This window comes from Acetobacter oeni, assembly GCF_011516825.1.
GTDB classification, from domain to species: domain Bacteria; phylum Pseudomonadota; class Alphaproteobacteria; order Acetobacterales; family Acetobacteraceae; genus Acetobacter; species Acetobacter oeni.
The window spans coordinates 57,672-115,342 of the sequence record NZ_WOTA01000013.1; the positions used below are offsets into that span (position 1 = coordinate 57,672).

General features: G+C 61.8%; 41 protein-coding genes (1 of these 41 only partly in view). 20 read left to right on the plus strand and 21 right to left on the minus strand.

Annotated features, from left to right (window positions below; genetic code table 11):
• The 5 genes from gpmI to GOB90_RS10150 all read left to right on the plus strand — a co-directional run.
• Positions 1-1,244: the 3' portion of a 2,3-bisphosphoglycerate-independent phosphoglycerate mutase gene (gpmI, locus tag GOB90_RS10130; protein WP_146888439.1), read on the plus strand. 307 nt of this gene lie to the left of the window's left edge; 1,244 of the gene's 1,551 nt are visible here — the last part of the coding sequence; its start codon lies off the left edge, out of view; its stop codon occupies positions 1,242-1,244.
• Positions 1,245-1,411: 167 nt separating this feature from the next.
• Positions 1,412-2,728 (plus strand): murein hydrolase activator EnvC family protein, encoded by a 1,317-nt coding sequence (locus GOB90_RS19670; RefSeq protein WP_206752474.1) that lies wholly within the window; start codon positions 1,412-1,414, stop codon positions 2,726-2,728.
• 260 nt (positions 2,729-2,988) lie between these two features.
• Positions 2,989-4,449 (plus strand): S41 family peptidase, encoded by a 1,461-nt coding sequence (locus tag GOB90_RS10140; protein WP_146888424.1) that lies wholly within the window; start codon positions 2,989-2,991, stop codon positions 4,447-4,449.
• A 19-nt stretch (positions 4,450-4,468) separates the two neighbouring features.
• Positions 4,469-5,785, plus strand: coding sequence for a divergent polysaccharide deacetylase family protein (locus GOB90_RS10145; RefSeq protein ID WP_146888421.1), 1,317 nt, complete (start codon positions 4,469-4,471; stop codon positions 5,783-5,785).
• 18 nt (positions 5,786-5,803) lie between these two features.
• A complete protein-coding gene (locus GOB90_RS10150; protein ID WP_146888418.1) occupies positions 5,804-6,298 on the plus strand; it encodes an RNA pyrophosphohydrolase in 495 nt (164 codons plus the stop codon).
• A gap of 125 nt (positions 6,299-6,423) precedes the next feature.
• Here the strand turns inward: GOB90_RS10150 and GOB90_RS10155 are convergent, their stop codons facing one another.
• Together GOB90_RS10155 and GOB90_RS10160 are read right to left on the minus strand one after the other, a co-directional pair.
• Positions 6,424-10,689 carry a translocation/assembly module TamB domain-containing protein gene (locus GOB90_RS10155; protein WP_242011928.1) on the minus strand — a complete coding sequence of 1,422 codons (4,266 nt, stop codon included), beginning with the start codon at positions 10,687-10,689 and terminating at the stop codon, positions 6,424-6,426.
• Entirely contained in the window at positions 10,689-12,665 is a 1,977-nt protein-coding gene (locus tag GOB90_RS10160; protein ID WP_146888436.1) for an autotransporter assembly complex protein TamA, read from the minus strand. The genes GOB90_RS10155 and GOB90_RS10160 overlap by 1 nt, the downstream gene beginning before the upstream one ends.
• A 294-nt stretch (positions 12,666-12,959) precedes the next feature.
• Here GOB90_RS10160 and GOB90_RS10165 point away from each other — a divergent pair, with 294 nt between their 5' ends.
• The 6 genes from GOB90_RS10165 (at position 12,960) to GOB90_RS10190 (ending at position 19,353) form a co-directional block, all read left to right on the plus strand.
• Complete coding sequence (locus GOB90_RS10165; RefSeq protein WP_146888412.1) at positions 12,960-14,015, plus strand: lysophospholipid acyltransferase family protein; 1,056 nt, start codon at positions 12,960-12,962, stop codon at positions 14,013-14,015.
• A 261-nt stretch (positions 14,016-14,276) separates the two neighbouring features.
• Positions 14,277-15,668 (plus strand): tRNA (N6-isopentenyl adenosine(37)-C2)-methylthiotransferase MiaB, encoded by a 1,392-nt coding sequence (miaB, locus tag GOB90_RS10170; RefSeq protein ID WP_146888430.1) that lies wholly within the window; start codon positions 14,277-14,279, stop codon positions 15,666-15,668.
• 86 nt (positions 15,669-15,754) lie between these two features.
• Positions 15,755-16,801: a PhoH family protein gene (locus GOB90_RS10175; protein WP_242011937.1), complete on the plus strand. Its 1,047-nt coding sequence runs from the start codon at positions 15,755-15,757 to the stop codon at positions 16,799-16,801.
• Positions 16,785-17,357, plus strand: a complete 573-nt coding sequence (ybeY, locus tag GOB90_RS10180) for an rRNA maturation RNase YbeY (protein ID WP_146888409.1) — start codon at positions 16,785-16,787, stop codon at positions 17,355-17,357. Before GOB90_RS10175 ends, ybeY begins: the two co-directional genes overlap by 17 nt.
• The gene (locus GOB90_RS10185) at positions 17,339-18,292 is read left to right on the plus strand and encodes a hemolysin family protein (RefSeq protein ID WP_146888406.1); all 954 of its coding nucleotides are present in this window, start codon (positions 17,339-17,341) and stop codon (positions 18,290-18,292) included. The genes ybeY and GOB90_RS10185 overlap by 19 nt, the downstream gene beginning before the upstream one ends.
• Before the next feature lie 278 nt (positions 18,293-18,570).
• Entirely contained in the window at positions 18,571-19,353 is a 783-nt protein-coding gene (locus GOB90_RS10190; protein ID WP_146888403.1) for a siderophore-interacting protein, read from the plus strand.
• A gap of 428 nt (positions 19,354-19,781) precedes the next feature.
• On the opposite strand, the gene GOB90_RS10195 is transcribed toward GOB90_RS10190, so the two are convergent.
• From GOB90_RS10195 to GOB90_RS10205, 3 genes are all read right to left on the minus strand, one after another.
• Positions 19,782-21,722, minus strand: coding sequence for a tannase/feruloyl esterase family alpha/beta hydrolase (locus tag GOB90_RS10195; RefSeq protein WP_173572033.1), 1,941 nt, complete (start codon positions 21,720-21,722; stop codon positions 19,782-19,784).
• A 138-nt stretch (positions 21,723-21,860) separates the two neighbouring features.
• Positions 21,861-22,973, minus strand: coding sequence for an NADH:flavin oxidoreductase/NADH oxidase (locus GOB90_RS10200; RefSeq protein ID WP_146890991.1), 1,113 nt, complete (start codon positions 22,971-22,973; stop codon positions 21,861-21,863).
• 55 nt (positions 22,974-23,028) lie between these two features.
• Positions 23,029-23,691 (minus strand): hypothetical protein, encoded by a 663-nt coding sequence (locus GOB90_RS10205; RefSeq protein WP_146890988.1) that lies wholly within the window; start codon positions 23,689-23,691, stop codon positions 23,029-23,031.
• A 226-nt stretch (positions 23,692-23,917) separates the two neighbouring features.
• Here GOB90_RS10205 and purU point away from each other — a divergent pair, with 226 nt between their 5' ends.
• Entirely contained in the window at positions 23,918-24,808 is an 891-nt protein-coding gene (purU, locus tag GOB90_RS10210) for a formyltetrahydrofolate deformylase (RefSeq protein WP_146890985.1), read from the plus strand.
• 158 nt (positions 24,809-24,966) lie between these two features.
• Here purU and GOB90_RS10215 read toward each other — a convergent pair whose 3' ends face one another.
• The 8 genes from GOB90_RS10215 to mutM form a co-directional block, all read right to left on the minus strand.
• A complete protein-coding gene (locus GOB90_RS10215; protein ID WP_146891014.1) occupies positions 24,967-26,076 on the minus strand; it encodes an anhydro-N-acetylmuramic acid kinase in 1,110 nt (369 codons plus the stop codon).
• An 82-nt stretch (positions 26,077-26,158) separates the two neighbouring features.
• Positions 26,159-26,542: a hypothetical protein gene (locus tag GOB90_RS10220; RefSeq protein WP_173572034.1), complete on the minus strand. Its 384-nt coding sequence runs from the start codon at positions 26,540-26,542 to the stop codon at positions 26,159-26,161.
• A 125-nt stretch (positions 26,543-26,667) separates the two neighbouring features.
• Positions 26,668-29,109 (minus strand): DNA topoisomerase (ATP-hydrolyzing) subunit B, encoded by a 2,442-nt coding sequence (gyrB, locus tag GOB90_RS10225; protein WP_146890981.1) that lies wholly within the window; start codon positions 29,107-29,109, stop codon positions 26,668-26,670.
• Between the two features lie 151 nt (positions 29,110-29,260).
• The gene (recF, locus tag GOB90_RS10230) at positions 29,261-30,445 is read right to left on the minus strand and encodes a DNA replication/repair protein RecF (protein WP_173572035.1); all 1,185 of its coding nucleotides are present in this window, start codon (positions 30,443-30,445) and stop codon (positions 29,261-29,263) included.
• Between the two features lie 41 nt (positions 30,446-30,486).
• The gene (gene dnaN / locus GOB90_RS10235; protein WP_146890978.1) at positions 30,487-31,611 is read right to left on the minus strand and encodes a DNA polymerase III subunit beta; all 1,125 of its coding nucleotides are present in this window, start codon (positions 31,609-31,611) and stop codon (positions 30,487-30,489) included.
• A 249-nt stretch (positions 31,612-31,860) separates the two neighbouring features.
• Complete coding sequence (gene dnaA / locus GOB90_RS10240) at positions 31,861-33,309, minus strand: chromosomal replication initiator protein DnaA (RefSeq protein ID WP_373322139.1); 1,449 nt, start codon at positions 33,307-33,309, stop codon at positions 31,861-31,863.
• Positions 33,310-33,853: 544 nt separating this feature from the next.
• On the minus strand, positions 33,854-34,123 hold the full coding sequence (rpsT, locus tag GOB90_RS10245; RefSeq protein WP_146890972.1) for a 30S ribosomal protein S20: 270 nt from the start codon (positions 34,121-34,123) through the stop codon (positions 33,854-33,856).
• A gap of 179 nt (positions 34,124-34,302) precedes the next feature.
• A complete protein-coding gene (mutM, locus tag GOB90_RS10250; RefSeq protein ID WP_146890969.1) occupies positions 34,303-35,160 on the minus strand; it encodes a bifunctional DNA-formamidopyrimidine glycosylase/DNA-(apurinic or apyrimidinic site) lyase in 858 nt (285 codons plus the stop codon).
• A gap of 28 nt (positions 35,161-35,188) precedes the next feature.
• Here mutM and GOB90_RS10255 point away from each other — a divergent pair, with 28 nt between their 5' ends.
• From GOB90_RS10255 to GOB90_RS10270, 4 genes are all read left to right on the plus strand, one after another.
• Positions 35,189-35,983: a class I SAM-dependent methyltransferase gene (locus GOB90_RS10255; protein WP_146890966.1), complete on the plus strand. Its 795-nt coding sequence runs from the start codon at positions 35,189-35,191 to the stop codon at positions 35,981-35,983.
• A gap of 6 nt (positions 35,984-35,989) precedes the next feature.
• Positions 35,990-37,306: a bifunctional phosphopantothenoylcysteine decarboxylase/phosphopantothenate--cysteine ligase CoaBC gene (gene coaBC / locus GOB90_RS10260; protein WP_146890963.1), complete on the plus strand. Its 1,317-nt coding sequence runs from the start codon at positions 35,990-35,992 to the stop codon at positions 37,304-37,306.
• Between the two features lie 68 nt (positions 37,307-37,374).
• Positions 37,375-37,830 carry a dUTP diphosphatase gene (gene dut, locus GOB90_RS10265; RefSeq protein ID WP_146890959.1) on the plus strand — a complete coding sequence of 152 codons (456 nt, stop codon included), beginning with the start codon at positions 37,375-37,377 and terminating at the stop codon, positions 37,828-37,830.
• A 96-nt stretch (positions 37,831-37,926) separates the two neighbouring features.
• The gene (locus GOB90_RS10270) at positions 37,927-39,690 is read left to right on the plus strand and encodes an ABC transporter permease subunit (RefSeq protein WP_146890957.1); all 1,764 of its coding nucleotides are present in this window, start codon (positions 37,927-37,929) and stop codon (positions 39,688-39,690) included.
• A 31-nt stretch (positions 39,691-39,721) separates the two neighbouring features.
• Here the strand turns inward: GOB90_RS10270 and GOB90_RS10275 are convergent, their stop codons facing one another.
• Both GOB90_RS10275 and GOB90_RS10280 read right to left on the minus strand, forming a co-directional pair.
• The gene (locus GOB90_RS10275) at positions 39,722-40,588 is read right to left on the minus strand and encodes an oxygenase MpaB family protein (RefSeq protein ID WP_146890954.1); all 867 of its coding nucleotides are present in this window, start codon (positions 40,586-40,588) and stop codon (positions 39,722-39,724) included.
• 139 nt (positions 40,589-40,727) lie between these two features.
• Positions 40,728-42,122, minus strand: a complete 1,395-nt coding sequence (locus GOB90_RS10280) for a M20/M25/M40 family metallo-hydrolase (RefSeq protein ID WP_146890951.1) — start codon at positions 42,120-42,122, stop codon at positions 40,728-40,730.
• Between the two features lie 189 nt (positions 42,123-42,311).
• Here GOB90_RS10280 and GOB90_RS10285 point away from each other — a divergent pair, with 189 nt between their 5' ends.
• Positions 42,312-43,703, plus strand: coding sequence for an ABC transporter ATP-binding protein (locus GOB90_RS10285; RefSeq protein ID WP_146890948.1), 1,392 nt, complete (start codon positions 42,312-42,314; stop codon positions 43,701-43,703).
• A 224-nt stretch (positions 43,704-43,927) separates the two neighbouring features.
• Here GOB90_RS10285 and GOB90_RS10290 read toward each other — a convergent pair whose 3' ends face one another.
• From GOB90_RS10290 to GOB90_RS10305, 4 genes are all read right to left on the minus strand, one after another.
• The gene (locus tag GOB90_RS10290; protein WP_146890944.1) at positions 43,928-44,512 is read right to left on the minus strand and encodes an HD domain-containing protein; all 585 of its coding nucleotides are present in this window, start codon (positions 44,510-44,512) and stop codon (positions 43,928-43,930) included.
• A 104-nt stretch (positions 44,513-44,616) separates the two neighbouring features.
• The gene (locus tag GOB90_RS10295; protein ID WP_146890940.1) at positions 44,617-47,325 is read right to left on the minus strand and encodes a M16 family metallopeptidase; all 2,709 of its coding nucleotides are present in this window, start codon (positions 47,323-47,325) and stop codon (positions 44,617-44,619) included.
• Positions 47,326-47,564: 239 nt separating this feature from the next.
• A complete protein-coding gene (locus GOB90_RS10300) occupies positions 47,565-48,389 on the minus strand; it encodes an SDR family NAD(P)-dependent oxidoreductase (RefSeq protein ID WP_146890937.1) in 825 nt (274 codons plus the stop codon).
• Between the two features lie 88 nt (positions 48,390-48,477).
• Positions 48,478-50,991: a DUF3772 domain-containing protein gene (locus GOB90_RS10305; protein WP_261766000.1), complete on the minus strand. Its 2,514-nt coding sequence runs from the start codon at positions 50,989-50,991 to the stop codon at positions 48,478-48,480.
• A 287-nt stretch (positions 50,992-51,278) separates the two neighbouring features.
• On the opposite strand from GOB90_RS10305, the gene GOB90_RS10310 reads away from it, so the two are divergent.
• On the plus strand, positions 51,279-53,228 hold the full coding sequence (locus GOB90_RS10310) for an OPT family oligopeptide transporter (protein WP_173572036.1): 1,950 nt from the start codon (positions 51,279-51,281) through the stop codon (positions 53,226-53,228).
• Here GOB90_RS10310 and GOB90_RS10315 read toward each other — a convergent pair.
• Together GOB90_RS10315 and GOB90_RS10320 are read right to left on the minus strand one after the other, a co-directional pair.
• Positions 53,200-53,718: a pilus assembly protein gene (locus tag GOB90_RS10315; protein ID WP_242011930.1), complete on the minus strand. Its 519-nt coding sequence runs from the start codon at positions 53,716-53,718 to the stop codon at positions 53,200-53,202. The genes GOB90_RS10310 and GOB90_RS10315 overlap by 29 nt on opposite strands.
• A 149-nt stretch (positions 53,719-53,867) precedes the next feature.
• Entirely contained in the window at positions 53,868-54,476 is a 609-nt protein-coding gene (locus GOB90_RS10320; protein ID WP_146890934.1) for a TadE/TadG family type IV pilus assembly protein, read from the minus strand.
• A gap of 321 nt (positions 54,477-54,797) precedes the next feature.
• Between GOB90_RS10320 and GOB90_RS10325 the strand changes: the two genes are divergently transcribed.
• Both GOB90_RS10325 and GOB90_RS10330 read left to right on the plus strand, forming a co-directional pair.
• Positions 54,798-57,194, plus strand: coding sequence for a heavy metal translocating P-type ATPase (locus GOB90_RS10325; protein WP_146890931.1), 2,397 nt, complete (start codon positions 54,798-54,800; stop codon positions 57,192-57,194).
• Between the two features lie 93 nt (positions 57,195-57,287).
• Positions 57,288-57,494, plus strand: a complete 207-nt coding sequence (locus tag GOB90_RS10330) for a heavy-metal-associated domain-containing protein (protein WP_146890928.1) — start codon at positions 57,288-57,290, stop codon at positions 57,492-57,494.
• Positions 57,495-57,671: the final 177 nt, after the last annotated feature.

The following is a 57,671-nucleotide window of genomic DNA, read 5'->3' on the forward strand; positions in this document are numbered from 1 at the left end:
GCCCGGTTCTGAAGGCGTTTATTGATACGCTGAAGGCATCGGGCGGGACGTGCCATCTGATGGGGCTGGTGTCGCCGGGTGGTGTTCATGCGCATCAGGATCATGCTGTCGCGCTGGCAAAGATGCTGACGGATGCCGGTGTTCGGGTGGCGTTTCATGTGTTTACGGACGGGCGGGATACGCCGCCGCAATCGGGACGTGAATATATCGGGCAGTTGCAGGCGGCGTTGCCGGACGGGGTAACGATCGCGACGGTTTCCGGGCGGTATTATGCGATGGACCGGGACAATCGCTGGGAGCGGGTTTCGCGGGTTTATGACGCGATAACGAGCGGGTCAGGGGCACGGGCATCGTCGGCCGCGGATGTTATTGAGCAGGCTTATGCCGCGAAGACGACTGATGAATTTATTGAGCCGACGGTGATCGGCGGGTTTGCCGGGGCGAAGGACGGCGATGGGATTCTGTCGTTCAATTTTCGGGCGGATCGTATTCGCGAGTTGCTGATGGCGTTGCTCGATCCGGAATTTTCGGGGTTTGAGCGGAAAGCGGTGCGCCATTTTGCGGCGGCTGTGGGGATGACGCGGTATAGCGACGATCTGGCGAAGCTGACGACGGTGCTGTTTTCGCCGCAGAATCTGGTGGAGTTGCTGGGCGATGTGGTGGCTGGCGCCGGGAAGAAGCAGTTGCGGATGGCGGAGACCGAAAAATATCCGCATGTGACGTATTTTCTGAATGGCGGACGGGAGACGCCGCTGGAGGGGGAAGACCGGATCATGGTCCCCTCCCCTAAGGTTGCGACGTATGATCTGCAGCCGGAGATGTCGGCGCCGGAACTGACGGACAGGGCGGTTGAGGCGATTGACAGCGGGAAATATGATCTGATTGTGCTGAACTTCGCCAATCCGGATATGGTGGGTCATACCGGTGTTCTGTCGGCGGCGATCAGGGCTGTTGAAACGGTGGATACCGGGCTCGGGCGGATTGCCGATGCGATTGAGCGTCAGGGCGGTGTTTTGCTGTTTACGGCGGATCATGGAAACTGTGAGACGATGCGGGACGAAGAAACGGGTGAGCCGCATACGGCGCATACGCTGAATGAGGTTCCGTGTGTTCTGGTCGGGGCTGGCGATGTGAAGCTGCGGCATGGCCGCCTGGCGGATCTGGCGCCGACATTGCTGGAGCTGATGAAACTGAAGCAGCCTGCGGCGATGACGGGAAAATCCCTGATTGAGGCGACTGTCTGAAATCGGGCGGTCGGAAACGGAACGTTCACTGTCTGAGATGATCATGCGAACGGAGGGAAAGCTGGATTTGCGTGGTGCCGCGGACAGAGGACGGGACTGAATTGCTGCCCAGGTTCCGGCGGGGATATGATTTAGCGGATTTTTGGCGGAAGGTTTTCTTCTGTGGCGTGATCGCGGCTGTGATGTGGTCCGCGCAGGCGCGTGGGAATCAGCGCGTCGCGACGGCTGGCCATCATGTTGCGCCGCATCATGCGGCGAAGGTCGCGCCGCGCTCGTCGGCGTCTCAGGCGGCGCTTGAAGCGGCGCGGACTCAGGAGACGGAATTAAGGCGTCAGCGGGATGAGGAGAAAGCCCGGCTGGCGGCGGCGCAGCATCTGAGTGTAGCGGATTCGGCCCAGGCCGCGGCGGATCGTCAGCGGGCGACTTCCCTTTCCGCCGCGACGGTGACGGCGGCGGGACAGTTGCAGGCGACGGAAACGAAGCTGGCGATCCTTCAGGAAGAAACTGACAGGCTGCATGACGAGCAGGGCATGCTTCGGGCTGACCTGGATGCGGATGCGCGGGCGCTGGCGCCGATCCTGCCTGTGGCGCAACGCCTGTCGCTGTATCCGTCTGATACACTTCTGACCGGACCGCTTTCGCCGCAGGAGGCGGTAACCGGTCTGCTGGTTGTGCGGGGACTGTCGAAGACGCTGGAGAGCCGGGCGGAGGTTCTTCAGCGGCATCGTCAGGAACTGGCGGCGCTGGACCATGATCTGGCGGGACGGATGGCTGAGATCGGCACGGTTCAGGAGACTCAGAGCCGGCAGCAGCAGGCTCTGGCGGCGCAGGCGCGGGCGGCGCGTGATGCCCAGCTTCGTTCCAACGCGGCGGCGCGGCAGTCGGCGGCGCATGTATCGCAGGAGGCGGCGCGGACGGCTTCGTTACAGGCGGCGATTGACCGGATTGTGGCCACGGAGGCGGCGGCGATGGCGCAGTTGCAGCGTGAGGCCGAGGCGGCGGAACGTGTCCGGAAGGCCAGGCTTGCCGAAGCGGCGCGGCGACGGGTTGTTGTGCAGCGTGCAAGCGGTGGCGGGCGGAGTGTCCCGGCTGAGCCGGCGGAGGATGCATCCGTGCGCGGCGAACGTCCCGGGGGAGGAAGTGTTGTGGCGGGCCGGCTGATCAGCGCCTGGGGCGAGCAGACGGAGGCGGGTCCGGCGACGGGCAACACCTATGCGGTTGCGGGCGGAACGAGTGTGCGGTCGCCCTGTTCGGGGACTGTGGAATTTGCGCAGCCGTTTCGCAGTTACGGACAGATGCTGATTCTGAATTGCGGGCGGGATTACCGGTTTGTTCTGGCCGGGCTCGGGGCGCTGGATGTGGCGACCGGGCAGGCGCTGACGAAGGGCGCGGCGATCGGCGCGATGCCTGGCGGCGGGTCCGCGACGTTGCTTGTTCAGGTCCGGCACGGGCAGAAATCCGTCAATCCGACGCCGTTTTTGTAAATCCGCTATGAAGGGTGTGTGAGATCAGGGGGCTTTTGCCTGCGCAGTTTTTCTGTGAATAGTCGGGACGGAAATTGTTCGGATCGTATGATAGGAGTTCCGGGATGGTTTCCGGCGCAGCCGATAACGGTTAAGGTTGCTGTTTAGCGGGATGGTAAGACTTGCCTCCGATCATCCGTGTTCGGACGGGGCGATTCGTGCTGAGAGATGAGGGACCTGCCGGTCGTACGCAACGATGCGGCATGAGGAGACGAGACCGTATGACATTTCGCACTGGCCTGCTGTTCGGCGCTGCTTTCCTGACCGGGATTGTGGCGGGTCCCGGCCTTGTTCGTGTTGCTGAGGTGGGAACGGGTTCGTTTATGTTTGCCGCTTATGCGGACACCCTGCCTGCGGTGGCTGCCCCGGCGAACAGTCATGCCGAGACTTACCGGCTGCTGACGCTGTTTGGCAGCATTTTCGATCTGGTTCGCGCTAACTACGTTGATCCGGTTTCTGACCGTGATCTGATCACCAATGCGCTGAACGGAATGCTGAGCGGGCTTGATCCGCACAGTTCCTACATGACCGAAAAACAGTATGCGGACATGCAGGTTCAGACTACCGGCAAGTTTGGCGGGCTGGGTCTGGAGGTTCAGGGCGAGGACGGGCATGTCCGGGTTGTGTCGCCGATTGACGGCACGCCGGCATGGAAGGCCGGGATCAAGCCTGGCGATTATATCGTGGCCATTGACGGGCATAATATCGATGGCAGTCCGCTGAACGATGCCGTTGAGAAGATGCGTGGCAAACCTGACACGAAGATCACGCTGACGATTATCCGGCCCAAGGCGGCGAAGCCGCTGGTGCTGACGATGACGCGTGAGATCATTCATATCGAGGGCGTGAAATCGGTTCTTTACGACAAGACCGGTTATATTCGCATTCCGCAGTTTACCGAGGACACGTCGGCCGAGCTTCGTCGGGAATATGAGAAGCTGACGAAGCAGGCGGGTGGCAGGCTGACCGGCGGCCTTGTGATTGATCTTCGCAACGATCCGGGCGGGCTGCTCAATCAGGCCATTGATGTGTCTTCGTCTTTTATCCGCAATGGCGAGATTGTCTCTACGCGGGCGCGGCATCCGAAGGACAGTCAGCGCTGGGATGCCAAAGGCACGGACATGACGGACGGGCTGCCGCTTGTAGTGCTGACGAATGGCGGCTCGGCTTCGGCGAGTGAGATTGTGTCGGGTGCGTTGCAGGATCATCACCGGGCGGTGCTGGTCGGGACAAAGACATTCGGCAAGGGCTCGGTGCAGACGATCATGCCGATCCCGGGCAACGGAGCGGTGCGGCTGACGACGGCGCGGTATTATACCCCGTCCGGACGGTCCATTCAGGGGCTGGGGATCGCGCCGGATATTGTAGTGAAAGAGAGCCGGGAAGAACCGGTGTTCAGTATTCGCGAAGCGGATCTGTCGCACATCATCAAGAATCAGGGTGGCAATCAGACGAAGCCGCCTGCGCGGGACGATCTGCCGGCCATTGCGTCGAAAATTCCGGATCAGCCACCGGCGAACTGGCCGACCTATGACATGACGAAACCGGCTACGGACTTTCAGTTGCAGGAAGGCTTGCGGGTGGTTCGCAACATGGCGGGCGTAGCGGCTCCTGATCCTGTCGCAGGGCTGCCGCCCGCGCCTTCCGCCACCGCGACAAAGAGCGAGGTCTCCCATCACTAACGACGAGTCTGATCAGGCAGTGGCGGATACGACGCCCGGTTCTGAGGCTGGCCGCCTGTCCACCGCCTCTTTCTGGCAGCGGTTGCCGTCTTCGGGCCGTCTGTTCTTCAAGTTCTGGGGGGGCGTCTCGCTTGTTGCGCTGCTCGGAGCGATTGCGCTGCAGGAATTGTCGGCGCTGCACCGGTCCGGGCATGTGCCCGCCGCGACTCTGCCGAAGGTGGCTGCCGGCAAGGAGCAAGCGCCGGTCGGGACGGCTTCGCCCGCGTCTGCTCCTGTGCAGACTATTGTGAATAATGGTGATCCGGACTCGATGTTTCCGCCGCCTCCGTCCGGGGTGCATGCAATTCCCGCACCGTTGCCTGCGCTGCTGGAGCCGGCGCCGGGAGAGCCTGATCACAGTCTTCCAAAAATCGGGGCGGACGGCACGAGTCCGGGCAAAGTCTATGCGGCAGTGGTTCCGTCTGTTCCGGCCGGCAATGCGAGGATTGCGATTTTGCTCGACGGGTTTGGTCTGGCGGAGGATCTGAGCCGGACGGCCGTGCTGAATCTGCCGTCCGTTGTGTCTTTCGCCATTCCGGCCTATGCGCCGGCGCGACAGAGCCTGCTTAACGGTGCGCGTGAATACGGACATGAGCTTTTTCTGTCCCTGCCCATGCAGCCTTCGACCGCGCCTCTGGATGATGAAGGCCCTCGTGCGCTGGGTTACGACCATACGACAACCGTGGACCGGGATAATCTGTTGTGGGCGCTCTCCCGCTTTAACGGGTATGCGGGCGTTACGAATGCATTTTCCGGGCTGGATGGGGATGCTTATGCTCAGTCTCCGGACTTCCGGATGGTTTCAAAAGAGCTGAATTCGCGCGGGCTGAACTATCTGAACGCAACGCCGGAAACTTCGTGGCTTGGACCGGTTGCGGGTGAGAACGCGTCGATCACGCTTGATACCAACGCGGACAGCACAGGTGTGGACGGACAACTGGCACATCTGGTGACGATGGCGAAGAGTTCCGGTCAGGCGATCGCCGTGGCCGGCCCGATGCGTCCGGTTCTTCTGGACCGTCTTGCGGCATGGAGCCGGACTCTGGCCAGTCAGGGCGTGACGCTTGTTCCGGTGAGTTCCCTGGCCACCAGTGCCGCTCCGGTGACTGCGCCGTCCGGTCTGGCTCAGGCTGTCCAGATTTCCGGCACGGCACCGTTACCGCCGGCTCCGCCATCGTTTAAGACGCCGGTCAGCCCGGCATCCTCTGCCGTAACGGAAACACCACTGGAGCCACCGGCTTCGGCACCGTCTGCGGCGCCTGTTTCTGCGTCTGGACCGGCGCAACATAACAACTGACCGGGAGGCGTGACTGCTATGGCCGATGCTTCTGCCCTTCCCTACCGGCGAAATGTCGGGGCTGTCATTTTCGCTTCGTCGGGGCGGATATTTGTTGCGCGCCGGACGGATATGCCCGGTGCCGGGGGCGGGCCGGATGAAGGTGTCTGGCAGTGTCCTCAGGGCGGGATTGATGACGGGGAGCAACCTGACGTCGCGGTTCTGCGCGAGGTTCAGGAGGAGACGGGCATGACGTCACTGACCAGGCTCGGTGAGTATCCGGACTGGCTGAGTTACGATCTGCCGGATCATCTGATTGGCAAGGCGCTGGGGGGCCGGTTTCGCGGGCAGACGCAGAAATGGTTTGCGCTGCGGTTTACCAGTGATGAGAGCGAGATTCGGCTCGATCTTCAGGCGCATCAGGAATTTGATGCCTGGAAGTGGATTGAACTTGCGGAGCTGCCACGTTTGAATGTTGGTTTTAAGAAGCCGGTTTATGAGAAGCTGGCTGTGGCGTTCGCACGGTTCGGATAGTATAGCAATCCATTACTTTGATGTGGTCGTTCCTGTTTAATTATTCTGTGTTTTCCGGTTTTTACACAGTTTTCCTTTAGAATTAAGTGCTGATGCCGGTTTCATGCCTGCCTGAACGGCTGGCTTCAGTACCGATATTGCCAGAGGAGGCCGACGCTGCTGCCGGGGTCGTTTTCGGGCGTTGTGAAGCCGGTGACGTTGCCGCCGGTGCCGACTGTTGTGTTGAGTTTCAGATGTTTGGTGAGATCGACCTGGACCTGGGCCTGGGTTCCGGAGCCGGAAGTGGCCTGTTTGGCACCGACATAGACGCCTTTCATGACGTATTTTCCGGCTTCGATACTGGCGCCGCCGTTTCCGACACCAGAGCCGCCGCCGACGGCCAGGCGGTCGAGACCGAGGGTTTTGCGGACGGTGCCGAGGGGGTCGAAGCCTGAGCCGCCGGCGAGTGTGGCGAGGGCGGCACCGATTTCGGCCATCTGCGCGGTCGAAAGCGAATGGGAGTCCGTGCCGAAGAGCAGCATGGCGAGGATCTGATCCTGTGGCAGTTGCGGAATTGAGTCGAAGGCGATCTTCGGGCTGCTGGCGTATCCGGTGACTTTCAGCATGGCAGTCTGACCCTCGACGCTGCGGTCGGCTTCGAAATCCAGGCTGGGGTCCAGCTTGTGGCTGATGCCGGTTCCGTTAAATCCGACCTGTCCGCGCGTGAAATTCAGGGTGACGCCGCCGAAGCTGAAGAGACCCCGGCGCATATCGAAGCCGCCTTCGATGGCAGGTGTGGCGGCGGTTCCGCCGATATGGAGATTACCGGCCATTTCGGCGTCGAGACCGTGGCCGCGCACAAAGAATTCGCCGGGTGAAGTCAGTTTCAGGTCGAGACCGATGACGCGGCTGGTTGTTTTTTCGGTTTCGTCCGGTTTTTTGTCTCCGGGCCGGATGACATTGAGCGTGGCGACGGAGGACGGCATCGAGTTCGGGATGTTGATTTCGACATGCGGCAGCGTGATCTGGCCGGCGACATCGACGCGGGTATCGGCCTGGCCCTTGACGGCGATATCGGCGTTGATCAGGGCGGTCAGCAGATCGCTGGCGATGGGCTGGGCTTTATTCGCGGTCAGGTGCAGATCGACCGGCATGCCGGGTGCGAAAGCGCCGACGCTGCCGCTGAGATTGATGGTGCCGTCTTTACCGGCATGGGCGACGAAGGACCGGATGACCAGGCTGTCATGCTGCGCGACGATGGCAGCTTCGATATTCTGAAGATGGAGGCCCTGAGCGAAATCCTGGATATCGCCGTTATGCAGCGTGACGTTTCCGGTCGCTTCCGGGCGGGTGGTAGTGCCGGCGATATTGAGGGCGAAGCTGACCTGGCCGAGGGCCTGTCTGCCGCTGGCGCCGAGCATGGCGTTGGCGAGGGAGAGATCCAGATTGCCGTGGGTTTGCAGGCCGATGGAACCGGTTTTCGAGGTCGGAACGGTGCCGTCGGCTTCGATGTTCAGTTTCGATCCGGCATTGGCGCGGGCATTGATGCGGGCGATGGTGCCGGCGAGATCGGCGGTGGCGTCGATCCGGGCGGGCGGGAGTGAGGCGGCGTCGCCGGTGGTCATATGCAGGTCGCGCCCGGTGAGGGACACGTTGCCACGGGGCGCATCGAGGGTGCCGCTGAGTTTTGCGTCGGCGGAAAGGGTGCCGGCGGCATGGAGCGTGGGGACGAAGGGCTGAGCGAGGGCGGGTGTGACGTTCTTCACCGAGGCGGTGAGGCTGAGCGCGGGCCGGACAGTGCCGGCGAGGTCGATCGATGCCGGGGTGACGCCTTTCGGCGCGACGGTGGCGCGGAGGTGATCGACGCCTGTGGTTTTCCCCCAGGACACCGTTGCCGGGGACTGAAGCAGGAGATTTTCACCTTTGGCGGTGGCGGTCAGGCGGCTGATTCTGACGTTCTGAGCCGGAATATTTGCGACGGCGGCGAGATCGAGCGTGCCGGGCGCGCCGTAGAGGTCGGAAAAGCGGGCCTGAGCGGTGGTGGTCAGGGCGGTTTGCGGGCCTTTGACGGTGGCGTTCAGGCTGCCTGCGACCGAGGGAGCGGCGACTCTGTCGAGAGCGAGGGTGAGATCGGCGCCCGGAGACCCCTCCGGGTCGGTGATGGTGCCTGTGAGTTTGATGGCGCCGACGCTGTAGGGAGCCATGGCGGCGGTGCCGGAGACATCGATTTTTGCCCGCACCGGAGCACTGTCAGTGGCGGCGGTGGTGTTGAGGGACGCCGCGAGTGTGCCGGAGACGGGCTGGCCGATGAGATTGCGCAGGTCGGCGAGGCGGGCGACGCGGAGGGCGAGCGTGCCGAGCGGGATTTTCCGTTTTGCCGGGAGATCGAGCGTGCCGGCACCGTGGACACTGTTCCAGTCGAGTTTTGTCAGGGTGAGGTACCGGTTGCTTTCGGCATCCTGGGCGAAGGTTGCATCGAGGGCGAGCGGGGCGCGGTCGATGGTTCCGTCGGCGGTGACGTGGCCCTGGGGAAGGGCTGGCAGATGCGCGATGTCGGCGTCGAGCGTGACCGGGGCTTTCGGCATGGTGGCGGTGCCGAAATCACTGGCGAGGCGGGCTTTGGCGGCGAAGTCGTCGGCGGGACCGGTGGCGGTCAGATCCAGTTTCGCGGTGCCGCGCAGGGTTTTCCCGACGGCGGCGAGGTCAGGCAGGGTCAGGCTGGCCCGGGCATCGAGAGTGGTGTTGCTGCCTGCCTTATCGGGGCTGTTTTTCTCGCGGGTTTTTTCGGCGGACTGGGTGGCGGTGCCGTCGGCGGTGAGGTGGAGGGCTTTTCCGTCCAGAGCCAGGGTGTCGAGATGGATTGTGCGGTCGCCCTGCCCGCTTTCCCGCATGGTGGCGTGCGCGGCGAGTTTGCCACTGGCACCGATGAGTTTGACGGCCTGTTCAAGACCGCTGAGCGCGGCGATGTCACCGTTCAGGCTGAGCGTGGTGGTGTCACCGGGATGAGCCGGGTCGGATTTATCCGGCAGGGCGAAGGTGGCGGTGAGGCCGGCATGACCGCCGAGTTTCTGGCCGCCCATGGCGGCGAGGGGCGCGAGATCGGGCAGGGTCAGCTTCGCGTTGCCTTTGACGGCGGGTTTTGTCGCGGTGTCGGCCTCCAGCGCGAGGAGCGGATGGGTGACGGTGAGGGTGGCGCGGCGGGCCGGGTCTTCAGGGGCGTAGGTGGCATCGAGCAGGACGGGGGCGGAGGCGAGCAGGGTCGGGTTGCCGCCGGGGATGCGGAGGCCCGTGGCGGACGCGTGCAGATGCAGAAGGTTGATCTGATCGCCCTGCCCTATTCCGTCGAATGTTGCGTTAAGGGCGCCGAGTTGCGTGCTGCCCGCGACGACGCTGTCCAGGGTGAGAGCTGCTGTGCCGGCGGGCGCGGTAAACGGGCCGCTGAGTTTCGCGGTGAGGCTTGCGGCCTGCCAGCTCAGGTTCGGGCCGGGCGTCATGGCCGGGGCGGTGAGGTTTGCGGTGATATCGGCGGTGCTGGCGAGGAGATTCAGTTTGCCGCTGATGGCGGCGGAGATGTTTCCGGCGTCGGCGTTCAGGTCCAGCGCGGCGCTGTCGGTGGGGCCGTTCAGCGTCATGGCGAGGGCGACGGGCGTAAGGTCCGGCATGTGGGTCATGCCGGCGACGAGGCCATCTTTGCCGTCCTGGGCGTGGAGCTTCAGATTGACGTGTTTCGCATCGGTTTTTGCGATGAGGTTCAGGGTTCCGGCGGCGTCGAGGCGGGTCAGGTCGATGACGATGTCGGAGGCGGGCAGGTTTTTGAAGGACGGGTTGTTGAGCAGGGCATCGAGGCTCGGAAGCGTGGCGTGGCCTTTCAGGGCGAGCACGGCGGGGATGCCGGCGAGCGGCGCGCCGACTTCGATGCGACGGGCCTCGACCTTGCGGACATCGATGGCGAGGCCGGTTTTCGTGGGGCCGGTGGACGGGGTGGCGGGTTGATTCGGGTCCGAATAAGGCAGCCGCGGGATGGCGAGGCGATCGGCGCTGACGAAATCGACGCGGGCGGTGCGGGCGATCATACGCAGGGGCGACCAGTCGAATTCGAGATTGTCGATGGTCAGCCAGACGCCTTTTGTGTCGCGCAGTTCGAGACGCGCGAGGTGGAGCGCGTCGGGGAAGCGGCCTTTGAGGCCGGAGATGACGACGGTTCCGCCGGTAAGCGATGCGGTTTCGCGTTCGAGGAAGTGGCGGCCGGGACTGACATTGGCACCGATGAGGACGATGCCGACGGTGAGCACGGCGAGACCGGCGACCGAGGCGACAGTGAGGCCTGCGCCCTTCGCTATTCGGCGGGGCCAGGAGCGGCGTGGCTTTTCCGGAGCGTCGGGTGGGGGGGGAGTGTTCTGATCCGTGGGCATCAGAAGGTTTCTCCCAGGCCGATATAGAGTTCCCATTTATCGCCGCGTGGCGGGCGGTTGAGCGGGACGGCGATGTCGAGGCGGATGGGGCCGATGGGGGTGAAGTAGCGGGCGCCCCCGCCGGCGCCGACGCGAAGGGTGCCATGGAAGGGGGCGCTGCCGGAGCCGACCTGCCCGGCGTCGATGAAGGCTGCCGCGCCGAAGCTTTTCAGGATTCGCTGGCGAAATTCAACGGTGCCGGCATCGAGCGACGTGCCGCCGATGGCATATTTGGTGCCGGCGAACTGGGGGCCGACCCCCTGGTAGCGGTAGCCGCGGATGGTTGCGGTGCCGCCGCCATAGAGGCGCTGATCGGGCGGGATGTCGAGCGTGGAGGCGCCCTGGACGCTGCCGACGATGGCGCGGAAGGCGAAGACGCTGCGTCCGGGTCGGGTCAGGCCGGTGCGGGCGAGATCGACATAGGTCGAGGCGTTGGCCTGGAGCAGGGCAAAGAAGGATGTGCCCTGATCGAAGGATGCTGAGGGCGTGGCGCTGAGGGAGACACGCCAGCCGCGTGTGGCGGGCAGAAGCGGGGAGGCCAGGTCGGTATTGTCGAAGTTCGCGGAAACCGGGGCGAAGACCATCGTGTAGTCTCTGGTGATCCAGAACTGCTCGATTTTTTCCTGTTCGGCGGCGAGACCGTAGGAGATGTTCCAGTGCTGGTTGAGGCGGCGGACGATGCCCGCGCGGGCGATGAGGGCGGTCTGGCGGTACGAGTAGAAATCCTGTTTCAGGCCTTCGAGACGGAAGCTGGCGTTCTGGTGTCGTCCGGGGAAATCGGGCTTGAAGAGGTCGGCGTAGATGTCGTAGCCGAGGCCCTGCTGGGCGGAGCCGCCGAGGCCGGTGACGAGGGTGGTCAGGCGCAGGCGCTCGGCGTTGCCGAACAGATTGTAATGCGTCCAGGTGGCGCCGACCCGTCCGCCGAGATCGGTCGAGTAGCCGATTTCGGCGCCGACCGAGTGGCGTTTGGCTTCCTTGAAACTGAAGGTGAGCGGCATGGAGCCGTCGGGGGCGAGTTTCGGGGCGGCCTTGACGCCGACGGTTGAGAAGATGCCCAGGGCGGCGAGATCCTGACGTGCGCTTTCGATTTTCGACGGCTGATAGAGCTGGCCGGGCGCGACATTGAGGCGACGGTGGATGAAGGCCGGTTTTGTCTTGTCCAGACCTTTCAGGGCGATGTTGCCGATATCGGCTTTGGGGCCGATGGAGACCGGGAATGTCAGATCCAGGGTGCGGGTGGCCGGACGGAGCCAGGCTGTCGGGATATCGACATTTGCCAGCGGGTGGCCTTCCTCCTGGAGTTTGCCGGCGAGGATATCACCGGCGCCGAGCACTTTTGACGCGATGGCGGGGTCTCCGGATGTCAGGCCGAAAGCGGTTTTCTCGGCGGGCGAAAGTATGACGGGCTGCTTTTTATCGGGTGAGACCAGGCGGACGGTGCCGAGATGGTAGAGCGGACCGGGGCTGGCGGTGACGGTGACGGAGAGTGTTTCGCCGGTCGGGATACTGCCGAGCCATTGCGGGAGTGAGATGTCGTTGCCGTCGATCTGTACTTCGGGCGGGGCTTTGGCGGTTTTGGGACGCCTGACGGTAACGGTCACATGTCCTTCGTAATAGCCGAAGCTTTCGAGGGCGGTGGTCATCCGGGCGTATTCGCTGCGAATCCGTCCGGCGAGGGCGAACGGGCCGACGGCGTGGGTTTTTTGCAGGCTCAGGAGATCTGACGAGGCAGTGAGAGCGGCGTCGAGATCCGTGTTTTTCGTGGGTTCGATGGTGGTGGTGTAGGGCAGCGTCGGACCGCTCGGCGCGATTGTTTTAGTGGTCTTTTTTGCTTTGGCGAGCGCTGTCTGCGCGTGGAACGGGGTGAACGCGGTGATGGTCAGCAGGAGCGCGAGCGCGCCGGGCAATGGCCAGTCGCATTGCGGGCGGGCGGGCATGTCCCGCACTGAGAGCAGGGCTTCCGGCCGGAGGCGCTCCGGGGGCGAAACAGTGGTCCGCCGGCGGAATCCGGGAAGGGGAAATCGTCCTCTCATCAGGTTCTTAATGACATGAATAAGCGGTAAAGCGATGCAGGACTTTGCGAAAAAACCTTCTTTTCATACGATTTTTTATGTGTCTTTCCGGCGCGTTGTCGTCATCCGCTATTTGGGAGTATGAGAAAGCATGAATCTGGCTTTTCTTTGCCCGTGTCTGACGGCGGGCGACATGATGATGCGGCAGTCGGGGTTTTCATGAAGGTCCCTCTGCTGAAACGACGCACTCCGCCTTTCAGGATTGATCCTGATGAGCTGGACCGGGTTGATATTCGCGAGCGCGAGGCGGCGGAGCGCAGCCTGTATCGTCGCGTGCGCGGCGCGGCGCGGCTGGCGGCGATCACGGTCTGGGTTCCGGCTTCGGTTGGTTTTGAAGCGTGTCTGCTTCTGGTTCCGGGGACGGCGAAGATTCGCTGGACGCGCGTGATCTGGGGCGTGATCTGCAAGCTTCTGTCGCTGAAGATCAATGTCATCGGTCGGCGCGCGGGCACGGTTGGCGGCGCGAAAGCGCGGGCGCGTGGCGATCGGCCGGTGATCTATGTGTCCAATCATTCAAGCTGGCTGGACGTGCCGGTTCTGGGCACCATTCTGCCGTCTGTTTTCGTGGCCAAGGGTGATATCGAGCACTGGCCGGTCATGGGGCTTGTCTCGAAGATCGGCCGGACGATTTTTGTGAGCCGGCAGCGTAACACGACGGGGCGCGAGCGCGATGAGATGATTTCGCGTCTGGCCGGGGGTGATAATCTGGTGCTGTTCCCTGAAGGGACATCATCGGACGGGTCCCGGGTGTTGCCGTTCATGTCGGCCTTTTTTGCGATTGCCAAGCCGCCGCGGCTGCGGGGCGTGGACCCGCAGGAGATGGGTGTTACGTTTCCTCCCGGCATGGTTCCGCTGATTCAGCCGGTGTCTCTTGTGTACGACCAGCTTGACGGGCTGCCCATCAGCAAAGCGCGGCGTCCGGTCTTTGCGTGGTATGGCGACATGGATCTCGGGCCGCATCTGTGGCAGCTCGTGAAATGGCGGTCGATGCGGGCGTCGGTGTTGCTGCATCCGCCACTGGACCCGGACGATTTCCCGAGTCGGAAATCGCTGGCGCAGGCGACATGGCGCGCGGTGACGAACGGCGCGGCGGAACTCCGCCAGAATGAGGTGCCAGCGGTGCCGGAATGGGAGCTGAAAGCGGCCGGGCCGGCATCTGTCACGCCAGGAAGTGATAAAGCTTCGCTTGACAGGACTCGTCCGTCTTTTGCCTGATACAGTTATGTCGTGTGACCCGGGCTGGCCGGGTTTTGCGGCTCTTGTGAGGAGATCGGTTCTGGCTGGTTTCTGCGTTTCCGTATCCGATGGTGCGGGCTTTTTCGAAGCCGGTTTTTTTGCCGTGAACCGGGCGAGGTCTTGACCGGTGGGCCCGCAGATACGATTCCTCCGTTCCGTCGTCCGGAATGGTCCGGCGACATGCCGGAACGAGCCCGCCCTGTGACGACTGATTTCGCTTCCTCCTCCGAAACCCGGGATATGTCCCTCTCCCCTGTTGCGGGAGTCGGGAAGGCGCGTCGCGGACTGCACATGATCACCTGGGGCTGCCAGATGAATGTGTATGACAGTGCGCGGATGACGGATGTGCTGCGCCCGCTTGGTTATACGCCCGTTGATAATCCGGCCGATGCCGACATGGTTATTCTCAACACCTGTCATATCCGGGACCGGGCTGCTGAAAAGGTGTTTTCCGAGCTGGGCCGGCTGCGGGTGATTAAGGACGAGCGCAGGGCCGAAGGGCGGGAAACCGTTCTGGCTGTGGCGGGATGCGTGGCGCAGGCTGAGGGCGAACAGATTCTGAAGCGCGCGCCTTATGTGGACATTGTGCTCGGGCCGCAAACCTATCACCGGCTGCCGGAGATGGTGGCACGGGCGGCGCGGGCGGGCGGGTCCGTGATCGACACCGATTTTCCGGCCGAGCAGAAGTTCGACTTTCTGCCTCAGGACGCGGCGCCTCAGACGGCGGGGAATGTTTCTGCGTTTCTGACGGTTCAGGAGGGCTGCGACAAATTCTGTTCGTTCTGTGTCGTGCCTTACACGCGCGGGGCGGAGGCGAGCCGTCCGGTGGTGTCTGTTCTGGCGGAGGCGCGGCGAATGGTTGCGGGCGGTGTGCGCGAGATCACGCTGCTGGGGCAGAACGTGAATGCGTATCATGGCGAGGGACCGGACGGCGGCGTGTGGGGGCTGGCGCGTCTGGCTTATGCGCTGGCTGAGATTCCGGGGCTGGATCGTATTCGCTACATGACGTCTCATCCGCGCGACATGGATGATGCGCTGATCATGGCGCACCGGGATCTCCCGGCTCTGATGCCGTTTCTGCATCTGCCGGTGCAGTCGGGCTCTGATTCGATCCTGAAAGCGATGAACCGGGGGCATACGGCGGACGATTATCGCCGCTTGGTGGATCGCCTTCGCGAGGCGCGGCCGGATCTGGCGCTGTCTTCGGACTTTATTGTCGGACATCCGGGCGAGACGGATGAGGACTTTGAGGCGACGATGCGGCTGATCGGCGATGTTGGGTTCGCGCTGGCCTATTCGTTCAAATATTCCGTTCGTCCGGGCACGCCCGCGGCCGGCGCGCCGTTGCAGGTTGCCGAGACGGTGAAGGATCAGCGTTTGCAGGCGTTGCAGGCGTTGCTGCGTGAACAGCAGGATGATTTTAACGGTTCCGTTGTGGATCGTGTGGCACCTGTGCTGTTCACCGGACGCGGGCGGAAGCCGGGCCAGATGGTCGGGCGGTCGCCGTGGTTGCAGGCCGTTCATGTGGACGGATCTGACGATCTGGTTGGCACGGTCTGTCCTGTGCTGATTACGACCCGGCTCAGCAACTCGCTGGCCGGACATCTCATCGAGGAGTGCGCGCTCGCTTGACCCAACTGTCAGCCACCGGAACCTCGCATCCCCGCACCAGGGGCTCTCATCCTCTTACCGGAACGGGGGCGTCGAAACCGACGACCCTGCAGTTCGGCGACAACGCGTTACTGGCGCAGCTTGTTGGCGATCATGACAGACATCTGCACCATCTGGAGGAAGCACTCGGGGTCCGCCTGACGCGACGGGGCAATCGGGTGGCGGTGAACGGCGATCCTGGCAGGGTCGCTCTGGCGCAGTCGGCACTGACGGCGCTTTATCGACGGGTTGAGCGTGGCGGGACGATCGATACGGGCGAGATCGACGCGGCGATCAGGCTTTCGGACATTCATGCGGCGCTGCGCGACCGGAGTCCGGGAGGGGCGGAGGAGATGGCCGCGCCGGGCGACGGTCCCGGCACGGCTCTGATGATGGCCGATCTTCCGGCGATCCGCACGAAGCGCGGCGCGATCGAGCCGCGCTCAGCGGGTCAGGCGGCTTATATGGACATGCTGGCGCGGCAGGAGATGGTGTTTGGCGTGGGGCCTGCCGGCACGGGCAAGACGTATTTGGCGGTGGCGCAGGCCGTTGCGATGTTGCAGGCGGGTCAGGTGGACCGGATCATTCTGTCGCGGCCCGCTGTTGAGGCTGGCGAGCGGCTTGGATTTCTGCCCGGCGATATGAAGGACAAGATCGATCCGTATCTGCGGCCTCTTTATGACGCGCTGCATGATATGATGCCGGGGGATCAGGTGATCCGGCGGATGGCGACGGGTGAGATCGAGGTGGCGCCGCTGGCGTTCATGCGCGGGCGGACGCTGGCTCATGCTTATGTCATTCTCGATGAGGCGCAGAACACGACGCCGGCGCAGATGAAGATGTTTCTGACCCGCATGGGCAACGGGACACGCATGGTGGTGACGGGCGATCTGAGCCAGGTTGACCTGCCTTCGGGCACGGTCTCGGGGCTTCAGGATGCGCTGAATACGCTTGAGGGCGTTCAGGGCATTGCCGTGAACCGCTTTGACGCGAGCGATGTGGTGCGGCACAGACTGGTTGCGCGCATTGTTGATGCGTATGATCAACGGAAGACGGCGGAAAGGGACACGTCCCGCAACAGGTTCCGCCGGGAGCAAAATGGAACCACCAGGTAGTAGTATCGGTCGCGATCGTCCGGACGCGACAGAGAGCGACCCTTCCCCGCGGAACGGGTCGTTCCCCTCCCCTTTTTTCGATGGCGGGGAGAATTCAGAACCGGAGAGCGATGGTCCTGAGATCATCGTTCAGGACGCGCGCTGGCGGGCTTTTGTGCCCCGGGCGGAAGCGATTGTCAGGCGTGCCTGCGCGGCGGCCTGTCTGCAAACGGAAGCGCCCGTTCCCGAGACGATCATTCTCTCTTCCGACCGCGTTGTGAAGCGGCTGAACGCCCGGCATCGCGGACGCAACAAGCCGACGAATGTTCTGACATTTGAGCCGCCGGCGGGTTTCCCCGGTGGCGAGATCATTCTGGCGCTTGAGACGGTGCGGCGTGAGGCTGAGGCCGCGCATCGTCCGGCTGCCGATCATCTGGCGCATCTGGTGGTGCATGGGGCGCTGCATCTGAACGGGCATGACCATCATGGCGCGGGCGAGGCCCGGCGGATGGAGATGGAAGAAGCCCGTGTTCTGTCGACGATTGGTGTTTCCAACCCATGGAAGCCACGGACATGAGCGCTTCTGAGAACGGTTCGTCGGGCGAGAGGCCTGACGGGAACGGGCGTGGCAAACGGGGATTGTTTTCCCTGTTCGGGCGCAAGCGCGAGCAGGGGCTGCGACATTCGATCGCGGCGCTGGTTCAGGAGGCGGCTGACGCCGGAGATTCCGGGGACGAAGCGCCGGAACTGGACCGCCAGGAGCGGGCGCTGATTGCGAATGTTCTCCGGTTGCGGGAGACAAGCGCGGACGATGTGATGATTCCGCGGGCGGACATTGTGGCGATGTCGGCGGATATCAGTCTGGACGATGCTCTTGCGATGATGCGGCGGGAGAATCATTCCCGCATGCCGGTTTATCGCGGCCAGCTCGATGACATTGTTGGCATGATCCATGTGAAGGATCTGATTGCCTATCTGGGCACGAGCGAGGCGTTTACGCTGGAGCCGCTTTTGCGTCAGCCGCTGATGATTGCGCCACAGATGCCGGTTCTGGATCTGCTTCTGATGATGCGGCAGCGGCGGATGCATATGGCGCTGGTGATTGATGAGTATGGCGGGATCGACGGTCTGGTGACGATCGAGGATCTGATCGAGACGATTGTCGGCGACATTTCGGATGAGCATGACGAGCCGACCACGACGATGATCGTGGAGCGTCCGGACGGGTCTTATGACATTGACGCGCGGTGTCCGGTGGAGAAGTTCGAGCAGGTTCTCGGGCCGATCCTGACGGAGGCGGAGCGTGAGGCGGAGATTGAGACCATTGGCGGTCTGGTCTTCCGGCTGGCGGGGCATGTGCCGACGCGGGGTGAGGTTCTGACCCATGAGGGCGGGTTTGTGTTCCGGGTACTGGATTCTGACGCGCGCCATATCCGGCGGGTGCGGGTGCGCAAGACGGTGACGGAGACTTCGCCTGGCGATGCCGGCGCGACGGCGGGCAGCGGGAAATAGGGTCTGGCGGTGACAGCAGGAAGGTCCGGAGCATCTCTTCTCCCGGTTTCTTCCGGCCACGTTGCCAGGGTGGCTCGCTCTCTTCGGTGGGGACATCATTAAAATTGACATCAGAGACGGATGCTGTTTTTCATTATGGTGTGTGGTGTGGCTTTCGGGCCGCGCTTCCGTAGGCGTTAACGTGAAACAACGCGCAGAAACCAGCAATTTGCGGTCTGGCTCTGTGCGTCTGTGGGTTATTTGCAGTCGCTGGTGCTACCCGCCGGAAGGACTTGCAGATGAGTTTGACTTCGATTTTCCCGACAAAAAACGTACCGGAAATCCGTCGTATCCGGCATGAGCTGAAGCGGCGGACGCTGCGTGTAATTTCGGCTGAGAGACTGACGCCGCACATGGTCCGGGTGACGCTGAAGGGCGATGATCTGGATACGTTTGTCAGCGCGTCGCCGGACGATCATATCAAGGTGTTCATACCTGGCCCGGGTGGCGAGCCGGCCCGGCGGGATTACACGCCGCGCCGGTTTGATGCGACGCGGCGCGAACTGGTGCTTGATTTCGTGAGTCATGAAGGCGGACCTGCCGCAGCCTGGGCCAGAGCGGCGCGGCCCGGGGACCGGCTGGATATTGGTGGCCCGCGCGGGTCTCAGGTGATTACCGGAGAGATCGATCAGTGGGTGCTGATTGGCGATGAGACGGCGTTGCCGGCGATCGGACGCCGGGCAGAGGAGACGCCGGCGTCTGCGCGGGTGATTTCGGTTGTGGCGGTGCCCGGCGCTGAAGACGAACAGGTTTTCGCGACCGTGGCAGACCATGAGGCGCGGTGGGTTCATCGTCCGCTCGAAGAGGCTGACAGGGCTGAAGCGGTTCTTGAGGCACTGAAGACGGTCGAACTTAGTCCCCGGACATTTGTGTGGGTAGCTGCTGAAGGGACTGTTGCACGGGCGGTGCGGCGGTATCTGCTGGAGGAGCGCGGCCTGGACCGGCAGTGGCTGAAGGCTTCGGGCTACTGGCTCAAAGGACGGGCGGATGCGGCGGTGAAGGATTTTGACTCTGAGGGGTGACGGCCTCCCTGCCCGCTTCTGAAAAATTCCGGCGGAACAAGATCATGATATGAGACGGGCTGGCGATGTTTTTGCGTCGGGCCGTCAGCTTTTTGCCATTCTCAGACGTCATTCTGTCACGTTTCGGATGATCTGAAACGTGACAGACGCTGGTATTAAGGGCGATGAGGCTGCTTTTGCTGCCCGGGTGCTTCCGGGTGCTGTCTCCGTCGGGAATGTGAGTCGGTTCACGGCACGATGCGCTGTTGCGGCGTTATCAGGGGCGCCGGAGATAATCTGCCGCACATCGATTTCGGGGGGACTGATAATAACCTGGCACCGGAAACGACTGCCGGGATTCAGAATCTTTTCTGAATCCTTCGGGCTGTTTACGGATGAGCAGCCCCTCTGTTGTACGGGTTTGCTTACTGCGGTCTGACCAGCGGTTGTTATTTCGGCGCGTCCGCCGAGGTGGTGAGCTGACCGTCTTTCACAGTGTAATTTTTCTGGAAATCAGGGGCGATCAGATCGGAGCCATACCAGGAGATTGTTGTCGGTTCGGACGCGACGGGGTCTGGCGCGGCAACGTAGCTGGATGCGCTTTTCGGATCACCTTTGCCGCTGTATCGGGCGATAAGCGGAAACGGATAAATCGGGCGCGTGGCCAGCGCGGTCTGACCGGCTATGGCGTAGGGCGCTCCGCCGGGGGGCGCGCCTCGCGGCCCGCCGCCGCGTCCGTCGGCGCCGTTGGGGGCGGCTGAAGAAGACATATGCCCCGTTGTGGGAGGCATATCGCCGGGTGTGGGCATGTGTCCGAAAGACGGTTTGCCGTCTTCTCCTGGAACGGGTCCGCCGGGCGGGCCACCCGGAGGCCCGCCCAAAGGCCCGCGACGTGCCGGAACCTGCCCGGCGGTGATACTGGCGGGGGCTTTTCCGGCTTCAACCCAGGTCATCAGCGCCTGGAGGGTGTCGATCTGGCTGAAACCGTCGCCGCCTCCGCAATGTTCGGTGCCGGGGAGCATGAACAGGCGCAGGAAAGCATCTGTGGGACCGGCGCCCATCTGGTTGCGGACGCCTTTATAGTAAGCGACTGAGATCATGGGGGCGATCGAGGTATCTGACCAGCCATGCCACATGATCAGTTTGCCGCCGTTGCCCGCGAAAGCGCGGAGGTCTGTACTGGTGGCGTCATTCAGCGGATGGAGGGCGGTGACGCGGCTGAACTGTTCGGTGGTGAACGGGTAACGGGCTGCATCGGAATCCGCCGGAACGGGGTTTTGGAGGACAACGGGGGTCATGGAGCGGATCATGCTCACTCCCATCATCCGGCCATTGGGCTCAGCGGGGACGAAAGCGTCCCACCCCATTTCGGAACCGGGCTGGACGCCGCCGGGGAGGAAGTGATGTCCGGCGGTATCGGTCGGGCCTTCGTAGAGTCTGGCGACGACGCTCCATTCTTCCGGTGTCAGGCAGCGGGTGGTATCGGCTGCGCCTGTGGGGCACCTGACCCATTCGGGTCTGACGTGACAGGCGCGCGGGTCGGTGAGCAGGCCGTCCCTGGTGCCGTCGAGCATGTCGCAATGGTCGATGACGGCGGCGTGGAGGACGGGGAGTTTGCCGGCGAGGAGGATGGCGGTGCCGTCGGCGCGGCGGTTCACCGTTGGACCCCAGGCGTGGTAGAACGAGTTCTGGACCTGAAACAGCATGGCGGGGGCGCCTGCCGAGATGCCGTTGAAATCCTGCGGGTATCGCTGAGCTTCCATGAGGGCTTCGCGGCCACCGTCCGAACAGCCCGAGAAATAGCTGTAGCGTGGTGTCTGCCCGTAATAGGTATGGATCAGGGCTTGTGCGTATTGTGCTGTCAGATGGTTGGCGCGGTAGGCGAAGTCGATGCGCTTCTGAGGATCGGCTGCGAAGGCCCCTTCATCGGGGCTGCCCATTTTGCCCTTGTGACCGAGATCGCTGGCGGCCACGACGAACTCGCCGTTCAGGGCCGGGGCGCAGCGGGAGGCGTTGCCGATGCTGGCGTTGATCATGCCGCACAGGCCGCCGCAGCCTGATTCGACGAAACGCTGAGTCCATCTGTCCTGTGGCAGGTCGATCTCGAAGCCGATGCTCGGAGCAATAATGCCGGTGACGTGGCAGAACGTGCCTTTCGCGGTTGTCAGGGCTTTGCTCTGTGCGGTGACGCCGGCGCCTTCGACTGTTGCGGGGGTGGCTGCGGCGAGACCGGAGCACTCCGTGACGGGTTTGACGACGGAGAGTTGTGACGGGGCGCTGTTTTGCGCATGGGCGATGTTCGCTGATGCGAGAATGGTGCTGGTGGCAAAAGCGATTTTCAGAAGGGGGAGTGAAAGGTGTCTGGCTGAAATGGCAGAAGGCAGCGTCATCGTATCCTCTGAAAATCGGCAGTCCGGGCCGACCGGCGCTGCAAGGGCATTTCCGGGATCGAGAAAAGCGCATTGCAGCGGCCGTGGGAAGTGATGGGGCTCTTTTGACGGCGAGTCAGTTGTGCCCGATTGTAACGACTATTTCAGCTGCGGCGAAAGGAACAGTTCTCTGAGAGTGTGCGGCTGGCAGCGGAGGTACTGATCCGGGGCTCTGATCCGTGCGCCGAGATGGGCGGCGGCGTGCCAGGGCCAGCGGGGATCGTAGAGGATGGTGCGGGCCAGGGCGATAAAATCGGCGTCTCCGGTGGAGACGATGGCTTCGGCCTGTTCGAAGCCGGTGATGAGGCCTACGGCGATGACGGGCATATCTGTTTCAGCTCTGACGGCGCGTGCGAGCGGAACCTGGTAGCTCGGGCCGACGGGGATTTCCTGTTTCGGGCTGAGGCCGCCGCTGGAAACGTGGATGGCAGCGCAGCCACGGCTTTCCAGGGCTTTGGCGAGAGCGATTGTCTGGCTGATGTCCCAGCCGCCGGGAACCCAGTCGGTTCCGGAGACGCGGACGGTGACGGGGCCGTCGGGAAAGGCCTCGCGGATGGTATCGAAGACTTCGAGCGGAAAGCGGAGGCGGTTCTCCAGGCTGCCACCATATTCATCGGTGCGCTGATTGGAGAGTGGCGAGAGAAACTGGTGGATGAGGTAGCCGTGAGCGGCGTGAAGCTGGACGGCGTCGATGCCGAGCCTGGTCGCGCGTTTCGTGGCGGCGGCGTATGCGGCGCGGAGGCGGGTCAGATCCGTTCTGTCGAGGGCATGGGGCGGGGTGGTACCTTCGGTGAAGGGGATCGCGGACGGGGCTTCGGTCTGCCAGCCGCCGGGGAGGCCGGGCGGGATGTGTTTTCCGCCTTTCCAGGGGATTTCGACAGAGGCTTTGCGTCCGGCATGGCCGAGCTGGATGGCGACGGGGATGTCGGAAGCGGTGCGGATGCCGTTCAGGACGCGGGCCATGGCTGTTTCGGTGGCGTCGTTCCAGAGGCCGGCATCGTGCGCGGTGATGCGGCCTTCCGGGGTGACGGCGGTGGCTTCGATCGTGAGAATGGCCGCGCCGGAAAGGGCGAGATTGCCGAGATGGATGAGGTGCCAGTCGGTCATGCAGCCGTCGATGGCGGAATACTGGCACATCGGGGCGATGATGATGCGGTTGGTCAGGGCGAGCGCGCCGATTTTCGCGGGTTCGAAGAGTGCGGGTCCGGGCATGGGTTTCTCCTGTCGGTGGTGAGGCTTTCAGGCCCGGACAGCCGGCAAAACGGACTCAGTAAAACTGGAGGCCGCTGATCTCCATTTCCGGGTCCAGGTAGTATGGGACATAGAATGTCGGCGTGGCGGAGGTTGTTATGCTGTTGATTCCCGTTGGCGGCGTGGCTGGTTTGACGCCACTGGCGGCGAGGCAGGTGTAGAGTGTGCTGCGCAGTTTACCGTCGGCGAGGCCTGTCTGATGTGTGTTGCGGAACAGGTCTTCGGCGTAGGGTTTGCAGGCGGTCGGGGTATGGCTGAGTTTATCCGCGATCTGCTTCTCGCGATAGGCGGCCACCTGAGCGTCGGTCAGCCAGACACGCAGATAGTCCGGGGATGACGGATCGAGCCAGAGGGCCCGCCAGCTTGTCGGGCCACCTTTGAGGCGTGTGACGGCGATTCCTTCTTCCTTTGAACCGTCGGCGCGGGTGAGTGTGCCGTGGCAGGCCATGACCTGATAATGCGAACCGAACAGGGACCCGCGGGTGGTGCCGTTGCTGAAGGCGGTGGCCTGGCCCGGAGTGGCTGTTCCTGTGACATCGGGCAGGGGAGACGGGCTGCTGGCTATTGAGACGATGGCAGCCCCGATATCGGGTTCGGCGCAATAATTCTTTAGCGGATCGACGGTATAGGAGCATCCGGTAACGAGGAGGGCCGCGAGGACTGTGAGGCGGGATTTCATGGTCTGGACTCGCTGTGTGAGTCGTTCGCCGCCGGATCGGGATGCGCCCGGGCCGGGGCGTAACGAGCGATTGGTGTTCGTGCCTGGCATGGCGGGTGTTTCTCTGCAATGCCCTGGATCAATTCAGGTCTGATAAGGCGCGGCGGCGCGGCGTGGACGGGGCGGACGGGCTTCTGTATTTCGGGGCACTGCTGTCCTGAAACCGGTTTCTGAGGTGAGGAATTTTATGTCTGCTGCATCTGTAGGCGGTGCCGTGACCGCGGGCGACTTTCGCACGCTGACGCTGAGCTGTGTGAACCGGCCTGGCATCGTGGCGGCGATTGCGCAGAAACTGTTTGAGCTGGGCACGAACATGACGGAGGCGCAGCAGTTTGACGATACGGAGAGTGGCCGGTTTTTTATGCGGGTTGTATTCAGCCCTTTTGACGGATGGGAGCCGTCACGCCTGATACCGGAGATGGCGGCGCTGGCGGCTGAGTTCGGCATGACGTGGACGATAAAAGAGAACGCGCGCCCGACGCGGGTGATGCTGCTGGTCTCAAAGTTCGATCACTGTCTTGTTGATCTGCTGTATCGGTGGCGCGTTGGCGAGCTTGCGATTGAGCCGGTCGGGATTATCGCCAATCATCCTGCCGCAGCTTATGCCGACGTCGATTTTGGCGGGATTCCGTTTCACTATCTGCCCGTGACGGCGGCGACGAAGGCGCAACAGGAAGCCCGGATTCTTCAGCTTGTGGAAGACAGCGGCACGGAGCTGGTGGTTCTGGCGCGGTATATGCAGATTCTGTCCAATGAGATGGCACTGCAACTGTCGGGACGCTGCATCAATATCCATCACTCATTTCTGCCCGGATTCAAGGGGGCCAGGCCGTATCATCAGGCCTATGCGCGGGGCGTGAAACTGATTGGTGCGACCGCGCATTTCGTGACGCATGATCTCGATGAAGGACCGATTATCGAGCAGGATGTGGAGCGGATCAGCCACGCGGATACGCCGGAGGATCTGATCCGCAAGGGGCGCGACATTGAGCGGCGGGTTCTGGCGCGGGCGGTGCGGTATTATACCGAGCAGCGGGCGATCCTGAACGGGCGGAAGGCGATTGTTTTTCTGGATTAGCGAGAGAGAGAGAGGCGTGTCACTGGTTTTTCTGTAACAGTGAGCTCCCTGCCCGGTTTTTGTGATTTCCGGGATGCTTCATGGCGAGCGGCGTTCCTGCCGGCGTAACCGGTCTCTGTCGGGATCAGGTAAGTCTGAAACGAATTTCACCTCATTTTTCAGACACCGCCAAAGAGCCATTCCGGAATGGGAGAAAGACCGATGCAGGTGAGGCGTCCCCCCGACCGCATATCCGGAGTGCCCGTGATCATCGGTGCTGAGAGCGGAAGTTTTCTAAGAACACGCACGGCAAGGAAACCAAAGCACTGCGCCTCAAGTGCGTCACCATCCCAGCCGATACTGTCAATGGATTCTACCGGGACTTCCAGCGCGTGTCTCAGCCCGTTCATGAGAGAAGGATTGTGTCGCCCGCCGCCGCAGATGTACCATATAGCCGGTTTAGCGGGCAGAGGCGTCCGGCGGACGGCCTCCACGGTGAAGGCCGCCAGTGTCGCGGCGCCGTCTTCAGGCGTGCAGTCCGCGATGATGTCGAGTGCAGAGATAAAAGTCTGACGATCAAGTGATTTGGGGGCCGGACGGGAAAAGTATGGATTATCGAGCATCTGCTCCAGCAGGGTATGGTTGACCTTGCCGGCCCGGGCCAGTTGTCCATCGAAATCACAGGCTCTGCCGGTGTGCCGAAAAGCCCAGTCATCAAGCAGAGCGTTACCTGGACCGGTATCACAGGCACAGATTGTGTGGTCGGCACCGATGAATGTCATATTTGCGACACCGCCAATGTTAAGCACGGCGAGAGGTTTCGGTGCTTTGCCGAGGATCGCTGCGTGATACCAGGGGACTAACGGAGCGCCTTCCCCGCCGGCAGCGACATCCGCGCTGCGGAAGTCATGGACGACCGGCAGCCCGGTTTCACGCGACATTCTGACGGCATCTCCAATCTGCCAGGTTCTGTGGCAGTCGGGCATGTGCAGAATTGTCTGACCGTGAAAGCCGATGAGATCGATGTCGGGTATGATGAGGCGGAGTTGCTGAACTGCTTCGATGTGCCGAAAGGTGATTAACTGTTCCACGCTTATCAGTTCAGGATCGTCCTGAGTGAGTGAGGCGCTGCGATCCAGGAGATCACGCATTCTGCTTCGAAGATGTGGTTCATAGGGCAGGCTCAGGCTGGGGCCACAGGTTTCTGTTCTCTCACCGTCAGTGCGGATGACCGCGGCATCCACGCCATCGAGAGACGTGCCACTCATGAGACCTATGACGGTCAGCATCGTCATCCGCTTTGCTCCTGAAGTAAGGTGGATTGAGGTGACTGCTCCCGGACGGAATTTAACTCCGGCAGATTTATGACCTTTATCTGATCTGCTCTGTCAGAGAACGGAATTTGGCCTGATCCGACTGTCCGCTGAGGATAAACAGCATATAATAATCGAGATAATGCCTCTTGTTACGGGCGACTTTTGAATAGAACGGATAGACGCTGAACGGGCCTGAATAGCCTGGAGGAACCGGATCTTCGGCCAGGATGCAGCGGGCACGGAAGAGCGGGACATAAATGGCGCCTTCTTCGTTTTCACGTTTTCTGACATGCCAGAGATTTTTACGAAAATCCTTCAGTTTATCGGGAAGGATAAAAATCATTGTTTTTTCAATGAAGGGCTTTGAGAGTTCTGCCGGCTCCAGGTAACGCAGATCGTCGGGCATGTCGCAGAAATAGGGATGATCCTGAACGATCATGCTGCGGTCTCCGACGTATCGCTTTGCAGGGGGGAAGGACTGACTGCGCCTGCCCTGTTGACATCATGGCCCCTCCGCCTCAACCTGGCGGAGGGATGACGGAACCCGGCGCCCCGGGCAGTGTATTAAACGTCGAGGTTGGCCACTTTCAGTGCATTTCCGACGATGAAATCGCGGCGGGGTTCAACGACATCTCCCATGAGGGTCGAAAACACCTCGCTGGCCTCTTCAAGATCAGAGATACGGACCTGAAGAAGTGTGCGGACAGCAGGGTCGAGAGTCGTATCCCAAAGCTGCTCATCGTTCATTTCGCCCAGACCTTTGAAGCGGTTGATGGCGAGGCCTTTACGGCCCTGGGCCAGCAGGCGGGCGAAGGCTGTTGACGGGCCGGCAGCGGGAAGTTCCGTACCATTTTCAAGGTGAATAACGATGCCCAGGGCATAATCACGCATCAGACGCGCGGCATTGAGACCGAGCCAGCGGATATCCGTTCCGGCGAAGGTCGTTCTGTCGATCCGGTACATTTCTCCGATGCCACGGACATTACGACCGAGTTCCAGACCTGTATCACTGAGGACGACCTTCCAGCCGCGTTCAGCAGGTTCCGAGGCCTCATCAAGACGTTTCTGCAGATCCGGGACGCAGCTTTGCGCTGTGTCACGGTCGGCGTTGAACACGCCGGCGATGGCGGCCTGTTCGATGACCCAGCCGGGAATACGGTTTGAAAGACGTCCGACGACACTTGCGGCCTCCCGCATGAAGGCGATTTCGCTTTCGCGTTCGTCACCGTTCAGGATGTGGCCATTGCCGAGGGTCAGCGTGGTGTTGCTGAGGGCCTTGTCGAGCAGATAGCGTTCGAGGGCGGCATCATCTTTCAGGTAACGCTCTTCGTTGCCGCGTTTAGCGCGATAAAGCGGCGGCTGAGCGATGTAGAGATAGCCTTTCTCGATGAGTTCTGGCATCTGGCGGAAGAAAAATGTCAGCAGCAATGTGCGGATATGCGAACCGTCCACGTCGGCGTCTGTCATAATGACGATGCGGTGGTAACGGAGCTTTTCGAGAGTAAAGCCACCCTGATCGGCCTCGCCGCGTCCGATGCCGGTGCCCAGGGCTGTAATCAGTGTCCCGATTTCAGCGGAGCCGAGCATACGATCGAAGCGGGCGCGCTCGACATTCAGAATTTTACCTTTCAGAGGCAGGATGGCCTGGAAGCGGCGGTCCCTGCCCTGCTTGGCGGTTCCGCCTGCGGAGTCACCCTCGACGATGAAGATTTCAGCCTTCGAGGGATCGCGTTCCTGGCAGTCAGCGAGTTTCCCCGGGAGCGAGGAAATGTCGAGCACGCCTTTGCGGCGGGTAAGTTCGCGGGCGCGCCGGGCGGCTTCACGGGCCGAAGCGGCATCAAGAACTTTGGCGACGACAACTTTCGCTTCTTTGGGATGAGTTTCGAACCAGTGACCGATCATGTCGGCGGCGGCGGTGTGAACGACCGGCTGCACTTCCGACGAAACGAGTTTGTCCTTGGTCTGGGAAGAGAATTTCGGGTCCGGCACTTTCACGGAAAGCACGGCGGTCAGCCCCTCCCGCATGTCGTCCCCGACGAGCGAGGCGCTGTCTTTCTTTGCGATGCTTTCAGCGTATTTTCCGACGATACGGGTCAGGGCCTGACGGAAACCGGCGAGATGCGAGCCACCGTCACGCTGCGGGATATTGTTTGTAAAACACAGCATCGTTTCGTGATAGCTGTCGTTCCAGGTCAGGGCGAATTCGACCCTGATGCCATTATCCGGGTTTTCGAGACTGCCGTAGATCGGTGGCGTGATGATCGGAGCGCGGGAACGGTCGAGCCATTCCACGAAAGCAATGAGGCCACCGTCGTAATGAAATACTTCCTCGCGAACGGGTTCGGTGCGGGCATCACGCAGAGTAATTTTCATGCCTGAATTGAGGAAAGCCAGTTCGCGCAGGCGGCGTTCAAGAATGGAGAACTCGAAGATCGTCTTCGTGAAGGTCTTTCCACTGGGCATGAATGTGACTTCGGTGCCGCGCTCCTCGTCCGACTGACCGATTTCCACCAGCGGGGCGACACGCTCACCGTGGGCGAAGCGGATCATATGTTCGATGCCGTTACGCCAGATGCGGACTTCCATCCATTCGGACAGCGCGTTGACGACGGCGGCGCCGACGCCGTGGAGGCCACCGGAAACTTTGTAGGAATTCTGGTTGAATTTTCCGCCTGCGTGCAGCTTTGTCAGCACGACTTCGGCAGCGCTGATCCCTTCCTCGTGGTGCATGTCGGTCGGGATACCGCGCCCGTTATCACGCACGGTGACGCTGCCGTCCGCGTTCAGTGTCAGTTCGCAATGAGTGGCGTGGCCGGCCTGCGCCTCATCGACCGCGTTGTCGATGATTTCGAAAGCCATGTGATGCAGACCCGAGCCGTCATCGGTATCACCGATATACATGCCGGGGCGTTTTCGCACGGCATCCAGCCCCCGGAGGACCGAGATTGAGGACGCGCCGTACTCATCATCTCCGGCAGGTGTGGAAGGCGTGGCTGACTCTGTCATTCGAGGCGGGTGCTCCGGTGTTTTCGGACTGGTAAGTCTGTGGGGCTCTTATACTCCTTTTGCGGGAGCGGGGCCAGCTTGCACGCCCTGGAAGCGCGTGATTTTCCGCCGTTTTTTCGCGAAACAGGCCGGTTTGCGGGACGCAGTTCCGTTATGCGGGCCGGGTGATCTCCTGCCCTTCCCCGTCTGAACCGAGGATGCCGTTATGCAGGCGGACGAAAAGAGCATTGTCACGCAGGGGAGCGAAGGGTTCGGGATCGGTTCCGGTCATCAGAACCGGGGTCCGGAAATCGAGCAGCGTGTTCATGAGCGCGGCACGGCGTATGACGTCCAGGTGGACGAGCGGTTCATCGAGAAGCAACATGGGCGCTGTGGTTCCGAGCGAGCCCATCAGGCGGGCGTGGGCCAGAATGACACCTATGAGCAAAGCTTTTTGCTGTCCGGTGCTGGCTTCCGCGGCAAACCGGCCGGTTTGCAGGTCCCGGAGGGCAAAATCGGTGCGGTGGGCACCGAGAGTCGCGTGGCCACGCAGGCGGTCTTTGTCCCGTGCCGCGCGGAGCCGGGCACGGAGCCAGTCTTCGACGGCAAGCGCGGGTTCGGTTTTGAGACGTTCGGCCACGGGACAGATCAGCGAAAGTTGTGCGGACGGAAAAGCACCCGTGGGGTCCGCTCCGGCGGCATTCAGACGCGCGACGAGATCCTGGCGGGCGGCGATAGTCGCGACACCATGACGGGCCATGGCGTCTTCGATACCGGAGAGCCAGGCAGGATCTGTGGATTGCGTTGCAAGGACCCTGTTACGCTGGGCGGTGGCGCGTTCGCAGGCGGCGAGTTCGCGGGCATGGTGCGGAGCCATGGCGACGACGAGGCGATCGAGAAAACGCCTTCTTCCGCTTGCACTTTCCCCGAACAGACGGTCCATCTGCGGGGTAATCCAGACAGCGGAGAGGTAATCGGCTATCGCAGTGCGGGCGCGGAGAGTGGTGCCATTCAGGAGAAATTTACGGGCGCCTTCCTGCTCGGCTTCCATGCCGGTGGCGACATCGAATGCGCCCCGGTCATCGGAGAAGCGGGCTGTGACGCCCCATCCGCTGTCGGCCCTGTCTGTTTCGGAAGAGTGCCTGCGAAGATCGGCGTTACGCGCACCGCGCAGACCACGTCCTGGAGCAAGGAGCGAAAGGGCTTCGAGAAGATTGGTTTTTCCGCTGCCATTATCGCCGGTAATAACGACGGGGGTTCCTGCCGGCTCCCAGGTCAGCCGCTCATAATTACGGAAATTCGTCAGAACGAGGCGGAGAAGGCGCGTCACAGGTTCAGGCCGGATCGCTCCGGCCATGTTTTTACCGGGATGATTAATATCTGCGGCCGGGACGGGTCTCAGACCCGCATCGGCATGAGCACATAGAGTGCTGAGGGGCTGTCAACATCGCGCACAATGGTCGGCGCCGCGCTGTCGGCGAAGACAAATTCGACATCTTTGCTGACCTGGTCGGTGATGTCATTAAGATAACGGGCCTGGAAGCCGATCTCCATGTCTTCGCCGTCATAGGTCACGCGATTGTCGTCAAGTTCTTCTTTTGCCGTGCCCTGGTCGGCGCTGGTAGCGGACAGGATCAGCAGGTCACGCGACAGAGCGAGTTTGACAGGGCGGGAACGCTCCTGACTGATCGCGGCGACGCGGGCGACTGCGTCCGAAAAATCCTTTTTCCCGACGCGTAGTGTCCGGTTATTTCCTGACGGAATAACGCGCTGGTATTCCGGGAAGGTGCCGTCGATCAGCTTGGATGTGAGGGTGATCGACCCGACAGTAAACTGGATGCGGGTATCGGAGACCGAGACATCCACTTCCTCGGGAGCTTCATCAAGAAGTTTCCTGATTTCGCCGATGGTTTTACGGGGGATGATAACGCCGGGCATTCCGGACGCGCCTGCGGGCACTTCTGTTTCAACACGAGCGAGACGATGACCGTCCGTTGCGACGGCACGCAGCAGTCCGCCCGTGTCGCCTTCCGTGACATGCAGATAGATACCATTGAGGTAGTAGCGCGTTTCTTCGGTTGAGATCGCAAAACGCGAGCGGTCTATGAGAGATTTCAGAACCGTGCTGTTCAGTTTGAACTGGTGCGGAAGGTCTCCGGCGACCATGGAGGGAAAATCGTCGACGGACAGGGCATTCAGGCGGGTGGCGTAGCGACCGGCACGCAGATCGAGCTGGGCGTCACCGCCGGGATGGCTGAGTTCGACGTCACTGCCATCGGGGAGCTTGCGGACGATTTCATAGAGAACGGCGGCGGGGGCCGTTGCGGAACCAGGTGTATGGATGGTGGCCGGAAGTTCCTCGACGATGGCGATTTCCATGTCGGTCGCGGTCAGGGCGAGACGACCGTCACGCGCATCGATCAGCACATTGGCCAGGATGGGGATAGTATTCCGCTTTTCCGCGACGCTCTGGATATGAGCGAGAGCCTTGAGCAGAGTGGCACGCTCGGCCGTAAACTTCATCGACGCCTGTTCCTCTGTGGGGCGGACGGGGAGGCCCGCGCCAGCCCGGTCGGTTCTGAGCCGGGCAAAATTTAATGGATGAGTTTAACAGGCCGGGCGCTGGTGGCAAAGGCTGCCCGGAGGCTTTTTTTGGCTTTGTCGGAGCATCTGTTATGGCGACGGGTCATGCAGGAAGACGTGGTGGCAGGCACTCATTTTACCGAAAGGCGGCGCACGCATGGTGGTTGACAGAAGAAACGGCGATCCGGTTCAGCTTTCGAGCATGCGGCGCATGAGTTCGACGTCTTCGGCGAAGGCGGTATCCCGCTCCATCAGTTCGGTGATGCGGGAGACGGCATGCATGACGGTCGTATGATCGCGGTTGCCAAATTTACGGCCAATCTCGGGAAGTGAGCGGCTGGTGAGCTGTTTTGCGAGATACATGGCTACCTGACGCGGGCGGGCGACGGCGCGGGCGCGGCGGGCGGAGGACATATCCGTAAGGCGGATGTTCCAGTGCTCGGCGACCTTGCGCTGAATTTCCTCAATGGTGACGCGACGGTCGTGGGCCTTGAGGAGATCGTGGAGGACTTCCTGGGTGGATTCCAGCGTGATCGGGCGCCCGAAGAGGTTGGCGTGGGCGATCAGGCGATTGAGGGCGCCTTCGAGTTCGCGGACGTTGGTAGTGATTTTATGGGCAAGAAATTCCAGCACTTTCGCCGGGACGGTGACGCCTGATGCGGCGGCTTTGGCTTCCAGGATCGAGATGCGGAGTTCGAAGGTCGTCGCGTGGATGTCGGCGACCATGCCGCAGCCGAGGCGGGTGCGGAGACGGTCTTCGAGGCCGGACAGATCCGAGGGGGATTTGTCGGCGGAAACGACGATCTGACGTCCGGCGTCCACGAGCGCGTTGAAGGTGTGGAAGAACTCTTCCTGTGTGTTGTCCTTGCCGATGAGAAACTGAAGATCATCGATCATCAGGACATCGACGGAGCGGAGCTGATCCTTAAATTCCACCGTGGACTGCGAGCGGATGGCGGCGATGAAGCGGTACATGAACTTTTCAGCGGACATGTAGGCGACGGAAATCCGACCTTCACGCATCAGTTCGGCACCGATGGCATGCATCAGGTGCGTTTTACCCAGGCCGACGCCGCCGTAGAGAAAGAGCGGATTGAAACCGGCGCTGGAGGGCTTTTCCGCAACGCGACGGGCGCAGGCATAGGCGAATTCATTAGGCTTACCGACGATGAAGGTATCGAAGGTGAAGCGCGGGTCAAGCGGGGCGGCCAGATCCGAACGAACATCACCGGAGCGTTCCGGTGTGCGTTCGGCAAGACGGGCCGGGGGCGGTGTGGCCGGAAGGGCCGCCGGCCGGATAGCGGGGGTTTCAGTGCTTTCCTGAGGCGGCGGCGCATCGCCCGGTCGCATGACCTGAAGTTCGACGCGGCGGATCGCCGGGATTTCCTGGTTCCACAGCGCACTCAGACGATCGCCGTACTGGCTGCGCACCCAGTCCCGGAGAAAACGTGTGGGGAGAAGAAGCGTGACTTCGTCGCCGTCAACCGGACCCGGGACGATCTGCTGAAGCCAGGTGCGGTATTCAACGTCACCGACTTCTGATTTCATGCGGGCGGCGATACGGCTCCAGGCGTCGGTCAGAAGGCTGGCAAACCCACCTGCAATGGCCTGTTCAGCGTCTGGCAGGCCGTCATTCACCAATCTCTCAGACTGTGTTGGAACCGGCATCTTCCGCGTGCACCCATTTCCCGGGAGTCGTGACGGACGCGACCTGCTTTACGGCACGCCTCCGTCGACTCCAGTAATCGTTTCTGTTTACAGGCACGCGCCATGAGAGAGCAGCGCCGCCGAAAATTCTTTTGCCAGACCACCCGCGCAAACGGCAGACACAGAAGGCCGGTTGCGGTCTGAATTCCCGCCAGTTCTGCCATCCGCCACTGACCACGATGAGCAGCCAGATGGCCTGCGTCTGTATATCAGGCTGTTCGGAAGAAAGTAGAGCATGGACTCGCGAGGTGCAACGAGATTCTCGACTCGGTTGCGCAATTTACCCGTGGTATTAAACTTCCTGAATAGCCTGGTAATATCTGGTCACGATTTATTCGTTACAAGACATTCTTAAACAAATCAGCCGGAATACCATGATGGTATTCCGGCTGATTTAAACACAAGCGGAATAATACCTGAGCCGCTGAAATCATTAACACTTACGCATCAGATTTCGGCAGCGCCAGATCCGTCTTCACGCAGCGGCGATTGCCTTGACGCGCGAAGACAGCCGCGAAATTTTACGGGCAGCCATGTTGTGGTGAATGACACCCTTGGTGGCGGCGCGCTGGATTTCCGGCTGAGCTGCCTGCAGGGCGGACTTCGCTTCGTCTTTGTTTCCCGACGCGATTGCCGTTTCGACCTTTTTGATAAAGGTCCGCATCCGGGAGATGCGGGCGGTGTTGCGCAGGGTGCGGCGCTCAGTCTGACGGATGCGTTTACGAGCGGATGCGATGTTCGCCATTGTTTTCTGTCTGGTCCAGCAAGATCGATGTGTTGATGCGCAGGCCGTCTGTCCGACGGTTACGCCCGAATAAGGTTGGTTTCTCTAGTCCAGTGCCGGTCCGCACGTCAAGCAGGTTCTCTGACGACTGTGAGCCTGGCGACCCTGCGCGCCTGCCTGCACGGAGTATTCGGTTCGGATCACGATTGCGCCGGTTCCGGCTGCTGACGCGGACAGAAGAAGGTCGAGCGGCCGGACTGCATGATTTTGATGATTCCCGGGCAGGCTTCTTTCCCCTTCCCTTTCGAACATTCGGGACAGGGCTGGCCTGCCCGCCCGTAGACGCGCCAGGCGTGCTGAAAATACCCCAGTTCTCCGTCAGGCTGAACGTAATCGCGCAGACTGGAGCCTCCGGCGGCGATGGCTTCGGTCAGAACGGCGCGAATGGCATGGACGAGGCGACGGATGGCGGGCTTTGTCAGGCTTCCGGCGGGCGTGGCGGGATGGATGCGGGCACGGAACAGGGCTTCGCAAACGTAGATGTTACCGAGCCCGGCGACGACGCGCTGGTCGAGAAGCATCGCTTTGATCGGGGAGCGACGGCCTGCGAGGCTCTCGGCCAGGGTGTCGGCGGTGAAGGCGGGGCTGAGCGGCTCCGGCCCCATGGTCGCGACGAAGCGATGGGACTCTTCTTCGTTCGTGGGCACGAGGTCGATGGCGCCGAAGCGGCGGGGGTCGATGAGACCGAAGCGACGGCCTTCTTCTGTCGTGAACGTGACGTGCTCATGGAGGGTGACGTCGTCGGAAGCGTTCAGGGTGACGCGACCGGACATACCGAGATGCAGCAGCATCGACATGCCGCCGGAGAGTCGCATGAAGATGTATTTGCCGCGGCGGCGGAAACTTTCGATGCGGCGCCCGTTGAGGATTGTTGTCAGGTTCTTCGGGAGGGGCCAGCGGAGGTCGGGCCGGCGGGCGACGGCGGAGGTGATCCGGTGGCCTTCGAGGCTGGCACGCATTCCGCGCATCACGGTTTCGACTTCGGGGAGTTCTGGCATTGCGACAAACACGCTATAGGTCGGCGCTATGACCGACAATGCCTCTTATGAGACTCATGAAACGGCTGACGCTCCGGGCGCGGCTTCCGATAAAACCACGGATTTCGGCTATCGTGCCGTCCCGCTTACCGAGAAGAAGCCTCTGGTGCGGGCGGTGTTCGACAGTGTTGCGAGTCGCTATGATGTGATGAACGACCTGATGTCGCTGGGCGTGCATCGGGTCTGGAAGCGGATGTTCAACGCGCAGCTTGCGCCGCAGCCGGGTCTGTCTCTGCTGGATCTGGCGGGCGGCACGGGCGATGTGACGTTTGGCTGGCTGGCCGGCGGCGGCGGGCCGGCGATCATGACCGATATCAACGAGAAGATGCTGGCTGTAGGTCGTGATCGGGCGATTGCGCGCGGGTATGTGTCCGACCTCTCCTTCTGCGTGGTGGATGCCGAGCAGATTCCGCTGGCGGACCGGTCTGTGGATCGGGTGACAATTTCCTTCGGGCTGCGGAACTGCACGGACAAGCTGGCTGTGCTGAAGGAAGCGCGGCGGGTGCTGAAGCCGGGCGGCCGGTTTATGTGTCTGGAATTCTCTCAGGTGCAGGTTGCGGCTCTGGCGCCTGTTTATGACGTCTGGTCGTTTAAGGTTTTGCCGACGATGGGACAGCTCATCGCGAAGGACCGTGAGAGCTATCAGTATCTGGCAGAAAGCATTCGCATGTTCCCGGATCAGGAGACGCTGGCGGACATGTTCCGCGAGGCCGGGTTCGCGCATGTGAAATATCAGTCGCTGTCCGGCGGGATTGCGGCGATTCACTCCGGCTGGCGGCTCTGATCTTCGATGACGTGGACCGCCGGGAACTCTGATGACGCCTTTCCCGGAACGGCGGCCAAGCGGGTTCTGCTGATCGTCAGCGGGGGGATCGCGGCTTATAAGGCGCTTGAGCTGGTACGTCTGCTGAAGGCGGCGTGTATCGATGTGCGCTGTGTTCTGACGAAGGCGGGGGCGCAGTTTGTGACGCCGCTGTCGTTGCAGGTGCTGAGCGGCGAGCCGGTTGGCGAGGATCTGTTTTCACTGACTGATGAGCAGGAGATGGGGCATATCGCGCTGTCTCGCTCGGCTGATCTTGTGGTGGTGGCGCCCGCGACGGCGAACATTCTGGCGAAGATGGCGCACGGGCTGGCGGATGATCTGGCGACCACGCTGCTTCTGGCGACGGATACGCCGGTGATGGTGGCGCCCGCGATGAATGTTCGCATGTGGGAGCATCCGGCGACGCGGGCTAATATGGCGTTGCTGGCGGATCGGGGCGTGCGGGTAATCGGGCCGGACGAGGGCATGATGGCCTGTGGTGAATTCGGACCGGGACGGTTTGTCGGGCCTGCTGAATTGCGGGATGAGATTCTGGGATGGTTCGGGCAGGATGACGCCCTGAATCCGGCTGATTTCCGGTCGCGGGGCGAGGCCTGGGAGCCTCTGGCCGGGCGAACCGCGCTGGTTACGGCGGGGCCGACACATGAGCCGGTTGATCCTGTGCGGTATCTCGGGAACCGGTCTTCAGGGTTGCAGGGTTATGCGATTGCCTCGGCTCTGGCGGTGCTTGGCGCGCGGGTGACGCTTGTGAGCGGGCCGGTCATGCTGGCCGATCCGGCGGGTGTGGATGTGGTTCGGGTTGAGACCGGGGTGGAGATGGAGCGTGCTGTCCGGACCGCGCTGCCGGTGGATATTGCTGTCTGTGTGGCGGCGGTGGCTGACTGGCGGATAGACGGGGTTTCGGATCGGAAGATTAAAAAGCAGGCCGGGGCGCCGCCTCCGGTGCTGACGCTGGTTTCGAATCCGGATATTCTGGCGATGCTGGCCGCGCCGGGACCGGAACGTCCGGCGCTGGTGGTCGGGTTCGCGGCTGAAACGAATGATGTTGAAGCCGGCGCGATTACCAAGCGGGCGCGTAAGGGATGCGACTGGATTGTGGCGAACGACGTGTCGACCGGTACGAATGTGATGGGTGGCCAGGACAACCGGGTCATTCTGATTACCGAAGACGGGCCGGAGCGCTGGCCATTGCTGGCCAAGACTGATCTGGCGCTGCGGCTGGCGGAGCGGATTGCGGCATGGTTCGGGACGCCGGTCATGGCGACTGGCGGAGACCGGGTTTAGCGCCTGCCGGGCCTGATTTTTCCTGTTCCGGATTTTTCCTGTTTCTGTTGATTTTTGGGAGATTGCGTATGACGGCGCCTCTGATTCCTGTTTCTGTCCGGCGGCTGGCTCATGCGGAGGGGCTTCCCCTGCCCTCTTATGCGACTTCGGGCGCGGCCGGGATGGATCTTCTGGCGGCGGTGACGGGATCGCTGAGTGTATTGCCTGGAGGCCGGGCCATTATTCCGACCGGACTCTGCATTGCGTTACCGCCCGGATATGAGTTGCAGATACGGCCCCGCTCCGGGCTGGCTCTGAAGCACGGGATCACGCTGCCGAATACGCCCGGCACGATCGACGAGGATTATCGCGGTGAGATCTGCGTGATTCTGCTGAATACCGGAACGGAGGTGTTTACGGTCGAGCGCGGGATGCGGATTGCTCAGGCGGTTATCGCGCCGGTGTTTCGGGTTCTGTGGAACGAGGTGGATGATCTGGATGTGACGGAGCGGGGCACGGGCGGGTTTGGCAGTACGGGGCGGTAATCTCCGTCCTGTGCTGAGTGAAAGTGCACTGAGCCTTTGACAACGGAGCCGGGAAAGGGCTCCATTTCACTGTCACAGGCAGAAAACGCGAGAAGCATGAGCGCCTCCGGCAGTCTTTCATCTGAACGTTTTTCGGCGGAAGAGTTACCGCTGTGGTCCGGGGTGCGCCGGCTTACAGGTATTCGGGCGCTGATCTGTCTCCTTTGTCTGGAGATGCTGACCGGCGTGAGTGTGCATCTTCTGGCTGGATCGGATGTGGTTTCCGGCCGGCAGGCGGCGCATCTTTCCCTTATCCGGCTGCCGGACTGCGCGTTGCATACGACACTTCGGATGGCGACGGCTCTTGTCTTATCCTTTATATTTTTAATCTGTTGCGGGTTTGCGCTGGCCGGATCGGAGCGGCTTCGCGAAAACATATTGTCGTTTTCCGATGAATTACGGGCCGTGCCGGTCTGCGGGTTTCTTGTTTTTGTCGCACCACTTTTTTCGATGCTGCTTCCGGGGCATGGTTTTATCGGAGAATGGCTGACATGCGCTTCGGTTTTCCCGGTTCTGGCAGCCCCGATGATGGTGGCGCTTCTGCGGGCCTGGGGAAACGTGCCGGATGACCTTGCCCTGGTGGCACGGGGATTTCGGCTAACGGGGTGGCAGACGTTCTGGCGGCTGGTTGTTCCGGCTGCGATTCCGGCGCTTGTACGTGGAGCGGCGCGGGCGATGCCTTATGCCTGGCTGGCGCTTCTCTGGGCAGAAATCTTCATACGGCATCGGGTAAATTTTGTAGCGCCCGGGTTGGGGGCTTATGTCTCGGCGGCTGCGACGACCGGGGACGGATGGCCGGTGGTCCTGGCGGTGATGGTGATGGTTCTGATTGTTGCCGGATATGACTGGCTTGTTTTCCGTCCTCTTCTGATGTGGTCGGAGCGGTTCGTGACGAAGGACAACGGGCAGGCATTATGTGGGGCTTCGGGAGAGCCATGGGTTTTACGGTTTATACGGCGGGCGCCAGGGATCGGGTGGCTTGGCGGCCATGTTCAGCAGACGGCACGAGCCCTCGGGACTCTCCGGCTTGGGAAAAACCCGGTTGCGGTGGTTTCGGCGGACGTAATCGCGCAACCGGCTGTGTCTGAAACGGCGATGCTGACGGCGCTGTGTACTGCAACGCTGATTTTTTGCTGGCAGCCTCTGATATTTCACATCGGACCGGGCGAGATGACGCGAGTTGTGGCGCTGGGATTTTCAACGCTTCTGCGTGTGCTGGTAATGGTGTTTCTGACGGCGACGATCTGGGTGTTTCCCGGCGTGTGGCTGGGGATGCATCGCGGCGCGGTGATGAAACATATGACGCTTCTGCGGCTTCCGGGCATAGTCCCGACAATCATGCTGTTTCCGCTTGTGGCTGCCTTGATCACGACATTCCGGCTTTCATCCGGGTTCTGGCTGATGCCGCTTCTGGTGCTCGGGCCGCAGTGGTTTCTGGCGACAAGGCTGGTGGAGAGTGTCGCCTCATTTCCGAAAGGATTATTCGAGGCGGCGCGGGCTTACAATATTCGCGGCTGGATGTGGTGGCGATCGGTTGTATTGCCGGGTCTTGGCGAAGGGTGGCTGGCCGGTGCGCGGGCGGCATTTTTCGGGGCGTGGAATCTGGCGATTGCGGCGGAGTTTGTGCGCTGGGGGGATGTGAGGCTGATTTCGGACGGTCTGGGGTCTTATATCGCGGAAGCAATGGAAGGCGGGGATGCTGTGCGGGCGGCATTCGGCGTGATGGTGATGACGGCGTTTGCCGCGTTTTTCGATGCGCTGGTCTGGACGCCGCTGGCGGCGTGGGTGCGCCGGCGAACGACGGGGGTGACGGTGGGATAAAGGTGGCGGCAGAGCCGCCTGACCGGGATTTTTACGAACGGAACGCCCAGCGGACGATCTCTGCCAGTCCGAGGGTGCCTGCCCGCATGAATGGTGTCCCGGGGCCCGGTTCGGGAAAGCCATGCATCTGTCGTGCCCATGGCGGAAGCAGATCGATCGCAGCCTGTGTCAGCAGGCGGTAAATATTCCTGTTTCCTGGAAATGAGGCCGGTTGCGTCAGCAGAATGCCGCATATCTCGCGGGTGCGTTCGTCGACGCTCAGCAGGCTCCGTGTTGCCTGCATTTGCCGGGATGCCGCCCGTTCGGTCAGGGGCACCGGGTCTGCGCCGAGCGCTGTTCCGATATAAGCTATTTCGCCAAAATAACGGTTACGCTCATGTTCCGGCATCAGCGGTTCGGCAAAGCGGCGCCAGCCTGCGAGAAAGCTGGTTGCTTCGGTGAGGTGGACCCATGCCAGCAGGGACGGGTCATCGGCACGATAGGACGTGCCGTCGGGCAGGATGCCGTGGATCGTGCTGTGAATCCGACGGACCCGTCCGATTGCGGCCAGCGCATCCTCACGATGACCGTAGGTGGTCTGCGCGATGAAACGTGCCGTGCGCCTCAGTCGCCCGTGCAGATCTTCGCGAAAGCGGGAATGATCCCACACGCCGGCGAGGACCGCGGGGTGCAGCATCTGCAGGAGCAGGGCTGCGATTCCGCCGGCCATCATGGAGACGACGTCGCCATGCACGCGACGAATGACGCTCCCGGGTGGAAACAGTCCGTCGGTCTGCCGGACAACCGGGGCTTCTCCCTGTGCCCGGTCGTTGAAAACGCCGGAAATCCGTTCGGCGAGCCGGCGCTTCAGCCAGATGCTGCCTGGTGGCGCGGGCAGACGGGGAAACGTGCCGGGCATAACAACTGGCGCTTTCTGGCTGTGGTTATCGGCGAACCGGATGACAGGCTATCATATATCCTGCGTAAGGCGCTCTTTTTGTCATCGGGACACGCCTCGATTGCGGCGGAGACCTGCTGCCCGGGGAAGCACCGGCGCTTTAATGCGACAGGGCCGGCAGCAGGGAGAGGTAAAAGTCGATGGCTGGCGGGATGCTGGCGACAGGGGTTCGTTCATTCAGACCGTGTGAGAAATCTTCGGAAGGCTTCAGGAAAATCGGGCTGACGGAATAGCTCGGGATGTGGTGGCTTCGGAACCACATGCTGTCGCTGGCGCCGGAGGTCATTCCGGGGAATACGGGCAGGCCGGGATGGATGGTGTGCATGGCTTGTTCGACAGCCTGGGTGAACTCCGGGCGCATGGGTGAGGCGTCGGTTTCGACAGAGCCCTGGGTAACATCGGAAAAGTGGACGTCCGGATCGGCAGCGGCTTTCCTGAGTTCGGCCATGATGGCGCTGCGCGGGAGGCCGGGGAAGATGCGGCAGTTGATGTTAGCGGACGCGCTTTGCGGGAGAGCATTGAGGGCGTGGCCGCCATTGATCATGGTGACGACGCAGGTGGTGCCAATTTTTCCGATCAGGGCCGGGTCGGCGCTGAGCGTGGCGATGGCGGTTTTGTCGGCGGGGTTTGTAGCGAAGGCGCGCATGGCGGCTGAGATTTTCGCGGGCTGGAACTGCGCAGCATGAATGAAATAGCTTTTGCTCAGCGCATTGAGTTCCGGTCTGAACTGATATTTCTGAATACGGAGCAGGGCTGCGGCAAGACGGTCTATGGCGTTATCGGCGCGAGGTTCCGAGGAGTGGCCGCCGGGGTTTGTGACGGTCATCCTGAAATCGGCGTAGGTTTTTTCGGCGCCCTCCCAGGAATAATAAGCGGGTTTGCCGGTTTTTTCGTCGAGGATGCCGACGCCCACGTCACCATTGAGGACGAGATCTGCGTCTGAAAGTTTGTCGGCAAGGATTTTGCCGGTTTCCATTGCTGTTTCCTCGTCGCCGGAGAGGGCGAGGACGATGTCGCGGCGAGGGGTATAGCCTTCGCGTTTCAGTTCGATCAGGGAAGCGATGACGAGGGCTGCATCGAGTTTCATATCGGTGGCGCCACGACCAAAGAGGTAGCCGTTTTCGACGACGGGGCTGAAGGGATCGCGCTGCCAGTCCGCGGGCTTCGCCTCGACGACATCCATATGGCCGGAGATGACGAGCGGTTTGAGGGACGGATCGGCGCCGGGCCAGCGTGCGATCATGTAAGCGGTGTCACCGAAAGGCGTAACGGTGATGTCTCCTGGCCTGAAGCCGCCTGCGATGAGGGCGGAACGAAAGAGTTCGGCAACCTGCGGGGTCTGGTTTCCGGGACCGGAGACGGAGCGGAAGGCGATGGCCTTTTCAGCGAGGCTCAGCGCTTGGGTTTCGGCCTGCGGATGCTGCGGCAGAGCATCGGCGCAGGCAACCGCCGGGGTGAAGGCTGTCAGGGCGAGCAGGATAAGCGCCTTACACATTGGCCGTTAATCTCCGTCTGTCATTCAGTTCGGTCTGGTAACATCCTGGCCACGGGAAGAACAGAGGCGCAGATGAGGCTTCCTTCCGGAGCGATGTGGCGATAGCGTGACCGGGTGTGTTGCTGATCTTCTTTCACATCCGGTGGAAAGGAGAGCCCTGTTCTGACCGAAGGCCTGATGCACCCTGTGATGCCGGATTCCTTTTCTGAACCTCCCTCCCCTCTGGCTGGCGCCGGATCGGCGGAAACGGGCGAACGGGAGACGCTGCTTTCGGTCCGGGACATCCGACAGTCCTATCATCGGGGTGGCAATGCGGATCTGCTGGTTCTGGATGACGTGTCGGTTGACATTGCGGCGGGTGAGATTGTCGGACTGCTGGGGCGATCGGGGTCGGGCAAGTCCATGCTGCTGCGGATCATGGCAGGCCTGGTGGCGCCGACATCGGGTGTGGTGACGTGGCGTGGCGAGGTGCTGCGCGGACCGGTGTCGGGGATTGCGATGGTGTTTCAGTCCAGCGCGCTGTTTCCCTGGCTGAGTGTGCAGGACAATGTCGAACTGGTTCTTGAGGCGCAGGGAATTGCGAGGAAAGAACGCGAGGCGCTGGCGCGGGAGGCGATCGATCTGATTGGTCTGGGCGGGCACGAAAAGGCGTGGCCGCGCGAGTTATCCGGCGGGATGGCGCAGCGGGCGGGGCTGGCGCGGGCATTGTCGGTTCGGCCGGATCTGCTGCTGATGGACGAGCCGTTTTCGTCTCTCGATGTGCTGACGGCGGAGAATTTGCGCACCGATTTGGTTGAATTGTGGTGCGAGCAGAAACTGCCGGTGAAATCGATGCTGATGGTGACGCACAGCATTGAGGAAGCTGTGCTGATGTGTGACCGGATTTTGCTGTTTACGGCCAATCCGGGGCGGGTGGAGCATGAGGTGCCTGTTTCCCTGCCCCATCCGCGTCATCGGGACGGCCTGGCATTTCGGGAACTGGTCGACCGGATTTACGGGCTGATGACGCGACGGGCACCGGTGCTGTCGGAGGCTGATCTGCCGGAGGGCGGCCTGTCCGCGCCGGCATCCGGTTCGGTTTATAGTGCGATTGCACCTGTGACGATCGGCAGCATGGTCGGACTGATCGAGGGTCTTGCGGCGCCACCACTGAACGGGCGGGCGGATCTGCCGTTGCTGGCGGAGAAGGCGCAGCTTGAGCTGGACGATCTGTTTCCGCTCGTGGAGGCATTGCAGCTTCTTGGATTTGCGGAGCTGGAAGACGGGGATATTCTTCTGACGGAAGAAGGCGCCCGTTTCTCGATGAGCGAATTTGATGAACGCAAGACGATTTTACGGCATGCGCTGTTGCAACAGGTTCCGCTGGCGAAAGCGATCTGCAATATCCTGGATGAGCGTCCGAACCACGTTGCTGATGCCGGGCGGTTTCGTGATGAGCTGTGTGAGGGGATGTCGCCCGGCTATGCGGCCCAGACTTTGCAGACGCTGGTGGGCTGGGCGCGTTATGCCGAGCTGTTTGATTTTGACGAGGACGCGGACCAGTTTTTCCTGGATGATGAGATCAGCCGCGCGGGGCTGTAAACAGGACCATCCGCGTGACCCTCCTCTGACCGGGATTTTCTGTTGCGGAGGATGGTTTTCGGGAATCTGAGAGTGTACCCGGGGAATTTTTCACAGACAGGCCGCCCGTGTTTCCGGGTATCCGCCGGAATCGTCTCGCGGGCCGCGATGTTCGAAGTTCGCGAGACTGTGTCAGAAGGGGCTGTGTCAGAACACGAAGTGAACCACTGAGAGAGAGAAACTTTTCAGGCCGTTCCTGACCGGGTGCAGGCTTCTTGCAGTGTTTTCACTGCAAAAGAAAGTTCGGCGGCTAATGTTCCCGGCAGGCGACGGGCATAAACGTCGGCCAGGGCGGTGTAATACCACAGAGTGCCGTCCTTGCCGCCGCGAAAGCGGGTGAAGACGTCATCGTCGACCTGGTGGTAGTCGGCGATGATGGTACGGACGTTGTGCAGCTTATCAGCGCAGGACACGAAAAGCGTATCGCTGTTCTTGTGTTCCAGCGCGGCGATATAGGTTTCCTTGCGTTCGCGCCATGGTGGTTTTGGAAGAGTCTCGGCATCTGTGCAGCCCTGCACGATGTCGGCGACGCGTGAGCCGAAGCGGTCGGCGATCATCTGGCGTGTAATGCCCTGATCTTCGATGGCATCATGCAGAGCGGCGGCGATGGCCTGGTCTTCGTCACCACCATATTCGAGAACGAGCCCGGTGACGGCGAGAAGATGCGCGATATAAGGGGTTCCCGCGCCCTTTCGTTCCTGTTCACCGTGCAGTGCTATGGCCCATCCGAGGGCATCGGTGAGACGGGTCCATCGCTTCTGGTCTGGCATTGTTATGTACTTTCAAAAGTTCTCTGTGCATGCCAGCATGGTTATGATTTTGATCATTACCGTACTCGCACCGCGAAAATATGGTGCCGGTCGTCTTTTTCAGATCACTGTTCAGGGACAGGGCCTTTGACGATTTCGGCGAGGTCGTCCGGGCGGACCCATTTGCGGAAGGCGGCCTGAACGTCTGCTGCTGTGGCTTTGTAGAATGCCTGAGCGGCGATGTCGGGGGTGTTGAGAGGCAGACCCAGGCGGATCAGGCGGAGATAGGTTCCGGCAATGCTGTCCAGGCTGGCGCGTTCAAGAGGTAGTCCGCGCAGAAGACCGGATTTGGCGATGGTGAGTTCATCATCGGTGACGGGGACATTCTGTATTGCGCGGATATCGCGAAGCGCGGCTTCACGCGCCAGGCTGACTTTGCCAGGGTCGGCGCCGTAGGAAACGGAATAGCCGCCGCGGGTGCGACCGACGGTGAACCCGCTGCTGACCGAGTAAACGTAACCGGTTTTAACCCGCAGATCGCGATACAGGCGTGAGGAGAAGCCGCCGCCGAGGATTTCGTCGCCAACCATCAGCACGTAACGGTCAGGATTGGCTGCGGTGAGACTGAGGCTTTCCGCCAGAGCCACGGTATCCTGGACGTTGCTTTTGTCCGGGACATGGGCGCGTGACGTCCTGCTGTCGGGACGGGCTGGCAGATCGACATCCGGCTTCGGGCCGCTGGCCTTCCAGTCGCCGAAGGTTTTCTCGACGGTGGCGCGGGCTTTTTCCGGTGTGATGTCACCGGTAATGACGATGGTGGTCATGTCCGGGCGCCAGACGGTGCTGAAATAGGCGTGGACATCGGCCAGCGACAGGGCAGCGATGGTCTGCGGCGTGGCCTGGCGCAGGGTGGGATCGTCCTTCGGGGAGATGGCGGTTTTGATGGCGCGACCGAAAAGATAGCCCGGGGACTGGAGTTCTCCGGCCTGGGCCTGCGCGGCCTGCATTTTCACGACCTGAAAGGCCTGTTCCGGAAAGGCCGGGTGCAGCTCGTTTTCCGCGAGAAGGGCCATGCCATCATCGAATTTCGCGGCGGGGATACTGAGAGAGAAACCTGTGCCGGCGCTTTCCCAGGCGGGAACGTCATCGAGGGCTTTATGGAAAGCCAGACGGTCGTGCTTCGTGGTGCCGTAGCTGAACAGATCCTCGGTGACGCCGGCCAGACCTTCTTTCCCTTTGGGGACCTGAAGATCAGGGTTGTTGCGGATCTCGCCGGCGACCTGAATGGTCTGGCTGACGTTTGACGGATGGACGATCAGGGTCAGGCCATTGGGGAGCGTCTGCACGGAAGGCAGCGCGACAGGCGGCGGCAGATCGAGTTTTGCCAGGGCTTCCGAGGCCCAGTCGGGCAGGGCCACGGGTTTATCCGGAGCGGAGGCGAAGGATTCCGCGCCGCCAAAGCCTTTGCCGCTCTGAGGTTTTCCGGACTCTTCCGGTGTCAGGATGGCGGTGATGGCACGGGACGGATCGAGAATACGGGCGGCGAGGTGGTTGACGTCATCAGGCGTAACGGCACGATAGGCTGCGGCGATGTCGTCCGGCGCGGACAGATTCTGGAAAGCGAGCGCCGTGGACCAGCTTTCGGCGAGACCGCTGATGGAATTGGCGGAGAAGCCAAGCTGGGCAACTTCTTTCGTTTTCGCGGCTTCGACGAGTTCGGCCGGGACGCCATGAACACGGATGTCGGCCAGAATGTCCTTCATGTCAGAAAGGGCTTTTGCGGAATTGCCGCCTTTCGGGAAAGCGGCGACAGCGATGCCCATGCCGGCGCGTTTGATCGGGCTGAACTCGAACCCGGCAAAGAGAGCTTTGCCGGCGGGAACAAGCTGGTAGAGAGCACCGCGCTGGCTGCCGAGGACATCTGACAGGATATCCGCCGTGGCAAATTCCTTCGAAGTCAGACCCGGCATCGGGTAGGCGATGGTGGCGATGCCGATGGGAAGATCAGTCGGAAATGACAGGGCCTGAGCCGGAGGTGGCGCCGGATTGACGGGCGCACGTTCGGGGAGGGCACGGCTCGGGATGGTGCCGAACGCCTGTTTTACCTTGTCGAGCGTGGCCTGCGGATCGACATCGCCCACGATCACGAGGATGGCGTTATTGGGAGCGTACCATTTCCCGTAAAAGCTCCGCAGCAGAGCGGCATCGGTTTTATCGAAGGACGGGCGCGTGCCGAGGGCATCGTGCTCGTAGGGCGTGCCTTTGTAAAGAATGGAGCGAAGCTGCGAGATGTAGCGATAAACCGGGCTTGAAAGATCTCGGGAGACTTCCTGCTCGATGGCGCCGCGTTCCTTGTCCCAGTCGGCTTCCGAAAGGGTGAGGCCGTTCATGCGCAGGGCTTCGATATGGAGCAGCAGGCCGAGGTCTTCGGCGGGGGCCGTATAAAAATACTGGGTGACGTCTTCGGTGGTATCGGCGTTGTAGCTGCCGCCGAGCCGGGCGGCCAGGGCGGCGAGCTGGTCTTTGTCGAGGCCTTTGCTGCCACGGAACATCATGTGTTCGAGTGCGTGGGCGGTTCCGGGAAAGCCGTCCGGGGCGTTGGCCGAGCCGACGAGGTAGTTGAGTTCGGTGGTGACGACGGGAGCCAGGCGGTTCTGCACGACGACGACGCGGAGGCCATTGGGCAGGGTCGCGCGGGTGACGTTACCGGCGGTGCTGGCGATGCGGGCCGGCTCCGGGGGGCGGGCCGTGGCGAGATGTGGTGTGAGAACTGTTCCGGCGAGAAGGCCCGCGCAGAGGAATGAGGAAAGAGTTTTCGGAAATCTGGAAATCATAATGTGTCTGGCGTCCCGCTGCCTTTGATTTTGAAAAGATCATGCAGGGTTGCATGGGAGATGTCACGGGCAGAGCCGCCCCGCAGAATCCGTGTCGTGGTCCGGAAGACATTTTCATGATCTTTTCGGAACGAGCTGCCGGTCCGGCTCCGCGCGTTTATTGACGTAATCCGGCTGAGAACCTGACGGGTATTTCGGATTCTGCTGACTGATGATCGGGTTTCTGTATGAATTCAGGTTTAACGCTGGCGACATTTCGCACGGTCTGAGCCGCGTCGACCAAACCAGGTCAGAACGGGGAGCGCCAGGCGGAGGAGTCCCGGGAACATCATGCAGAGACGACCGAAGAGGCCGTCTATGGCGGGCTCGAAGCGTTCCTGGCCGGGATGGCGCAGTGCTTTCATGACGGCGGCTGCAATGGTTTCCGGTTTTGCCGGAGGACTGACGAAGTTGAGAACGGAGCCGCCCCGGGCCATTTCGTCGCGCAGCATGGCGGTATCGACGGCGCCGGGGAAGATGGAGGACACGGCGATGCCGCTGGGTTTTGTTTCCAGTGTCAGGGACAGGGCGAAGCTGCGGAGCGCGGCTTTACTGGCGACATAAACGGCGCTGTTGGCGAGCGGGATGACGGCGGCGAGCGAGTTGATGAAGACGATGTGGCCGCCGCGCGGGATCAGGGGCAGGAGCTGTGAAGTCAGCAGGACGGGCGCGGTCAGATTTATGGCAATCTGCCGCTGGACATCCGCCGGCTGCATGGCGCTGACCGGACCGGGCGCAATGACACCGGCGCAATGGATGAGAACGCTGACGGGGCGACCATCGGCGACGAGTATGTGCGCAGCCCGGGCCAGGTCTTCGGCGTTGCTGAGATCACAGGCTATATGGCGGCTCTGTCCGGCCTGCGCGGGAGCGGTGCGGGACAGCGTGACCGTATCGAAGCCTTCACGAATCAGGGCGATAAGAATCATCCGACCGATTCCACCTGACCCGCCGGTGACGACCGCGAGTGGCGGCCGGCGGCCGGTGTGCGCTGATTCGCCCGCGAACGGCCCGGTCTTGCTCATCTGTTCCCTCACAGTCCGGTTTCTACACCGGGTGTGTCATGTGTTCTACCCCATGCTTCCCTTTCAGAATGTTTACGTAATCTCCCGATCAGCCGGTCGGAACGACGGTGGCGACGATGCCGTTCTCATGCAGCGCGGTCCAGAGGGCCAGGCGGACGGCGTTGGCGGCGGAATCCACGTTGCGGGGCGAAGATGTTTTCCCCGAGGCGGTCAGAGTGACGGTATCGGCCGCGATGGACGCGATCGTGACTGAAGGCGGCGGATCTTTGAGGAGGCCGGGCACGGTATCCATGGCTTTCGACATGACGCCGACGGCTTTTGTCAGATCGGTTCCGAGCGGCAGTCCGATCGAGACGGACATGGCGCCGGTCGGGTGTCCGAGCGTGACATTACGCACGGCGGAAGTAATGAACTGCGAATTCGGGACGATCATCGTCGAGCCGTCCGAGAGGCCGATATCGGTGGAGCGCACGCTGATACGACGGATATCGCCGGTGGTCCCGTTGATCTGGACGAGGTCTCCGATGGTGACGGGCCGTTCCGCGAGAAGAATGATGCCGGAGACGAAATTCTGCACGATGGATTGCAGGCCGAAGCCGATACCGACGGAAAGCGCGCTGACGACCCAGGTCATGCTGCTGACTGTGATGCCGATGGTTGACATGACCGTCAGGCAGATAAGAATCCAGGCGGCGTAAGTGAAGATGGTGACGATGGAGGTCTGGGAGCCGACATCCAGGTTTGTTGTCGGGAAAAGCCGGTTTCGCAGCCAGTTCTGTGTCAGGCGGATGAGGTAGTGACCGATAACGGGGATGGCGATGCATTTCAGGATGACATCGAAGGACAGGGTGACGCCGCCGATATGCTGACCGAAGACAACCTTTCCGATATTTCCCGATATGACGGAGAAATCGAAATCTCCGCCGGACTGGGCGACTGCGATCGCAACGAAAACCAGCAGGATGCTGAACAACCCGCTGATGACAGCGCAGCCCTGATCGACGAGCCGGGGTGAAATGCCTAGCCGCACAAATTGCATGCCGAGCCGGCCGGAACTGGTGAAGACGGTTGTCGCGAGATCGTTGACGAGAAGAAAGACCAGCGACAGGCCGAGGCCCGTGACGACCATGGAGCAGATCCATGACAGCGTCGTATAACCGAGCGGAATGTAGCCGATGAGGCTGACGACACCACAGAAGACCGAGATGAAGAAGGCCAGGATTCGGGCTGCCCTGCCAATTGTGCTTTGCAGAAGAGGGGTTTCGTCAGAGGCCGTGTCACGCTGACGGACGATCTGTCTGGGCGTTATGAACAGGAGTGGCGCGGCGATGAATACGAAGATGATGTCGGCGGTCTGAACACCGAACGGACCGAGGATGGTGCCGGTATCGACATATCGAAGGATGCCCCGGAGCAGGATGAGGAGCGCGAACCAGAGCGTGCAGGGCGTGAGGGCGCGGGCGGTCGCATCTCCGAGCGGCACAACGCGCCAGTCCGGGTTGCCGGCCGCCAGCATGGACGCGCCGGCCCCGAGCATGAATCCGACGAGCGGGATCTGGGAACCGACGAAGCCGGCGAGTTCGGCGAAGCTGCTGCCCTCCACATCGCTCGCGCCTGTGATGCCGAGCCAGAAGACAAGAGCTCCGGCGCCTGAGAATCCGGCACAGCAGGCGGAATAGAGCAGAACGGCGGCGATCCGGCGCACACGGCCATCCGGCAGAAGCCGGGCGGCCGCGCGACGCGCCTGTTTCAGCAGAAAAAACGGCGCTGCAAACAGGATTGCGGCCCCGAAAAAACAGATGAGCATGGTCGGAAGCCGCGAGCTTTCGGCTGTCGATGCGACGGTTTGCGCGGTTTCGCCGGCAAAGCCTCGGAGGCGGGCGATATTGGACGGGAATTCGGCGGAGAGATTGCTCCAGAAAGCGGGGGCCAGGGGGGATGGGAAGCGTTGCAGAAGCATCGCCTGCTGGACGGCGTTATTGCGCTGGCTCAGGACGAGAACGAGCTGATGGGCCTGAAGCGCGCAGAGGCGGGCTCGGGTCAGGCGGCCGCTCAGGTCATTCTGAGCTTTAAGCAGTCTGTCGCGCTGGGCCGTGAGTGTCGGCAGTTCGGGTGGCGCGCCTTTTGCCGGGGCCGGTCCCAGAACATCAAGCATTGTTTTGAAAATTTTCTCATATGGCTCCAGCCTGGCGACTATGTCGTCCGCTGTGTTCCCGGCGATCGTCGCACTCCGGGCGAGTTCCGCGACGTTTCCGGCACTATGCCCCTTCGACGGGTCGATACGGGTGCGGAAGACGTCTGTGATCGTTTTTTCGAGCGCATCAAGGGTGGCGTCCGGGGCAATGGTTGCAGGAACGGCGAATAGGGTATCCTGATTGCGCCCCTCCCCGCTCCAGGCGGGGGTGTCGTCTGCCGCGCGGGCAATCGTGGCTGTGGAGAACAGGCTCAGCCCCGTGAGGGAAGCGAGGAAAATTCCGGAGCCAGCCAGGCTGAAAATGAGCGTGACCAGGTAAACGAGGGTCCGGACCGGGGGCTTTTTCGCTTCAGGCGGTGCGGAGACAATCCGGGGATAGCGGGCTTCTGACGCGGGTGTTCCTGACACAAATCCTCCTGGCCGGATGCGGCCTGTATGGCGAAATTTCCATCGTCTGTCCGCATATTAACCCGCGAAGAGGCGCGGTGGTTTCCATCCCGGCCCGGAACTGACGTTTGCATATCGAACCAGTTCGGCCATCATGGGACATTATCGGGCAAAGCGTGCGTCGCGCCTTATGGCGGCGTGCCGCCCTACGTCAACCGGGGTCCGGCATGGGAGGACTGGTTGCTGAGTTGGGGTCGGCTCCGCTCATGCGCTGCTCTTTCCAGGTCTGCCCCTCGCAGGATCGCTTTATGCAGCAGCCCGCCTCGTCCCGCGAACTGACCGTTCGCGGTCTTATTATCGGTGCTCTCATCACCGTGGTGTTCACGGCTTCCAACACATATCTCGGGCTGAAGATCGGACTGACCTTTGCGTCTTCAATTCCGGCCGCGGTCATTTCGATGTCGGTTTTACGGTTGCTTGGCGGCGGAACGATACTTGAAAACAACATGGTGCAGAGCCAGGCCTCGGCTGCCGGGACGCTTTCCACTGTATTCGCGGTGTTTCCGGCGCTGATTCTGATCGGTCACTGGGCGAGGTTTCCTTATCTGGAAACTGTCGGGCTGACGGCGGCGGGTGGGATGGCGGGCGTGCTGTTCACGATTCCTCTCCGGCGGGCGCTGGTGAATGAAAGCACCCTGCCCTATCCGGAGGGCGTGGCGGCGGCGGAGATCCTGCGGGCGGGGCATGAACAGGCGAGCGATGGCGCGCGGAATGACGGCCTGATGACATTGCTGGCGGGCACGGTGATTTCGGCGGCATTTTCGTTTGCGAGTGGCGGTCTGCGGGTTCTCTCAGATGGAGCGGCTGTAGTTTTTTCGTCCGGTTCTTCCGTGTTTCGTCTGTCGACGGGGTTTTCGCTGGCGCTGCTGGGCGCGGGATATCTGGTCGGGATTGCGGGCGGGATGGCCATGCTGTTCGGCTATGTTTTGTCCTGGCTGATTGCCGTTCCCTGGCTGACGGCGATCACGCCGAACACGGATCATCTGGCACCGGGAGCGTTTGCAACCTGGGTCTGGCTGCACAAGGTCCGGTTTATCGGCGCGGGAGCGATTGCTCTCGCTTCGGTGTGGACGCTGGGCGAACTGGCCGGGCCGGTGATCCGGGGTGTAAAGGACGCTCTGGTTTCGCGGGTCGGGGTTTCGACGGATAACCGGGATCTTTCGCCACGGACGATCGGGCTGATCGGGGCGGCGCTGTTTGTTGTGGTCGCGGTATTTCTGACGGCGTTTCTGCTGCCGTTTACGTCCCATGTTCTGATACCCGTGCTGTTTGGCTCGGTGTTTATGTTTGTATTTGGATTTCTGACGGCGGCGGCCTGCGGTTATATGGCGGGGCTGGTCGGGTCATCGTCATCGCCTATTTCAGGCATTGTTCTGATTGCGACCATTCTGGTTTCGTCGTGTCTGCTCGGGCTGGAAGCTCTGGGGCTTCTGCCGGACGTATTCTCGGCGAACGGACATCATCTGGCGATTGCGTTCACGATCATCATTCTTTCGGCGATCGTGGCTTCGGCCGCGATTTCCAATGACAATCTTCAGGATCTGAAGACGGGCCAGCTTCTGGGGGCGTCGCCATGGAAGCAGGAAACGGTGCTGCTTGTCGGTTGTGGGATCGGAGCGCTGGTCATTCCGCCTGTCCTGAATCTTCTTTATCAGGCTTATGGCTTTACCGGGGCTTTGCCGCGCCCGGACATGGACCCGGCACGGGCACTGGCGGCGCCGCAGCCGGCGATTATTGCGATGGTGGCGTCAGGGATTTTTGAGCACAACCTGGACTGGACGCTGATTTCCATCGGATTTGCACTGGGGGCAGGTCTGATCGTGCTGGACCGGCAGATGAAGCGGCGCGGGCTGTCGCTTCCGCCGCTCGCGGTTGGAATCGGGCTTTATCTGCCTCCTGCGGTATCGACGACGCTCGCGGTGGGTGCGGGCATAGGCTGGTGGCTTCAGCGCGGTATGGGAAAGACTGAAAGTGAGGCGGGACCGGGGACGATGATTGCCTCGGGTCTGATTGTCGGGGAGAGCCTGATGGGGGTCGCTCTGGCGGCGATTTCCGGGATAAGCGGATCGGATAATGCGCTCTCGGTCGTAAGATCGGGCATCGCGCCGTGGGATACGATTCTGGGATGTCTGGCCTTTGTGGGTGTGTGCTGCTGGTTTGTGATGCGTGTCAGGAAGACGACGGGTAATTGCAGGTGACGTCGCTGCTGCCGGTGCCGATCGTCAGCGGGATGGAGGTGGACTGGCGCGGCACCATGTAGAGGCTTTCGTACATTGGGAGGTCGGGAATGGCAAAACCCGGGATGACGGTGCTGATGACGACAGGCGTATATGTGTACCAGCTTTCGCCGTAGATAAGGTAGCTGGTCGTGTCAGAATTCGTTGTGCTGGGCACGGTGACGGTTGAATTCAGGGCGCGCGGCGTCCGGTTCAGGCCGCAGCTCCAGACGACGGTGCCTGTCCCGCCGCTTCCTACTGATATTTCCGAAACGATGAGTTCCGCCGTGCTTGTCGAATAGGGATTCATGACGAGCAGCGTGGCGGCCAGCACGAGCGAGGCGTCATCGGTTGTCATGGTCTCGTACTGCGTTGTGAGATTTGCGACGGTATGTGACATGTCGGTCACTTTTCTCAGAACGATGACCGCGTCCTCAATTTCCGCGCCGCAGATGAACAGGCTGATAAGCAAAGGGGCTATCAGAGCAAATTCAATGGCCGAAACGCCGCTGACGCAGTTCAGGAAACGCCTATGGCGGCACGGGCCAGGGTGTGGCTCGTGCCGGGGGGGCTGACACGGAACTGCGCCAGGGACCGGGGAAGGCGGCTGATCGGGCTCCGTCACGAAGAAGGCTCATTTTTGATGACGACGGTCGATACGATCAGCCGGGTCTGATTGGCGCTTTCGGTGACCGGATTAAAGCCACCAAGCACGGCTACAATGGGCAGCATATAGATCATCTGCAGCACGACGATGTCACCGGGGCTTCCGGGATCGTAACTCCAGCTGTTCGAGACTACGCCGCTGCCATCGAATGTCAGTGTCGGAACTGCGGTGTTGACATCCGCAAAGCTGGCGACGGTTTGCGCGTTGATGAAGAGCGAGGAGCAGCTCATGTAAGCGGGCAGTCTTGCACAGGCCAGCGTTTTGAACGCTCCGGAATCAGTGGAGGCCGGAGCCTGTCCTGTGAGGATCAGCCGTGACATCTGGTCTGCCACGGCGTCGAGCGCATCCTGAGTAAAATAGATGATGCTCATCACCACTGAAGCATAAAGCAGCGTGATGAGCGGAAGAGCGATAAACGCGAATTCCAGTGCGGCGGCTCCCCGCCTGTCCGCGCGGAAGCCTGTGGCTTCGGCCCCGCGGCCTGCGCCGGAACGAGGCTCCCGTAGCCGGATCGACGGGCACCGTGTCGGAATCCTCTTAATTGTTCCCCCTTTTGCATTTATCCCTGGATATGATCATGCAGATCCGGGGCACGCATGGTCTGGTAATTATAATATGGAAAAGTATTGTGGCCGGACCTCGTTAACGGCACGTTTAAATATGAATTTGCTCGCCATCTTGCATGGGACGCGGACAGTTCCATTATCGGGGGGATCGGTTTTTTTGCCGTGATGCATGGACCGTCACGCTGCGTATGGGAACGGTGAAAAAACGGAGTGCGGACCGGCCTGTCTGGCGGACACGCTATCTGACGGATTTCAGGAAATAAATGTGCTGCTGAGTGGTCTGTGGACGGATCATTTTTCGGCTTTCGGGAGATGGTGATGCCTGCGTCGATCTCTTTACCTGTCGAAGGCATGACCTGCGCTGACTGCGCGGCGCGGATTGAAAAGGTTCTGAACCGGCTTCCCGGCATTACGGCGAACGTGAACTTTGCGTCCGGCAGGGCCTCTCTGGCGCTTGCCGGAGATCATGCTCCCGTTGCCGATATTGAAGCGACGATTGAGCGGGCGGGGTTCACGGTGCCCCATGAGCATGTGTCTCTGGCGATCGAGGGCATGACCTGCGCCGCCTGCGCGATACGGCTTGAAAAAATCCTGAACCGGCTCGACGGCGTGACGGCGCATGTGAGTTTCGCCGCAGCGCGGGCCACGGCGGATCTGACACCGGGACTGGCGGGTGTGGATGATCTGACAGCCGCGGTGAGCCGGGCGGGTTTTCGGGCGGGAGTGGCGGAGAGGGATGAGGCCGCCCGCCAGGAGCGACGTGCCGGTGAGCGACGCAGGCTCCGGCTGGAGCTGGTTGTCGGGATTGTGGCGACGTTACCTCTGCTTCTGGAGATGATCCCCACCGCCAGCCATGAACTGATGTTGCCGCGGTGGATGCAGCTTGTGCTGGCGAGCATCGTCCAGTTCGGTCCCGGGTTGAAATTCTACCGGGGCGCGTGGGCGGCGCTGCGGGGCGGTGGCGCGAACATGGACGTTCTGGTGGCGCTGGGCACGACGATCGCGTGGCTTTCCAGCGCGGTTGTGACGGTGTTCGGGCTGGATGCGCCGGTATGGTTTGAGTCCGGGGCGACGGTTCTGACGCTGGTGACGGCTGGACGGCTGATGGAGGCGAACGCGAAGGACCGGGCCGCCTCGGGCATTGCGCGGCTGGCGAAATTGCAGCCTCAGACAGCACATGTGGAGACGGCGGGCGAAGTTCGGGACCAGCCGGCGGCGGGTCTTGTTGTGGACGATGTCTTTGTGGTGCGGCCAGGCGAGGCCGTGCCGACGGACGGCGCGGTGCTGACGGGAGAGTCGGCGCTCGATGAAGCGATGCTGACCGGGGAAAGCATGCCGGTGCCGCGCGGCCCGGGGGATGCTGTGCGTGGCGGAACGATCAACGGGGATGGCGTTCTGCGGGTTCGGGCGACAGCGGTCGGAGCGGACACGGCGCTCGCCCGGATTACGCGGATGGTGGATGAAGCGGAGGGCTCGAAGGCACCGATCGAGCGGCTTGTGGATCGGGTTTCGGCGGTTTTCGTGCCGGTGATTCTGGGAATTGCGCTGCTGACACTGGGACTCGGGTGGGCGGTTTCGGGATCGTTTGAGTGGAGTCTGCTCAACGCGGTGGCGGTTCTGGTGGTGGCGTGTCCCTGTGCTCTGGGCCTGGCGACACCGACGGCCATCATGGTTGGCGCCGGGCGTGGAGCGGCGGCGGGGCTGCTGTTTCGCTCGGCGGAGGCGCTGGAACAGATGGGGCGCGTTTCCGTGTTACTGCTGGACAAGACGGGCACGCTGACGGAAGGGCGTCCGCAGGTTACCGGCGTCTTTCCTGTGGACGGGCTGACGCGGGGCGATGTTCTGGCGCTGGCTGCGGGCATGGAGGGAGACTCGACACATCCTCTGGCGAAGGCTGTGCGGCAGGCGGCGGCGGAAGCCGGTGTTGCGCCGGTTGCCGTGACAGAGGGACGGGCCGTTGCGGGGCATGGGCTGACGGCCATATCCGGGGGTGTACCGATGCGGCTGGGATCGGAGCGGTTTCTGGGAGTGACGCCTGACGGCCCGGCGGCGGAATCCGGTCTGCTCGGGGAAACGCTGATCGGGGTCGAGCAGGGCGGCGTGGTCGCGGGCTGGATTGCCGTGGCGGACAAAATCCGGGCGGATGCGGCGCAGGCTGTGGAATTGCTGAAGGATCTTGGCATTCGTCCGGTTATGGTCACGGGGGATTCCGAGGCGGCAGCGCGGCGGGTGGCGACAGCGGTCGGGATCACGGATGTCAGGGCGGGCGTGCTTCCTGGCGACAAGGCGGCGGAGGTTGCTGAAGCGAGGGCATCCACCGACGGGAGCGGGCTCGTCGGGATGGCGGGCGACGGGATCAACGACGCGCCGGCTCTGGCGGCGGCGGATGTTGGAATTGCGATGGGAAGCGGGACCGATGTGGCACTGGACACGGCGGCTGTGGTGCTGATGCGCTCGCAGCTTCTGGCTCCGGTGGATGCCGTCAGTCTGTCACGCGCCACATCGCGCAAGATCAGACAGAATCTGTTTTTCGCGTGTATTTATAATGGTCTTGGCGTTCCTCTGGCTGCATTCGGGGTGCTGTCGCCCATGTTGTCCGGAGCGGCTATGGCGATGAGTTCGGTGTCGGTGGTGAGCAATGCGCTATTGCTCAACCGGTGGAGACCGGTATCGCAGGATGTCCGGTCGGTTCCGATGATCGGGACTGGACAATAAGGTGATGCGGCGCGATGGTCGCGGCCTGTTGAAGACAGCGACCGCTCTGGTGACGGGACTGTTGCCGGGCTGCGCACGTTAAGGAGAAAAACGATGAAAACCGATACATTCCTTGTGCAGGGCATGACATGCGACGGGTGTGTCTCATCGATCAAACGTGCGCTTGAAGGTCTCTCCGGTGTAAAAGAAGCTCGTCCTTCCCTGGAGAAAGGCGAGGTTTCGGTTGATTATGATCCGTCACTGACCGGGGAGTCGGCTATCCGTCGTACGATTGAGGCGGCGGGCTTCGACGTCAACTGACGTTTTCGCTATCGGTCTGCATTTTGCTCCGGCTTTCCCTCCCCCTGCCCGGCTCTGGTTTCGGCCATGCAGGTGACACGCGGGGGGGCTTCCGGAGGCGGCCTTCATTGAGTCAACGGAACGTGGCAGATGAGGGTTTCGTTTCGTGGCGTATGTGTTGCGTTGTGTGATCAGGAA

Bases quoted from the DNA above. Each gene is read 5' to 3' on its own strand.
- GOB90_RS10140 (WP_146888424.1), top strand. From the start codon at position 2,989: ATGACATTTCGCACTGGCCTGCTGTTCGGCGCTGCTTTCCTGACCGGG.
- GOB90_RS10150 (WP_146888418.1), top strand. From the start codon at position 5,804: ATGGCCGATGCTTCTGCCCTTCCCTACCGGCGAAATGTCGGGGCTGTC.
- GOB90_RS10155 (WP_242011928.1), bottom strand. From the start codon at position 10,689: ATGCCCACGGATCAGAACACTCCCCCCCCACCCGACGCTCCGGAAAAG.
- GOB90_RS10160 (WP_146888436.1), bottom strand. From the start codon at position 12,665: ATGCCCGCCCGCCCGCAATGCGACTGGCCATTGCCCGGCGCGCTCGCG.
- GOB90_RS10165 (WP_146888412.1), top strand. From the start codon at position 12,960: ATGAAGGTCCCTCTGCTGAAACGACGCACTCCGCCTTTCAGGATTGAT.
- miaB (WP_146888430.1), top strand. From the start codon at position 14,277: ATGTCCCTCTCCCCTGTTGCGGGAGTCGGGAAGGCGCGTCGCGGACTG.
- ybeY (WP_146888409.1), top strand. From the start codon at position 16,785: ATGGAACCACCAGGTAGTAGTATCGGTCGCGATCGTCCGGACGCGACA.
- GOB90_RS10185 (WP_146888406.1), top strand. From the start codon at position 17,339: ATGGAAGCCACGGACATGAGCGCTTCTGAGAACGGTTCGTCGGGCGAG.
- GOB90_RS10190 (WP_146888403.1), top strand. From the start codon at position 18,571: ATGAGTTTGACTTCGATTTTCCCGACAAAAAACGTACCGGAAATCCGT.
- GOB90_RS10195 (WP_173572033.1), bottom strand. From the start codon at position 21,722: ATGACGCTGCCTTCTGCCATTTCAGCCAGACACCTTTCACTCCCCCTT.
- GOB90_RS10200 (WP_146890991.1), bottom strand. From the start codon at position 22,973: ATGCCCGGACCCGCACTCTTCGAACCCGCGAAAATCGGCGCGCTCGCC.
- GOB90_RS10205 (WP_146890988.1), bottom strand. From the start codon at position 23,691: ATGAAATCCCGCCTCACAGTCCTCGCGGCCCTCCTCGTTACCGGATGC.
- purU (WP_146890985.1), top strand. From the start codon at position 23,918: ATGTCTGCTGCATCTGTAGGCGGTGCCGTGACCGCGGGCGACTTTCGC.
- GOB90_RS10215 (WP_146891014.1), bottom strand. From the start codon at position 26,076: ATGCTGACCGTCATAGGTCTCATGAGTGGCACGTCTCTCGATGGCGTG.
- GOB90_RS10220 (WP_173572034.1), bottom strand. From the start codon at position 26,542: ATGATCGTTCAGGATCATCCCTATTTCTGCGACATGCCCGACGATCTG.
- gyrB (WP_146890981.1), bottom strand. From the start codon at position 29,109: ATGACAGAGTCAGCCACGCCTTCCACACCTGCCGGAGATGATGAGTAC.
- recF (WP_173572035.1), bottom strand. From the start codon at position 30,445: ATGGCCGGAGCGATCCGGCCTGAACCTGTGACGCGCCTTCTCCGCCTC.
- dnaN (WP_146890978.1), bottom strand. From the start codon at position 31,611: ATGAAGTTTACGGCCGAGCGTGCCACTCTGCTCAAGGCTCTCGCTCAT.
- rpsT (WP_146890972.1), bottom strand. From the start codon at position 34,123: ATGGCGAACATCGCATCCGCTCGTAAACGCATCCGTCAGACTGAGCGC.
- mutM (WP_146890969.1), bottom strand. From the start codon at position 35,160: ATGCCAGAACTCCCCGAAGTCGAAACCGTGATGCGCGGAATGCGTGCC.
- GOB90_RS10255 (WP_146890966.1), top strand. From the start codon at position 35,189: ATGACCGACAATGCCTCTTATGAGACTCATGAAACGGCTGACGCTCCG.
- coaBC (WP_146890963.1), top strand. From the start codon at position 35,990: ATGACGTGGACCGCCGGGAACTCTGATGACGCCTTTCCCGGAACGGCG.
- dut (WP_146890959.1), top strand. From the start codon at position 37,375: ATGACGGCGCCTCTGATTCCTGTTTCTGTCCGGCGGCTGGCTCATGCG.
- GOB90_RS10270 (WP_146890957.1), top strand. From the start codon at position 37,927: ATGAGCGCCTCCGGCAGTCTTTCATCTGAACGTTTTTCGGCGGAAGAG.
- GOB90_RS10275 (WP_146890954.1), bottom strand. From the start codon at position 40,588: ATGCCCGGCACGTTTCCCCGTCTGCCCGCGCCACCAGGCAGCATCTGG.
- GOB90_RS10280 (WP_146890951.1), bottom strand. From the start codon at position 42,122: ATGTGTAAGGCGCTTATCCTGCTCGCCCTGACAGCCTTCACCCCGGCG.
- GOB90_RS10285 (WP_146890948.1), top strand. From the start codon at position 42,312: ATGCCGGATTCCTTTTCTGAACCTCCCTCCCCTCTGGCTGGCGCCGGA.
- GOB90_RS10290 (WP_146890944.1), bottom strand. From the start codon at position 44,512: ATGCCAGACCAGAAGCGATGGACCCGTCTCACCGATGCCCTCGGATGG.
- GOB90_RS10295 (WP_146890940.1), bottom strand. From the start codon at position 47,325: ATGATTTCCAGATTTCCGAAAACTCTTTCCTCATTCCTCTGCGCGGGC.
- GOB90_RS10300 (WP_146890937.1), bottom strand. From the start codon at position 48,389: ATGAGCAAGACCGGGCCGTTCGCGGGCGAATCAGCGCACACCGGCCGC.
- GOB90_RS10310 (WP_173572036.1), top strand. From the start codon at position 51,279: ATGCAGCAGCCCGCCTCGTCCCGCGAACTGACCGTTCGCGGTCTTATT.
- GOB90_RS10325 (WP_146890931.1), top strand. From the start codon at position 54,798: ATGCCTGCGTCGATCTCTTTACCTGTCGAAGGCATGACCTGCGCTGAC.
- GOB90_RS10330 (WP_146890928.1), top strand. From the start codon at position 57,288: ATGAAAACCGATACATTCCTTGTGCAGGGCATGACATGCGACGGGTGT.